Below are 57,671 nucleotides of genomic sequence, written 5' to 3' on the forward strand. Positions count from 1 at the left end.
TGCTGCCGTACCCCCTGCCGGGGGACGACAGGGGGTACGGGGGCGGCGGGTACGGCGGGCGGCGGGGTCAGGCGGAGACCGTCTCCCCGGGCAGCGACAGGTCCAGGTCGACCGGCCGGTCGCCGGCGTGGGTCGCGGACGAGGCGAGGGGGCCGTGCCCCGTGGCGCGTGCGGCCACGACGTAGGAGCCCTGCGCGGGGACGGCGAGCGCGTAGCTGCCGTCCGCGGCGGACAGGGTCGCCCCGGCCTGCCGGCCGCGGCGGTCGATCAGGGTGACGTTGGCGCGGGCGACCGGGGAGCCGTCGGCGGCCAGCACCCGGCCGCGGAAGCCGCGCAGCACCCGCTCGGCCCGCTCCAGGGCCGCGTCCTCCTCGCTGCTGGCGCGCAGCTGCGGCTTGCCCGAGGGGCGGCCGCCCGGCAGGAACAGCGCCAGCAGCAGGCCGATCGCGACCGCCCCGGTCGCGATCAGGAAGGAGAGGCGGAAGCCGTGCATGGTCGGGATCGCGACCCCGCCGGCGGTGTCCGCGGTGTTCGCCAGCACCATGCCGATCACGGCGCTCGACACCGACGTGCCGATGGACCGCATGAGGGTGTTGAGGCCGTTGGCCGCGCCGGTCTCCGACGCCGGGACCGCGCCCACGATCAGCGCGGGCAGCGAGGAGTAGGCCAGCCCGATGCCCGTGCCGAGCAGGACCGAGATGACCAGGCTCTGCCAGGCGGCGCTCATCAGGCCGAGGCCCGCGCCGTAGCCGATCGCGATGATCAGCAGGCCGAGGATCAGGGTGACCTTGGGGCCGTACTTCGCGGACAGCCGCGCGTAGACGGGCGCCGTGAACATCATCGTCAGGCCGAGCGGCGCGACGAGCAGGCCCGCGACGACCATCGACTGGCCGAGGCCGTAGCCGGTGGACGTCGGCAGCTGGAGCAACTGGGGCAGCACCAGGGAGACGACGTAGAAGGAGACGCCGACCATGATCGAGGCGAGGTTGGTGAAGAGCACGGCCGGGCGGGCCGTGGTGCGCAGGTCGACCAGGGGGGCCTTGACGCGCAGCTCCATCACGCCCCACAGGAGCAGCACGAGCGCCGACGCGGCGAACAGGCCGAGCGTGGTGCCGGAGGTCCAGCCCCAGTCGCTGCCCTTGGTGATCGGCAGCAGGAACAGCACGAGCCCGGCGGACAGGCCGAACGCGCCCGGCAGGTCGAAGGAGCCCGCGGCGCGCGTCGGGGACTCCGGCACGACGAGGAGGGTCAGCGCGATCGAGAGCACGCCGAGGCCGGCGGCGCCGTAGAACAGGGCGTGCCAGTCGCTGTGCTGGGCGACCAGGGCGGCGGCGGGCAGGGCGAGGCCGCCGCCGACGCCTATGGAGGAGCTCATCAGGGCCATCGCCGAGCCGAGCTTCTCGCGCGGCAGCATGTCGCGCATCAGGCCGATGCCGAGCGGGATGGCGCCCATCGCGAAGCCCTGGAGCGTACGGCCGGTGATCATCAGCAGCAGGTCGCTGGTGAGCGCACTGACGAGAGCGCCCACCACCATCACCGAGAGGCTGAGGATCAGCATGCGGCGCTTGCCGTAGAGGTCGCCCAGGCGGCCCATGATCGGGGTGGCCACGGCACCCGAGAGCAGGGTCGAGGTCAGGACCCAGGTGGCGTCGCTCGGGGCGGTGTCCAGCAGTTGCGGCAGGTCCTTGATGACCGGGACGAGCAGGGTCTGCATCACCGCGACAACGATGCCCGCGAAGGCGAGCACCGGGACCACGGCCCCGCTCGCCCGGCCGGCGGGACGGTCTGTCGTCGTCTGCGTCATGGAGAGGGGCCTCCAGGCCGGAATTCGGAGGTACGGGGGTACGTGGGGTACGAACCTTGTATGCGTAGGCAACTATTCCGTTGCTTTGGCACTCTAACGAATTCTTGACCTTCTCTTGAGACGGAGCGTGGATCCCCCATGGCCCTAGGCCGAAATGCCGATGCCAGGAGCGTGGAGTGGTTGAGAACATGACACGCATGGTCGAAGCCGCCGAGATGAGCCGCACAGCCCGCCGCACCTCACCCCCCACCTGGCTCGTGGTCGCGCTCACCTGCGCCGGGCAGTTCCTCGTCGTCCTGGACGTCTCCGTCGTCAACGTGGCGCTGCCGTCGATGCGGACCGGGCTGGCCCTGAGCGAGCAGGGCCAGCAGTGGGTGGTGAACGCCTACGCGATCGCCTTCGCCGGCTTCATGCTGCTCGGCGGCCGGGCCGGGGATCTCTACGGCCGCAAGCGGATGTTCCTCGTCGGGCTCGGCCTGTTCACCCTCGCCTCGCTCGCCGGCGGGCTGGCGCAGCAGGAGTGGCACCTGCTCCTCGCCCGGGCCGTGCAAGGGCTCGGCGCGGCCGTGCTGGCGCCCTCGACGCTGACCATCCTCACCGCCTCCGTGCCCGAGGGCGCGGCCCGGGCCCGGGCCATAGGGACCTGGACGGCGGTCGGCGCGGGCGGCGGCGCGGCGGGCGGCCTGGTCGGCGGGCTGCTGATCGAGACGCTGTCCTGGCGGTGGGTGCTGCTGATCAACGTGCCCGTCGGCGCCGTGGTGCTGTGCGCCGCCGCCTGGTTCCTCACCGAGGGCCGCGCCGGGGACGGGCGGCGCCTGGACCTGCCCGGCGCCCTGTTCGTCACGGCCGGACTGGGCACCCTCGCCTACGGCATCTCCCAGACGGAGGCGGAGGGCTGGACGGCGTCGGCCACCCTGGTCCCCCTGCTCGCCGGGCTGGCCCTGCTCGGGCTGTTCCTCGTCGCCGAGGCCCGCACCGCGAGCCCGCTGATGCCGCTCGGGCTGCTGCGCCTGCGCTCGGTCTCCTCCGCGAACGTCGCCATGTTCCTCAGCGGCTCCGCGATGTTCTGCATGTGGTTCTTCATGACCCTCTACGCACAGAACGTCCTCGGCTACACCCCGCTGGAAGCCGGACTCGCCCTGGTCCCGAGCTCCCTCGCGGTGGTCCTCGGCTCCAAGCTGGCGCCCCGGCTCATGCGACCGGTCGGCACGCGCAACGTAGCGGTGCTCGGCACGCTCGTGGCGGTGGCGGGCTTCGCCTGGCAGTCCACCATGACCCCCGACGGGGCCTATGTGACGGCGGTCCTCTGCCCCGGCGTCCTGATGATGCTCGGCGCGGGCCTGGCGGCGACCCCGCTCGCCTCCCTGGCCACGTCCGGAGCCGCTCCCGAGGAGGCCGGACTGGTCTCCGGGCTCGTCAACACGTCCCGCACGATGGGCGGTTCCCTCGGTCTGGCCGTCCTCTCCACTGTCGCGGCGGCCCGGTCGGGCGGCAGCGCGACCCCCGAGGCGCTGACGGAGGGCTACGCGCTCGCCTTCCGGGTGGGCGCCGCGGTGCTGGCGGCCGGTCTGGTACTGATGTGGCTCTGGCTGCCGCGGCAGGCGCGACAGGAGGAGGGGTAGCGCCGCCGGTCCGGGCCGGTGCGGGGGGTGGGCGTCGCGTAGAGGTGTCGGGGCGGCCCGTCAGCCCTGGGGGGTCGGGCGGGGGGTGCCGAGCAGGGCGGTCAGCGTCTCCGTGAAGGCCGTCGCCGAGTGGTCGGCGTGCGCGCGGATGCGCGCGGCGACGGCATCGGCGCCGCCGCCCTCCAGCAGCCGCACGAGCCGGTCGAGGCCCCGCTCGCGGCCCTCGCGCCCTTCCACGCCTTCCTGGGTGGACAGGTAGAAGTCCGTCGCGTCGTACGCCAGGTGGAAGACGTGCTTCTTCACGTCGCTCAGCGTCAGGTAGTCGTCGTGCGTCTTGGGCGTCGGCTCGGGCGCCCCCACGCACACCGCCGGGGTCCCGGCGCCCCAGGCGTTGACCGCCAGGTGGTAGGTGTCCGTGATGACCAGCCGGTACCGGGGCAGGACCGCGAGCAGGTCGCCGATGGTGTGGTCGCCGGGCCGGGCCGGGATGTGCGCGACCGCGGCGGGCACGTCCCGCTCGAACCAGGGCAGCCACTCCAGCGGCGCGCCCAGCCGGTCGGACAGGGCCTGGCAGTGGGCCGGCAGCCAGTCGGGAACCGGGGTGCGGGCGCCCAGGAACACACCGATGGCGCCGCCCCGGGGCACCGACCGCGACCAGTCCGTGGTCGGCAGGTGGCCGAGGTCGCCGGGGCGGGACAGCAGCGCCGCGTCCGAGCCGAAGTGGTCCGTCGTACGGTCCCCGCGCAGGTGCTGGAGCTTCGCCGCGGAGAGCGGGTCGCGCACCCACATCCGGTGGCTGCGCCGCACCAGGCGGGTGAAGAGTGGCCCGTACTCCTTGTCCTCATAGTCGGACTGGGTGTTGTGCAGGACGGTGCCGCCGTAGCTGAGGGTCCGTGCGAGGAGCTCGTCGGGCTGGTCGGCGAGGAGCAGGGTCCGGTTCAGCAGGGTCCGGGCCGCGTCCCGGTCGGCGGCGATGCCGAAGTCGAGCAGCCGGTTGGTCGCGTCCTGCGCGAGGTAGTGCCGGGTGTGCAGGAAGTCGCCCCAGAAGACGACCGCGTCGTGGTCGCGCAGCGTGTCGAGGTTCTCGGCCAGCGGACGGAAGGCGAAGGGGAGGCCGGTGCCGCGCGCGCAGGCCCGCAGGGGCACGGTGTCCGGTGTGTGCAGCGTGTACCAGGTGGCGTCGAAGGCGCCGCCCGCCCGCCGCCGCAGGGACTCGAACGCCAGGTCGACGCTCAGCATGCCGGTGTTGCGGTACCCGATGTTCGGCGCGGTGATGACGGCGACGCGTGCCATGTGCTCCGTTTCCCCTGGTGGTCGCGGCTGCTGCCCAGCCGGTGTCGGCGCCGGCGCCGCCGAGGCGCGGCGCGGACGCCCGGTCAACGTACACGCCGGTGCGGCGACGCGGGCAACCCGCCGGTGGGGCCGTGGGCCTGGCCTGACACATCGTCAGCAGCATGGCGCTGCGGGCGTCGCGGCTGTGCGGCGGGCACGGGACCGGAACGCGTTCGCCTTCGCCTTCGTCTGCGCCTTCGTCTTCGCGTTCCGGTGTGGTGGCGGGAGGCCGCACGGGGAACGGCCCCTCCCGCCGGGTGGCGGCAGGGGCCGTTCGCGTTCTGGTGACTGACGTGCCGTCAGGCCGCAGTCACGGCTTGCTCGGTCTCCGCCACCGGCTTGCGGTGGCGTCCGCGCGGAGCCGTCTCGCTGTCGTGCGTGGAGACCTCGCCTCGGTGCCGGCCGTGGCCGGTGGAGGTCTCCTGGACGTCGGCATGGCGCGGCTGGTTCGTGCTGGCGTCGCTCATCGGATGGAATTCACCCCGTCAACATGATCTTTTTTACAGCCGGGTGAGTTTAACCGGCGCCCCACGCCCCGGATCCAGGCGGCCACGCCAACCGGCACTAGTTCGTTACAAGGCGGCCCAGCGGCGCCTCCTGAAGGGGCACGGGCCGTGCGGCCGAGGGGGCCGGAGACGGGGCGGACCGGTCCGGCGGCACCGGCTGCCCGGTACCTCCGGGCACCTCCAGCTGTCCGGAACCTCCTGGGGCCTCCAGCTGTCCGGGACGTCCGGGTGCCTCGGACTGTCCGGGACATCCGGGTGTCACGGGTGTCACCGATGCCACCGGTGCCCGTGGACCATCTCCATCGAGAGCGGCGCCGGACGCCTCGGCCGGTCCGGGGCCTCCGGGCGCCCCGAGCCGTCCCCGCTCCCCGGGCATCACAGGCCGTCCCCGCTCCCCGGGCATCACAGGCCGTCCCCGCTCCCCGGGCATCACAGGCCGTCCCCGCTCCCCGGGTATCACAGGCTGTTCCGGCTCCCCGAACTCCCCTGAGGATCCCGGCTCCCCGAACTCCCCTGACCGTCCCGGCTCCCCGGCCGGCCCGGGCCGTTGCGGAACCGGGGCGGCCGGCCCGGGTCTGACGTCCGGCGCGGGGCCGGGCCCGGCGGCCTGGGCGGACGGCTCACGCGGCGAGAGGGGCGGCACGGCGCCGGTCTCCGGCCCGGCGGACGGCGGCGCGCAGCCGGACTCCGGCGAGACGGGCGCGGGCGGACGCACCCGCGCCACCCCGCACGGCACGGCCTCCGTCGCGTACGGCAGCCGCAGCACCCCGTCGGCCGTCCACAGACCGGTCCCCGTCAACCACCCGTCGGGCGCGGGGAGATGGTGCACCCGGCGCTCGGCCGGCCGCCACACCCCGACCCAGCTGCCCGCCGGCCCGTCCACCCGCAGCGCCACCGCACAGCTCTCCGGTGTGAGCACCTGCCCCGGCTGGATCGCGAACGGTGTGACGGAGCAGTCCCGCAGCCGCAGGCATTCGGGGAACCGCACCGGCAGGCTGCTGCCCAGCACCCCCCAGCCCAGCCGCCCCTGTCCCGGCGAGGCCGCGTCGGAACGGACGATCAGCAGGCCGCTGTCGTGATCGGCGAGCAGCAGCCGGTCGTCGCTGTGCGCGGTGATCTGCAACAGCGGCGACACCTCGCCCCCGCGCTCCAGGTCCACCACGACCGCCTTCGTGCGCCCGCCGGTCTCCCGGTCCAGGGCCAGCAGCCGCCCCGCGCGGTCCAGCCAGACCCCGCCCGAGCCGCGGCCGGGCAGCTCCGCCACCTTCTCGGGCCCGAAGGCGCCGCCCGCCACCAGCCACACCGACGTCGACCGCGGCCCGACCGCGAGGGCGTACGCCCGCTCCCCGCCGGGCGCGGGCGGCAGCAGCCGCAGCCGGGCGCTGTCGTCCGGGCTCTCGACCGCGCCGAGCGGCAGTTCGCCGGTGCCGGGGCCCGTCGGGTACAGCAGCGAGAAGGCGTGCCGTCCGGCCACCCGGCGGTGGATGAGCACGCGCCCGTCGCCCATCGGCTGCACCTCGGTGCCGGGCTCCTCCGGCTGGTTGCGGGGCAGCGGGACGGCGTAGGGCTCGGGGCCGTCGAGGGTCCAGCGCTCCGGGAACCAGGCGTCACCGGCCGACGCGAGACGCGCGCCGTAGGCGCCGTCCGCGCTGAGCGTGCAGCCGGCCGGCGCGGCACCGTCCCCGTCCTCGTGCCCCGCCGAAGGCTCGATCGCACAGGCAGTCATCGTTCGGTCACCTCCAGTGACGAACGTAGTTTTCGCACGAACGGGCGGGGAATTCCCTGGACCCCGACTTCACACATAAGGGTGTTCCAGGAACGATTCGCCTGAGGAGGAGGGGGCGTTTGTGCTGAGCGGGGCGAGGGCGGACGGGCGGGGGCGGTGGCGGTTCAACGCCACAGATCAGGCGGGTAGCCTTGCACCCGTGCCCCGTCTGTCTGAAGTCATCGCCGCGCTGGAGAGCCTGTGGCCCGCCGAGCGGGCCGAGTCCTGGGACGCGGTCGGCACCGTCGCGGGCGACCCGGACCAGCAGGTCACGCGCGTACTGTTCGCCGTCGACCCGGTCCAGGAGATCGTCGACGAGGCGGTGAACCTGGGCGCCGACCTGCTCGTCACCCACCACCCGCTCTATCTGCGCGGTACGACGACCGTCGCGGCGACCCACTTCAAGGGCCGCGTCGTCCACACGCTGATCAAGAACGACATCGCGCTGCACGTCGCCCACACCAACGCCGACACCGCCGACCCGGGTGTCTCCGACGCCCTCGCGGGCGCCCTGGGCCTCAGGGTCACCGGGCCGCTCGTGCCGGACCCCACCGACCCCGCGGGGCGGCGGGGCCTGGGCCGCCTCTGCGCGCTGGACCACCCGCTGACCGTGCGCGAGCTCGCCGCCCGCGCCGCCGAGCGGCTGCCCGCCACCGCGCAGGGCATCCGCGTCGCCGGCGACCCGGAGGCGCCGGTGCGCACGGTCGCCGTCAGCGGCGGCTCCGGCGACAGCCTCTTCGACCACGTGCGCGCCGCCGGCGTCGACGCGTTCCTCACCGCGGACCTGCGCCACCACCCGGTGTCGGAGGCCCGCGCCCACAGTCCCCTCGCGCTGCTCGACGCGGCGCACTGGGCCACCGAGTGGCCCTGGTGCGAGCTGGCCGCGAGCCAGCTCGACGAGATCTCCGACCGGCACGGATGGGACCTGCGCGTCCACGTCTCCACGACGGTCACCGACCCCTGGACCGCCCACGCGGCCTCGACCACTTCTGACCCCCTGGGAGCCCCGAACTGAACGCCGCGCCCGCCGACCAGATCCGCCTCCTCGACGTCCAGGACCTCGACGTCCGCCTCCAGCAGCTGGCACACCGGCGGAAGTCGCTGCCCGAGCACGCCGAGATCGAGGCGCTGACCAAGGACCACACGCAGCTGCGCGACCTGCTCGTCGCCGCGCAGACCGAGGAGAGCGACACCGCACGCGAGCAGACCAAGGCCGAGCAGGACGTGGACCAGGTGCGCCAGCGCGCCACCCGCGACCAGCAGCGCCTGGACTCCGGTGCCGTCACCTCCCCGAAGGACCTGGAGAACCTCCAGCGCGAGATCGCCTCGCTCGCCAGGCGGCAGGGCGACCTGGAGGACGTCGTGCTGGAGGTCATGGAGCGCCGGGAGTCCGCGCAGGAGCGGGTCGCCGAGCTGACCGAGCGGGTCTCCTCCGTGCAGACGAAGATCGACGACGCCACCGCGCGCCGTGACGCGGCCCTGGAGCAGATCGACGCCGAGGTCGCCACGGTCACCAAGGAGCGCGAGGTCGTCGCCGGGTCCGTCCCCGACGACCTGCTCAAGCTCTACGACAAGCTGCGCGCGCAGCAGGGCGGCATCGGCGCGGCGAAGCTGTACGCGCGCAGCTGCCAGGGCTGCCGCCAGGAGCTCGCCATCACCGAGCTGAACGAGATCCGCACGGCGGCGCCCGACACGGTGATCCGCTGCGAGAACTGCCGCCGCATCCTGGTGCGCACGTCCGAGTCCGGGCTCTAGGCCCACGGGAGCCGGTCCGGTGCGGGAGTTCATCGTCGAGGCGGACGGCGGGTCGCGGGGCAACCCGGGGCCCGCGGGCTACGGGGCCGTGGTGAGCGACGCGGCTACGGGGCAGACGCTGCGGGAGAGCGCCGAGTACATCGGCGTCGCCACGAACAACGTCGCCGAATACCGCGGTCTGCTGGCCGGCCTGCGCGCCGCCCACGCCCTGGACCCGGCCGCCACGGTGCACGTCCGGATGGACTCCAAGCTCGTCGTCGAGCAGATGTCGGGCCGCTGGAAGATCAAGCATCCCGCCATGAAGCCCCTGGCGGCGGAGGCGGCCCGGGTCTTCCCGCCGGGGCGGGTGACGTACGAGTGGATCCCGCGCGAGCGCAACAAGCACGCGGACCGGCTGGCCAACGAGGCGATGGACGCGGGGGCGAAGGGCGGGCAGTGGTCGGAGCCGGCGTCCACGGCCGAACTGGACACGGCGACCGGCGCGGCACCGACGGCTCCGCCGGAGCCGCCCGGAGACGCGACGGCGGGGGCGGCACGGGTGCGGGACGCTCTGGCGAGGTGCCGCACGTCCGCCGGGTCGCCGGACGGCGCGGCACCGGCTGCCGAGCCCGCTCCCACCACCCTTGGGGCGTCCACCTCTGGGGCGTCCACCTCTGGGGTGCCCACCCCCGGGGCGCCCGAGCCCACGGCCGCGCAGCCCGGCAGCTCCAGCAATGCCGACGAGACCGGGGCCCTCGGCGACAGCTCCAGCACCGCCGACGAGACCGGGGCCCTCGGCGCGAAGGCGGAAGCCGACTCCCGCGCCGCCAGGACCGTGGCGTCCCCCGGCTGGGCCCCCGCCGACATGGGGACCCCGGCCACCTTCGTCCTGCTCCGGCACGGGGAGACGCCGCTGACGCCGCAGAAGCGGTTCTCGGGGAGCGGCGGCACCGACCCCTCGCTCTCCGACGTGGGCCGGGAGCAGGCCGAGCGGGCCGCCGCGATGCTGGCCCGGCGCGGGACGATCCAGGCGGTCGTGTCGTCGCCGCTCGCCCGGACCCGGGAGACCGCCGGGATCGTCGCGGCCCGCCTCGGGCTGGACGTGGAGATCGAGGACGGGCTGCGCGAGACTGACTTCGGCGCCTGGGAGGGACTCACCTTCGCCGAGGTGCGCGAACGCCACCCCGACGACCTGAACGCCTGGCTGGCCTCCCCGGACGCCGAACCCACCGGCGGCGGCGAGAGCTTCGCCGCGACCGCCGAGCGGATCGCCGCCACCCGCGACCGGCTGCTCGCCGCCCACCAGGGCCGCACGGTCCTGCTCGTCACGCACGTGACGCCGATCAAGACGTTCGTCCGGCTCGCCCTGGGCGCCCCGCCGGAGTCGCTGTTCCGCATGGAGCTGTCGGCCGCGTCCCTGTCGGCCGTGGCGTACTACGCGGACGGCAACGCCAGCGTCCGCCTCCTCAACGACACGTCCCACCTGCGCTGAGCCCCGCCGCGGCCCGGGCCAGCTCCTCCACCCGCCCCCAGTCGCCGCCCGCGACCGCGTCCCGCGGCAGCATCCAGCTGCCGCCGACGCACCCGACGTTGGGCAGCGCCAGATAGCCGGGCGCGGAGTCCGGCCCGATCCCGCCCGTCGGGCAGAACCGCGCCTGCGGCAGCGGCCCCGCCAGCGACCTCAGATACGCCGTACCGCCCGCCGCCTGCGCCGGGAAGAACTTCATCTCCCGCACCCCGCGTTCCAGCAGCGCCACGACCTCGGACGTCGTCGACACTCCCGGCAGGAAGGGCACGCCGGACGCCTGCATCGCCTCCAGCAGCCCGTCGGTCCAGCCGGGGCTCACCAGGAACCGGGCCCCCGCCGCCACCGCCTCCGCGACCTGCCCGGGGCTGATCACCGTCCCCGCCCCGACCACCGCCTCCGGCACCTCACGGGCGATGGCCCGCACCGCGTCGAGGGCCACGGGCGTCCGCAGCGTCACCTCGATCGCCGGCAGCCCTCCGGCCACCAGCGCCCGCGCCAGCGGTACGGCGTCGCCGATGTCCTCGACGACGACCACGGGGACGACGGGCGCGAGGTCCAGTACGGACGCGGGCAGGGCGGAGGAGGAGGTCATGACCTCATCCTGCCGTCGGAAATGCAGAGTGCGCAAAGGGCATTGCGCATACTGCAACGACCCTCAGTGCACCTCGTCCACGAGCACGTCCAGCGCCCACGCCTGACCGGCCTTCGCGGGCGCCCCGGCCTCGACCGCGTACCCGAGATCCCGCAGCGCCTCCACCAGCTCGGCGGGCGACCGAGGGACCGCCCCGTCGGTCAGCAGGCTCCGCACGATCCGCCCCTTGGTCGCCTTGTTGAAGTGGCTGACCACCTTCCGGGTCGGCGCGTGCAGCACCCGCACGGTCGCCGTCCGCTCCGCCACCGCGCCCTTCGGCTTCCACGCGGCGGCGTACGCGGCCGACCGCAGGTCCAGCACCAGCCCGTCCCCGGCCGCCTCGGGAAGCACCGACGCCATCGGCGCACGCCAGTGCGCGCCCAGCGCCCCGAGCCCCGGCAGCCGCACGCCCATCGAGCACCGGTAGGACGGGATCCGGTCCGTCACCCGCACGGCGCCCCACAGCCCCGAGAACACCAGCAGCGACCGGGCCGCGCGCCGCTTGGCCGCCGGGTCGAGCGTGGCCAGGCCGAGCGCGTCGTACAGCACCCCCGTGTAGATCTCCCCGGCCGGCCGCGCCCCCGCCGTGCGCAGCCCCGCGTTCTTCGAGACCTCGCCCCGCAGGCCCTCGCTCAGCCCCAGCACCTCGCGCGCCTTGTCCTCGTCGCCCGAGCACAGCTCGACCAGCTCGGTCAGCGCCGCCTCCCGCGCCGCGGCGAGCCCCGGCAGGGACAGCGACTCCGGCTTCAGCGGCGCACCCCGCCCGGACGAGGCCTTTCCTTCGGACGGCGGCAGCAGGACAAGCACGCGTACTCCTTCGATCGAACTCCGCCGCCAGGGTACGGGGCACTCACACCCGAGCCGGGCCGAGGGCGCGGACCAGGCCGTCGGCGTCGTCGGCGTGGAAGCGGACGACCCGGACCTCGCGGCACCGGCCGAGGAAGGAGACGTGGGTGACCGGCTCGGACAGTTCGAGCGTGACGGTCGTCTGCGAGCCGACCTCGACGTTCAGCTCGCCGTCGGCCCGCTCGTGCGTCATCCGCAGCTCACGCCGCACCGAGGCGATCCGGTCCAGCGGCACGCACAGGTCGACGTGCGCGTACCGCCGTATCCGCAGGGTCCCGCGGTCCGGATCCAGCACGTGCGGGCGCACGACGGACGAGGCGTGCAGCCCGACGACCACCACCACGCCGTACACGTCCAGGAAGAGGAACACGGCGCGCGCGGCCGGAAAGTCCCGCAGCAGCACGGACAGCGCGACCGTCTCGACCACGCACACGAACGCGAAACCGGCCATCATCGCGCCCTGCCCGCGCGCGTACCCGTAGGCCGTCCCGCCCCTCGTCCCGTGCGTCCGCCGCGCGGCCCACAGCGCCAGGCTCACCAGCAGCGCCACCTCGTGCCGGACCAGCAGCCACGCGACCCTCATCGCCGCTCCCCGGCGAGGATCCGCAGCGTACGGCGGATCGCCTCCGCCTGGGCCGGGGCCAGGTCGGCGTAGAAAGCCCGCAGCACACTGTCGTCCTCGCCGACCTCCCCGGCCTCCCGGAACAGCTCCGGCGGGATGCAGCCGGCCAGCGCCCGGGCCGCCTCCTCGACCCGCGGATCGTCCGGCCCCGCGCCGGCCAGCGCGTCCAGCAGCGCGTACGCCTCACCGGCCCGCGCGACGGCCTCCGGGCTCCCCAGGGCCTCCCCGATCGACGAGACCATCCGCTCCCGCGCCGCCGGAGGCATGGACGTCTCCAGGAAGGCGATGATCTCGCGGTCCTTGGCCGCCATGGGACTGTCCGTGAGATGCGCCGTCCCGGCGAACAACGCGGCCAGCCCGGGCGACACGGGCCCCTCCTTCGGCAGGCCGCCCTCCGCCTCCAGCAGCGCCCGCAGCCGCGCGCGCCGCTCCCGGATCGCCTCCTCCTGCCGCGCCAGGTCCGCGTCCAGCTCGGTCAGCACCTCGGCGAGGTCCTTGCCGGCGTCGTCCGCGAGCACGTCCCGCACCTCGGCGAGCCCCAGCCCCAGCTCGGTCAGCCGCCGGATCCGCGCCAGCACGACGGCGTGCCGCAGCGTGTACTCCCGGTACCCGTTGGCCCGCCGCTCCGGCTCGGGCAGCAGCCCCTGATGGTGGTAGTGCCGCACGGCCCGCGTGGTGACGCCGACGGCCGCGGCGAGTTCTCCGATCCGCATGCCACCAGTGAAGACGTTGACGCTGCGGCAGGGTCAAGCGTGCCCGGCCCGGTGTCTGACGGCCACCTTGATCGTGTGCCACGATCGAGGGAACGGACCCCGATTCCACCGGCAGGTGATCAGCCGATGTCCCAGTCTGGCGAGCGACCGAAGGAGGGGCGTGACATGACCGCCATGGCCCACGAGCCGCTCTCGCAGGAAGACGTCCTGCTGGAGGGCTTTCTCGCCCTGGACACCCCGGAGGGTTTCCGGGCCGAGCTGATCGAGGGGGAGATCGTTGTGACGCCGCCGCCGGACGGGGATCACGAGGATTGCATCGGGCTGATCGTGAACCAGGTGATCAGGCGTTCCCGCACCGAGATGCAGTTCTCGGGGAACAAGGGCTTGAAACTGCGCCGCGGAGGTGCGTGTCCGAAGGACCATGTGATCCCGGACGGCACGTTCGCCCCACTGGAACTGCGTCTGTACCGGGGGGCCGACTCCTGGATGCCCTGCGACGGCGTCGCCATGGTGGTGGAGGTGACCTCGACCAAGCCGCAGGCCGACCGCGAGGCCAAGCGCCGCTGCTACGCCCGGGCCGGAATCCCCCTCTACCTCCTCGTCGACCGGGAGACGGCCCAGGTCACGGTCTTCAGCGAGCCCAAGGACCACGACTACCGCGAGCACTGCGCCCGCCCCTTCGGCAAGCCCGTCACCCTCCCGGAACCGTTCGCCTTCGATCTGGACACCGCGGACCTCCTCTGATCCCCTGGGACCGGGGGTGTGTCATGGGGATACGGGAACGAGCCAGCTGGACGCGAGCCCGTCTGGGGCGGGCCGGCCCGCCCCTGGACCTGCTCACGGCCCACTTCGACCAGCACACCTACGCACCCCACGCCCACGACGAGTTCACCGTCGGCGTCACGGTCGGCGGGTCGGAGGTCATCGCGTACCGGGGCGGGCACATCCACTCCTACCCCGGCTCGATCGTCGTCCTGGAGCCGGGGGAGATGCACACCGGCGGACCGGCCGCCGCCGACGGCTACGCCTACCAGGCCCTCTACGCCGAACCGGCTCTGCTCACCGACGGCACCCTCGGCGCCCCGCCGCACTTCCGCGACGCCGTCCTGCACGACCCGGAACTGGCCACCGCCCTGCGCGCCGCCCACACCGACATCAGCGCCCACCCCGACCCGCTGGAGGCCGAGTCCCGGCTGCCCTGGCTGCTCACCGCCCTGGCCCGCCGCCACTCCACGGCCCGCGCCGCCGCCGACACCGTGCCGGGCGCCGGCCACATCGCCCGCACCGTACGCGACCGCCTCGCCGACGAACTGCTGGAACCCCCGTCCCTGTCCGCCCTCGCCACCGACCTCGGCCTCTCCCGCTACCAGCTCCTGCGCGCCTTCCGCACGACCATGGGCGTCCCCCCGTACGCCTGGCTCGCCCAGCACCGCGTGGCCCGCGCCCGCCGCCTTCTGGAAACCGGCCTGCGCCCCGCCGAGGTCGCCGCACTCGTCGGCTTCGCCGACCAGGCCCACCTCACCCGCTGGTTCCGCCGCGTCCTGGGCGTGACCCCGGCGGCGTACCGCAACAGCGTTCAAGACGCGGCGGGCTGACACGGCCCAGACTTGGCGCATGACTGCACGCGGCTGGTTCCTGTTCTCCCTGATGGGAGTGGTCTGGGGCATCCCCTATCTGCTGATCAAGGTGGCGGTGGACGAGCTGTCCCCGTCGGCGGTCGTGTTCGCGCGCTGCGCACTCGGCGCCGCCCTCCTCCTGCCCTTCGCCCTGCGCCAGCCGGGCCTGGCACGCACCGTCGGCACCCACTGGAAGCCGATGCTGGCCTTCGCGGTGATCGAGATCGTCGGCCCCTGGTACACCCTGACCGACGCCGAACGCCACCTCTCCAGCTCCACCGCGGGCCTGCTGATCGCGGGCGTACCGATCGTCGCGGTCCTGCTCTCCCGCTTCTTCGGCGCGGCGGAGTCCCTCGGCACCCGCCGCGTCACGGGCCTCGCGCTGGGCCTGGCCGGCGTCGGCGTCCTCACCGTCCCGCACCTGACCGGCGGCGATGCCTTCTCCCTTGCGGAGGTCCTGGTGACGGTCGTCGGCTACGCCACGGCCCCTCTCATCGCCAGCCGCCACCTCAAGGACGTCCCGACCCTGCACCTCATCACGCCCTGCCTGGCCCTGGCGGCCCTGGTCTACGCCCCCGCGGCCGTCGCCTCGCGCCCCACCACCCTCCCCTCGACGCAGACCCTCATCGCCCTCGCGGCCCTCGGTGCCGTCTGCACGGCCATCGCGTTCGTGGCCTTCCTGGAACTGATCAAGGAGGCGGGCCCCACCCGCGCGGCGGTCATCACGTACGTCAACCCGGCGGTCGCGGTGGCGGCCGGCGCAGCCTTCCTGGACGAGCACCTGACCCCGACGGTGGTGGCCGCCTTCGCCCTGATCCTGGCGGGCTCGGTCCTGGCCACGGCGGCGGCGGCTCCGAAGCCCACGCCCCGGCGGGTACCATGGTCGACACGGCAGACGAGCCGGGCGGACGGCCGCGTGGAGTCCCCCTGACGGGGAGCTCCCCGAGGAACGTCCGGGCTCCACAGGGCAGGGTGGTGGCTAACGGCCACCCGGGGTGACCCGCGGGACAGTGCCACAGAAAGCAAACCGCCGGGGACCTCGGTCCTCGGTAAGGGTGAAACGGTGGTGTAAGAGACCACCAGTGCCTGGGGTGACTCAGGCAGCTAGGTAAACCCCACCCGGAGCAAGGTCAAGAGGAGCCGCTGTGAAAGGCGGCTCTGCGCGGACGTTCGAGGGCTGCCCGCCCGAGTCCGCGGGTAGACCGCACGAGGCCGGCGGCAACGCCGGCCCTAGATGGATGGCCGTCGCCCGGCGCTCCGCGAGGAGCACCGGGAACAGAACCCGGCGTACAGCCCGACTCGTCTGCCGCTTGCTGCCCGCCGAGCCCCGCAGTGGAAGACTCAGCCTCCTGTCTCGGATGCCGTTGGCAGGAACCGGCTGACCTGGCCGCTGAACGAGACATACAGCTCCTCGCGGGCGCGCGTGCAGGCCACGAAGAGGAGGCAGCGTTCGGCCAACATGTCCGCCTCGTGCTGCAGTCGGTCCACATCCGGTGGTGTGACAGCCAGCGGGAACGGAAAGGCGCCTGCCGTCACGCCGATCACCGCGACGCAACGGAATTCCAGGCCTTTCATCGCGTGCAGAGTGGCCAGCCGGACCCCGACGTCCTGCTGGGCTGGTCCTTCCCGGACCAGAACCGAGGGCAGCCCGGCGCGTTCCAGTCGCGCCGTGACCTTGTCCAGCGTCTGGTGGAACCGGGCGGCTACCGCGATCTCTGCCGGCGCCGCGCCGCCTGCGACCCACTCACCTATCCTCGCGACGACTGCGCTCAGTTCGGCGTCCTCGCTCCTGAAACCCCTCAGGGCGGGCCGACGGCCGTGCAGGAGGGAACGGTAACCGGCCAATGAGTCCTTGCCATCGCCCGACAGTGACTCCACCGGTTCGTCCTCCATCAGGGCCGCCGCCCAGCGGAGGATCTCCTCTGTGCTGCGGTAGTTGATGCGCAGCCGACTGGAACGGCCCGCGACCGGGATACCGAGAGACCCCAGCGAGACACGCGAGTCGTAGATGCGCTGGTGCGGGTCCCCCGTGATGAACAGGTCGTCCGGCCCTGGCGCGACGGCTCCGCGTAGGACCCGCCACTGGACCGGGTGCAGGTCCTGCGCCTCGTCGACCACGACATGGGCGTACGGCGGGTCACCTGATCCTGGTTCGCCCAAGAGTCTGGCGGCCTCCGCGCACAACTGCAGGTAGGTGCACTTTCCGTCCTTGCGCAGGCCCTGCTCGAACATCTTCATGGCCCGCCATACCCGCGCCCGCTTGACCGGCCCCAGAGCCGAACCCCTGCCCCGCCGCACCGCTCGCAGATACTCGTCCTCGGTGGAGATCGACTGGGCGAGCACCACGTGCCGGTACTCCTGGGAGAGGAACTGCTCGTTCCACTCCAGCTCAAGAATCTGCTGGATCTTGCGCCAGCGGAAGCGTTCGTCCGCGTCGTCGCACAACCGGGGCACCGAGCCCCGGCCGCGGCGCACGACGTCCCGGGCCAGGGCGTCGACCGTGGTGACATCGACCCGTTTCAGCAAGACTTCGTCCTCCAGGAGGAGCGCGAGGTTCTCCCTGAGGGACTTCGCCAGGGCGGTCGTGTACGTGGTGAGAAGGATCCTGCCGGGGAGCGACGACCTCTGGAGCAGGTGCTTGACACGGTGCAGGGCCACCACGGTTTTGCCCGTACCAGGGCCCCCGGTGACCTGGGCGGGGCCGGCATAGGTCGCCCGGTAGGCCACCCGGCGCTGGGCGGGATGGAGGAAGATGCGCCAGGCGGCGAACGGCTTGGTGAGGATGTCCTCCAGTTCCTCCGCTCCCGTGACCACGGTGATACGGCTGTGAGTGTTGGCGATGGCGGACGACAGGTCGTCGGGGTCGTAGGGCCCGGCGTCCGCAGGCCGGCGCACGGCTACGACCTCCCGCCAGACTGTGTCCTCGTCGAACCCCTCGGCGAGGAACTGCAGTACCTCGAACTGGTCCTCAGGGAACAGCGAGGCGAACGCCTCCAGCTGGGCCTGGTCGGTGATGGTGCGGGCCGCGCGCAGCGTTCCCTCGTCGATGCCGAGCCGGGTCAGGGATGCGTCCGAGAAGCCGTCGAACAAACGCTCCTGTGCCTTCGTCGCGGTCTGCTCCAGCACCGGGGTGAGCTGCTCGATGGCGACGACATTGCGGACCTCCAGGCCACGCGTCGCGGTGTTGACCGTGTAGAGCCGCTTGGCGGCCCACTCGTAAGCCCTGTCGTGCTGTACGACGTTCACCAAAAGGAAAGTGTCACCACCGTCCTCGGGCGCGAGGACGACGCCCCGCCAGAAGTCGGTGATCCTGATAGTCCGCAGGCGCGGATCGCGGGCTTTTTCCACGGACTCCAGGTGCAGACCCTTGTCGGCGTGCAGTTCGGCGACGGTGAGTTGCTGGAACTTCTTCATCGCCTTCCGTACCCCTGCTCGGACCGGCTTCTCCAGTTGCTCGTACTTGTCCCAGAAGGTGTTGGCGAATGCCAGCTGCGGCAACGGACCGTCCTCCCCACGCGGTGCGATGTGCACACCCTACTCAGGGGCCTGACGGGCGGCAGGCCCCTGAATGGCGGCGACGAGGCGCTATCGGTGTTCCATCAGAATCCTGCGCAGTCGTGTGGACGCCGCCAAACCGGAGAGTCTGCCGTCCGCTATCGCACGGATGATGTGTGCACCGTGGTGTCCCGCCTGCCGGATGAGGGCAGTCCGACCGAGGCGGGACGCCATGCGCCGGGCGGCCAGCTCCACTCCCTGTGCTGAGAACAGACCCACCACTTGCCCGTCGGCGAGCACCTCTCCGACCGCACATCCGTGGCCGATGGCGTACGTGCGGACGTGGCGGTACTGCAGGCTCCCAACGTTCGGGCCGCCGGGCCGACCGATCTTCCCCTCCTGCGGCTGGCCCGTCCGCGGACGACCAGGTGACCGTCGGTGACCTGCGTAAGGAGCTCCGCGCGTTCGCCGCCGGATACCGGGCCTTGTACGAGGAGCAGCGCGCTCGCGACGTCCCGCCCTGGGGACGTCCGGCCGCCGACCGCATCCTGGCCAGGATCGAGGCGGCGGTCAGACGCATCGAATCTGGCATCGAGACGCTATGTGACACGAAACGTCCGGAGATCCTCGCCGCCTTCCGGACCGCGAACAGGGCCATGGCACTCCAGATGCGGCACAGCGCGCGCGATCAGGCTGGTGAGCGCCGGGAGTGGGACGCGTTCGTACGGTTCACCTCCGGACGCTGAGCCGTCATGTCTTGGTGTTGGTGGGGTGCGGGCCAAGGTAACCCACGTACACCAGGCCGGTATTAGGGCCATCGTCGTGGAAGTAGAGCCGTGGGGCGACCGTGTTGCCGCCGCCGATGCGGAGGTGGGCCTCCATGAACAGCTTCCTGTTCGGGTCGACGGCCTCGGGAACCGGGAACGTGCGCTCACGGCGCCAATCCTCGCGGCTCCCGACAGTCTTGGACTCCTTCATCTTGACCTTGCCCGCAGGGAAGGGGTGCTCACAGTCGTCCGGCATGTGGGAGCACCAGTAGCGGAAGTCGCCGCCCGCCGTTCCGTCGGCTGACGCGGCGGCGTAGTCGTCTAGGGCACGGAGGGCATCCCAGGCGACCTCGACCCAGTTGCCGATGCACTGGGCGTCGAGTTCCCTGGTGATCTTCCGGTTGCCGGTGAAGCGCAGGCGGGGGAACTCGCCCATGCGGTCGAGGATCTGGGTGAAGGTGGCCGGGCAGTCGGCGGGTTCCTCGACGGGCGCGTGCGCGAGGTCGTACTGACCGGCCTTTTCGAGCCGTATCTGCAAGGCCCGTACCTGGCGCTCGGCGTGCTTGAGCTTGGCGTACAGGTCCTGGTTCTCGGCGGCCTGGTCGAACTCCTGCTCCGCGGCGATCTGGAGCTGCTGGCGCAGGTCGCTCAGGGCGTCGCCGTAGGCGTTCTCGCGCTGCTCGGCCTCTTCGAGCATCTTGGTGAGGGTGGTGTTCTCAGCGCGAAGTTCACCTAGGCCGGAACCGTGGGCCGCCGGGCGGGGGCGGGTGCGCTGGACGGGCAGGTTGTCCAGGGGCCCGGGGAGCGGCAGGCGCAGGGCGAGCCGCTGGGGGAGGGCCGCGAGGATGGCTGCGGCCCGTTTCGGATTCGCCTCCAGCGTGGATCGTGACATCACCGGGTGGCGCTGGGCGTCGGGTTGCCAGGCCGGGTCCACGCTCGGGAGGTAGGTGCGGATGCCGCCGCCGAAGACGCGGTGGTAGTCGAAGGTGCTCTCGAACAACTGCTGGGAGGCTTGGGGGAGCACGTACGTCACGGCGAGCCCGGTGAGGTGCTTGAAGGCCGGTTCGACGACCTTCTCGGTCCAGGACTCCGGGTCCTGTCCGTAGGGCACGCTCGCCACGACGATGGGGAGCCTGCGGTCCAGGTCGCAGAGCTCTTCGATCACCTCCTCCACATCGTCCGGCTCGATGAACTTCGGGACCGTGCCGACGTCGGCGAGACCGTCCTGGGCGTCGAGCGCGTCGAGCAGCAGCTTCGCAATGCCTGGAGTGTTGGCACGGATGGGCCGCAGGTCCGATGACGCCGGGAGGTGCTCGATGTCGACCTGGACCCAAGTGCGGTGGTCATCCTCCCGAGGGTCCGAACGGACGACGAGCGTGGACTGCCAGGTGCCCGGGACCGGGCGGTCCCTCCACTCGCGCAGGCGCCAGCGGGAGTAGGCGCCGTGCCGGCCGGAGACGGTGTCGTAGTCGAGGGTCACTCCCTCGGCTATCTCATTGCGACCCTCGTCCAGCACAGAGGTGTCGTATCGCTTCATCACCCCCAGCCAGTGCTGCAGTTGGCGGTCCGTGATGGCCGAGGCCGTGACGAAGTCCTGCTTCGTCGACACGACCATGCGGTAGTTGCGGGGTTCCATGGGCGGCTCCTGGGCGGTGCGGCGGCAGGTGAGCGGAGACGCCGAGTGCGGCGCACCGCTTGGGCGGTGCGCCGGTGGGGGGTGCTCAGGCGCGGTGGTGTGGGAGCGGCCGGGTCACGCCGGGTGGCGGGGGCCTTGGCCGGGGAGCGGGTCGAGGATGGTCTGGTAGGCGGTGCCGGTTCGTTTGGCCTCGGCCATGCGGTCGTAGATGTCGAGGATCAGGTTCTTGGTTCGGTAGGTGCCGTGGGCGGCCTCGTCGTCCCGCTTGACGATGGGGAACGTCTCCATGACGTAGTCGACCTCGTCGCGGTCCAAGCCGTAGAGATGGAAGAAGGCGGCGTCCAGCTCAGCACGGAGCAGTTCGCGGCGATGTTCGTTCCAACGGAATGGAGCTCCATGGTCACCGAGGTCTTTAGCGAACGGAGCCATGTTTTCACTCGTGTAAACGAGCTCCAATACGCGGGCAGTGAGCCAGTCCCCGACGCGGCCTGCGTAGCACGGCTCCTCGATCTCGTAGGTTGACGGTGGGAGGACCGGGAGCTGCTCAAACTGGAAGTAGTTGAGGTTGGTACCCGCTAGCTTCTGCCGGAGGACGTAGTCCAGGACGAAGGCAGCCGTATTGGCGTAGAGTGCGGCGAAAGCGCCCCCCGCCGTCGGCAGCATGAGATTGGCCGAGTCTCCGAGTCCGTGGGCAGGGAAGACGAAAGAAACCAGGGTGCGCTGGTTGTTTTGGTTAGTGATCTTTCGAAAGCCGATTAGCCAGTCCTTGTCCCACTCACGCTCTGCCAACAGTGTGGCTACACCGGGCCTCTTGACGGCTTGGCCCTTCCTGTCCTTCCGCCCTGTATCGGCGTCACATTCCGGCACCCAGTACTGGGGAAGGGGTACGAACCGCGGATCGTCATGCTGCTCTGGCGTCACCCGAGGCAGAGTCCCCACATTGGCCTGCGCTTCGGTCTGGCCATCGTACGTGCCAAGCCGGTGGTCGAAGTGGTGCAACATCTTTGCTTGATACAGCGGAAGATATTTTCGGTCCCCTCGTTCGAAGACGTTTCCCTTGAGGCTCCAGCCGTCATTCAAGAGTTGCTGCTTCGTGCGGAAAAGCGGGGCGTCGTCCGACATGTGAAGCAGCCGCGAGAATGACAACTTCCATGGATTTCCGAGTGGATCGCTCTCCCGGAAGAGCACCGGCACCCGGCGATAGATACCGAGCGTGATCTCTGCATCGGTGCGTGATCGGAAGACCGGGAGCGTACCCGTGTTGGGATTGACCAGCAGGATTTCCTCAGGCGGCATAGAGAAGCGGCGGCTAGGCAGATCTTCCATGTAGCGCGTGGCGAAGGCGAAAGAAGCCTCCTGCACACGCTCATCACGGCCCGCCACCGTTAGGAGGCAGAAGCGGACCCCATGATGTACTGCCCGACTCAGCAAAAAGGCCTCGTTCTCGAAGTCCAGGAAGGCTGCAAGCCGCGCGCTGCGCACCAGGTCGGAGAAGAACGGTGCCGTCGTCGCGTCGGTCGCGATGCCCGTCGGCAGGACCAGACCAGAGCGGCCGTGTGAAGCGATGCCAAGAGACGCTGTCTCCGCGAACACCGCGTACGTGTTGACATCACCACGCCCAGCGAGCGGAAAGCGGCCAGAAAATCGCAACAAGTGGCTGACGCCATCAGACTGGCGCTTAGCCGCCATGAACATGGCGAGCAAGCCTCGCTCTGCAGGCTCCTCGCTCGTTCTTAGAGATTCGATAAGCTGCTCCCGAGCGGCTTTGTTGGGGGCCGTAGCGATCTTCTCGTTGCGTGTAGCGAAAAATTCCCGCTCTTTGAGCTTTACCCGCTCCCACGGCGGATTCCCCAGCACACAACTGAACCCCCCGCCCCACCCGGTCCGCTCATCCACCCCCGCGGCCGAGAAGTCGGAGTCCTCCGGCACCGAGAACACCTCGGGGAACTCCAGATGCCAGTGGAAGAACCGATACTCGTCCCGCAGCCGGTAGACCACATCCCGCGTGCCCTCCGGCAGCTTCTCCCAGCCGCCCTCCCGCAATGCGAGCAGGCTCTCCAGGGTCAGGGCCGGCGGACGCGCTTCCTTCGTCTTCTCCCAGACGAACGCAGCACACCACGCGTCAGCCAGGTCCCGTTCCCGGACGTAGTCCGACTCGGGGTCTGCCGTCAGCGCCAGATACGCGTCCCGCTGCCGGTGCACGTGCTCCAGGTCGTCATTGCGCGCGTTGGTGATGTCCGCCGCCGCCCGCGCCAGCTTCACGTTCGAGCCCGCCAGAGCCGTGACCGAAGCGAACAGTTCGCCCTGATGGACGCCCGACGACCGGGCCTGCCACGCCACCCGCTCCGCCGCGTTGCGCTTGCGCAGGGCCGTCACCCAGGTCTTGTCGTCGCCCTCGATCGGCTTGAACGCGTCGTCGGGCAGCCCCTCCGCCAGCAGCTTCGGTGTCGTACCGACCAGGCCGTTGCCGTGCCTGAGGTGCGAGTCCAGGAAGCCGAGCGGCTTGCCGGGTTCCAGGGACTCGATCCACAGGGAGACCTTGGCCAGCTCCACGGCCATGGGGTTCAGGTCCACGCCGTAGATGCAGCGGCTGATCACATCCCGCAGTGCGGTCCTCGTCGCCTCCGCGCTCGGCTCCGGGGAGTCGGTCCGCACCGCCGCCAGACGCTTGGCGATCCGGCGGGCCGCCGCCACCAGGAAGTGGCCCGAGCCGCACGCCGGGTCGCACACCGTCAGGCGCAGCAGCGCCGCCTCCTGCTCCTCCCGGGTCGTGCCCGACTTGACCGCGTCGTCTATCACCGGGTCCAGAGCGGAGTCGAGCAGGCAGTCGATCAGCGAGGAGGGCGTGTAGTACGAGCCGGTCGTCTTGCGTTCGTTGCCGGCGAGCGTGCGCAGCTCGAAGCTGTTCGCGGCCGGGTTGAAGCGCGGCACCAGCTCGAGCAGGGACTCGTAGATCGAGCCCAGTTCCTCCGCGCCGAGGTGGCGGTAGTCCACGCGGCGGGGGCGGTTCAGCTTGGGGTCGACCACGACGGACAGGGCCTTCACCGCAGTGAAAAGGGCCTCGTTGGACAGCCCCAGGCCGTCGAGGACCGCGTCCTTGTCCGTGCGCTCGAACAGGCCGCCCAGGCCCGGCAGGCCGAGTTCCGGCAGGCCGCTTTCCTTGCCGAGGCCGTCCAGGACCAGGCGCAGGGCGTGCCACTGGTCGCCGTGCGGGCTGCCCGTGCGACGGGTGGCCGTGCGGCGCAGGCGGGCCGTGGCGAAGTAGGTGTCGTAGCGCTCGCGGGCCTCCGCCGGGGCGTCCGGCGGGATCAGCAGGTCGCGGTCCTCCGCCACGAACAGGAACAGCAGCCGGTACACCAGGTTCAGCAGCGCCGGGTGCATCTCCCGGACCGTGACCTCGGACTCGTGGAGCTTCTCGCGGAGCCCGCCGTTGTCGGGGTGGGAGATGAAGCCGGTGCCCAGGGTCACCAGCGCCTTCTCCACGCCCTTGCGCAGCTGGTCGAGGGCGCGGGTGCCGCTCGCGATGGCCTCCGTGCGCCACTTCTCCAGCCAGCAGCCGGCCGGGCCACTGTCGCCGGGGGGTTCCAGGCGGGAGCGGTGCGTCAGGCGCCACAGGAGGAGGAAGTCGGCGAAGCGGTCGCCCTCGAAGATGGCCTCGACGTCGAACTCGACGTACGCCGAGCCGACCATGGAGGTGGAGTCGCGCAGCAGGCGCAGCAGCCGGCCGTTGGCGAGCACGCCCCACAGGGCCTGGTCGCCGCTGCGGTTGAGGTACTCCTGGAGCAGCGACTGCGGGGCCGGGCCGGGCAGCGTCGCGCTCCTGCGGTCCAGGTCGACGTTCCAGCCGGTCAGGTGCACCGGCGTGCCCTGCCACACGTGGCTGACCGCGAACCGCTTCTCGCCGTCCGCCGACGGCAGGCCCTCCCCGGGCGCGTCCGGCAGACGGCCGTAACCCAGCTGCTCGAACAGCGGCAGCAGCCAGCGCTCGACGGTGACGCCCACGGCAGGGATACCGTCGATGCGGTCGGCGCCGTCCCTGACCAGCTGGTCCTGGAAGGCCGCCCACACACCCTTCAGATACGACCAGGAACGCTCGGCGGCGTCCCGGACGGTGTCGTTGACCGCGAACAGGCCGTAGTCGGACGGCTGGGCACCCGGCACGTCCTTGCCGTCGCGGACGCGGATCAGCATGTCCGGCGGCAGCAGGCCGCCCACGGTGAGGACCGATTCGGTGACGATGGTCTTCGCGAGGCTCATCAGCGGGCTTCCCCGTTCGTGGTGGTGCCGGTGAGGACGGGGACCGGCAGGTAGTGGTACACGCCGAGCACGTCCGGGCGACCCTGCACGGTGACGCGCAGGCCGCGGCGGGCCGGGCCGGAGGCGCCGCGCACGTCCCGGAAGGCGCCGCGCACCCGGCGGTGCGACTCCAGCAGGCGGGCCGCCAGCTCCTCGCCGTGCTGCTCCAGCGTCGGCATGAGGGAGTCCAGGGAGGACAGGATCTTCGTGATGTGGTCCTGGGCGAACTGGCGCTCGGTGTTCTGCGCCGCACGGGCGTCCAGCAGCGCGAAAGCCTCCTCCTCGGGCAGCCATTCGGGGTTGGCGGCGCCGCCGCGGAACGCCAGCAGGCGGGCGTCCTCGGCCAGTTGCTGAGGGTTCTTGCCGTCGCGGCCGGGCAGCGTGAGCTGGAAGCGGTAGCGGACCAGGAGCAGCGTCGTACGCTTGGCCACCGCCGTCGTACGGACCACTCCGCAGCGGCGGGCCGGGCGCTGCCACTGCGGCATCCGGTCGTCCAGTGCCGCGTCGAGGACGAAGCGGGCGACGGCCGCCACGACCGGGTCGGTGCGGGTGAGCGCCACCTCGCCGCGCGGGGCGGTCGGCGTGTCATGGAACGCTACGGGCCGGGGATGGCGCGGGCCGAGCAGCGTGCCGAAGGCGTCGCGGAGGGCGGCGGGCAGGGCGTCGGTGTGCAGGGTGAAGCCGTCCGGCTCGCCGCGCAGGGGCTCGGCGACGCCGCGCAGCGCGGTCAGGGCGTGGCGGGTGAAGCGGCGCACCTCCTCGCCCGTGCCGAGCGACGCCCGCACCTCGGCGACCTCCCTGGCCACCTCGTCCTTCTTCACCGCGTGCTGCGCGTACCGGGAGCGGGAGGCCTTCTCCCGCTCGGCGGCGCTCTGCCAGGCCTCGTGCAGGTCGGCCGCCTGCTTCCCGGCGACCGTCTCGACCGCGAACAGACCCTCCTGCTCGAACTCGGCCCGCTCGCCACGCAGGATGAGCCCCTCCAGGACCGCCTGCATCACGTTCTCGGAGGAGTCCGGCACGGGTACGGAGATACCGGTCGCCTTGCGGATACGGGCGTGCTTGCGCAGCAGCACGTCCAGGACGATGCCGTCGATGGCGTTGTCCGCGCCGTACAGCGTGACCGCCTTGACGACGTCCCGGCGCTGCCCGAAGCGGTCGACGCGGCCCTCCCGCTGTTCGTGCCGGGCGGGGTTCCAGGCGAGGTCGTAGTGGATGACGGCGTCGAAGCTCTCCTGGAGGTTCACGCCCTCGGACAGGCAGTCGGTGGCCACCAGCACCCGGCGCTCGGGGGGCGTCTCGCCGTCCTCGTCCTCCTCGGTCAGGGCGGCGATGCGGGCGACCCGCTGGTCGGGGGAGAGCTCGCCGGTGACCGCCTCGACGGCGTACGCCTTCTTCCCGCTGCCCTTCTTGCCCTTGGCGCCCTTGTTGAGGGCGGCGTCCAGGTGGGCTTTGACGTACTCGGCGGTGGAGATGAAGCGGCAGAAGACGATGGGGTTGTAGCCCTCGTCCAGCAGCTCCTTCACCGTGGCGATGAGCTGCTTCAGCTTGCGGTCCTTGGCCGGGCCGGCGAGTGCCTCGGCCGCATCGGCCATAGCCAGCAGGCGGGCGCGGTCCTCCTCGTCCAGGGACTGGGCGTCCGGGTCGGTGTCGCCGGGGACCAGCAGCGTGCCGGGGACGGCGTCGGCGGACTCGGCCGACTCGTCGTCGGCGGGGTCGGTGACGGTGCGGCTGCCGATGGCGTCCGCCTCGGTCACCGAGTCGGCGTCCTGTACTCCGGCCCGGGTGCGCAGCGTCTTGCCGACGGCGGCGGGGGAGGAGCCGAGCGCGCGCAGCAGGGCGAGCGCCGACCACCAGCGGATGCGCTGCTGGAGCGCGCCGTCCGCGCTGCGCACCGTCTCGCGGGCGTACCCGAGCACCTCGTCCAGGAGGTTCCGGTACTCCGGGTGCAGCTCGTAGGAGACCTCGCGGGAGAGCCGGTCGCTCGGGAAGTTGGCGTCGTCGCGGAAGTCGTCGCGGATGTCGGCGCGCCGGCGCTGCACGAAGTGCTGGGCGAGCAGCGTGCGCCCCGCCTCGTGGTCGAGGCTGACCGACTCCAGCTTCTTGTCCAGCAGGCCGAGCAGATTGCGGAAGGGCTCCTCCTTGCCGCTGTGGGGGGTCGCCGTCACCAGCACCAAGTGGCGTGCGGGGTCATCGGCGAGGGCGCGGAGGAGGGCGTAACGCAGCTGGCGCTGCTGGCGGCCGCCGCCCGGGGAGGTGTCGGCGACGCAGGTGTGCGCCTCGTCGACGATCACCAGGTCGGGGCAGTTCTTGATGAAGTCGTCCCGGTGCCGGGGCGACTTGATGAAGTCGGTGGAGACGACGTAGTTGCGATCCGGGCGGAACACCGACTGCCCGTAGAGGCGGCTGCGTTCAAGACGCCCAATCGTGGAGGCCAGCACCAGCTCGGCGTCGATGCCGAACTTGCTGCGCAGCTCGGCCCGCCACTGCTCCGCGAGCGCCGGGCTGCACAGCACGACCAGCCCGCGGGCGTCGCCCTGGGCCAGCAGCTCTTTGGCGATGAGCCCGGCCTCCACCGTCTTGCCGATACCGACGTCGTCGGCGATCAGCAGCCGCACGGTCTCCTGCCGCAGCGCCATCAGCAGCGGCACCAGCTGGTACGGGCGGGGCTCCACGGAGATCCCGGCCAGGGAGCGGAACGGGCCCGCGCTGGAGCGGAACCCGATCCGCAGGGCGCTGCGCAGCAGCCCGGCCGCCGCCTGGTCACCGAGGTCGGCGGGGCTCGGCGGGGCGAAGCTGGCGTGCTCCACCGTCTCCAGGGCCGGCAACACGCCCGCGATGTCGTCGTCGGTGCCGCCCAGCGGGCGCAGGACGAGCAGTTCGGGCTTCGACTCGGGCAGTACGACCCATTCCCGGCCGCGGGCGCGCACCAGCGAGCCGACCGCGAACCGCGTCTCGCCGTCCCGGGCGGGCGCGGCGGTGGTGGACGACGTCATCGGTGGACCTTTCGGAAGAACGTGCGAGGTGCAGACAGATCAGGTCAGGAGGGGTCGGTGCCGAACACCGAACGGTAGCGGCTGACGACGTCGGACCAGTCGTCGTCGTGGCGGAAGCGGATGACGTCCCAGCCGTCGTCGTACAGCCGCTCCTGCGCGTCCTCGTCCCGCTGGGCCTGCACGTCGTCGTCGTGGTGCGGCCCGTCGATGAACACCGCCACCGGGCCCGTCTTCGTGTCGTACACGAAGTCCGGCCGGGACAGCGCGCTGGGGACGAAGACCTGCTGCTTGTCGGGCAGCTTCAGGCCCTTCCTGGACAGGAAGGCGATGAACCGGCGCTCCAGCGAGCTGTCGGCGCCGTCGCTGAGGGCCCGGGCGTGCTCGTCGCGGGAGACGCCGGGGCCCGCGTCGGCGACCTTCGCACCGGCGAAGCGCAGCAGCAGGTCCTTCACCAGCTTGCGGTCGATGACCTGGTGCCAGCGCTGGTTGCCGAAGGACAGCAGGCAGTCGTAGCAGCCCATCTCGCAGCGCGGGCCGCCCTCCCGGCCACCCGTGTCCCTGCCGTCGCGCTCGAAGTGGGCGATCTCCAGGGCCCGGGCCGCGGCCCGGCGCAGGGCGTCCGGCTCGGCCTGCAGGCGGCGCAGGACACCCGCCCCGCCCTCGGCGCTCTCGATGAACAGGATGCGGTCCCGCGGACCGTCGAGCGGAGGCAGCTGCTCGGTGTCCAGCTCGCCGTCCTCCAGCTGGAACTCCGCCTCGATGCCCCGCTCCAGGGCGTACTGCAACGTCACCGCCACCTCGGGGGCCACCTTCTCGGCGAGCTGAAGGACCAGGATGTTGCGGGTGTCCTGGACGTACGGGATCACCGGCACCTTGCGGTCCGCCTTCTCCGCGCTCTCCAGCCCGTCCTGCTCCTCGGTGGTCTCCTTGCCCGGCTTGTCCTGGTCCTTCTTGGCGTCCAGCCACTTGCCCTCGACCGGGTCCAGCCAGAAGCCAGAGCGCTGCTTGCTGCGCCGGTGACCGAGGTTGGTCAGGCGGACGGTGGCGCTGTCGCCGTAGGTCAGCTCGGCGAGCGCCGCGCCGTCCCCGTCGACCGCCGTGGCACCCAGCGAGCCGTCCCGCGTGCCGTGCCTGTTGAACTTGTACGACACCTCCACCCAGTAGCCGGTGCGCTGCCGCTCCTCCTCGTCCGAGGAGATCCGGTCCCGGCGCTTGGTGAAGACCGTCCGCAGCTGGAGCAGGTTGTAGCGGGCCTCGGACAGCTCCCGGTGGCAGAAGTCGCAGGTGCTCTCAAGCGTTTCGCCGGTGTGCAGGTAACCGCAGTGTTCGCAGACCTTGGCCTCCTCGGTCTGCAGATCGCCCGAGGCGCTGGTGGGCAGCTGGATACGGTCGACCTGGAAGCGGCTGCCCTCGTGGTAGATGAAGGCGCCGGGGCCGAACTCGCGGATCGCGATGAAGCGCGAGCGCTGCAGGTAGTCGCCGTCCCGGCCACCGCGCACGGCCCGGCCGGTGCCGGGGATGAACGCGGCGAGCGGCAGGCGGGGGAAGGAGTACCCGGGCAGAAAACCCTCGGACGCCAGATACCGGTACGGCGTGAAGTCCGACAGCAGGGTGCTGCCCGAGGTGTCCTCGTTCTTCAGCAGCTTCAGCTGCGTCTCCGCCTGGTGCCGGCGGCGTTCCGCCTGCGCCGAGGCCTCCTTGCCCAGGGTGTTGTCGAGGATGCGCCGGTGCTGCACCTCCCGCTCCCGCAGCGCCTTGCGGAACAGCTCCCGCCAGCGGCCGAGCGCGTTGTCGAAACCGCCCGGCGCCTTCTCCACCGTGCGCTCCAGCCACTGCTCGTCCCACCACGAGGTGGCGCCGAGCCGGTCCATCGATTCCTTCAGGACCGCGGTGGCCCGCTTCAGCGCCCGCCGCTGGGCCGCGGGGTCCCGGATCTGCTCGACGACGTGCGGGAAGAGCCGCAGCGACGGTTCCTCGCCGTCGGCGTCCAGGATGTGCGGGAGGCGCCGGCCCAGCTCAAGGCCCGTCTCCGCGAGCCAGATCGCGTGCACGTGGGAGCGCACCAGGTCCTCGTTGGCGAGGTCCAGCCGGGGCGGGGCCACCTCTCCGGCCACCATCAGGTGGGACAGGCGGAAGTAGTACTGGTCGTGGCTGTTGCCGGTGGCGCAGTACGTCGTCACCAGCGCCGGCTGGCCCTGCCGGCCGGCGCGGCCGCTGCGCTGGGCGTAGTTGGCGGGCGTCGGCGGCACGTTGCGCATCGCCACCGCGTTCAGGCTCGCGATGTCCACGCCCAGCTCCATGGTGGGGGAGCAGTAGAGCAGGGGCAACGGAGTGCCGTTGCGGAAGTCCTCCTCGCGCTTCTCCCGGACCGGCGCGGGCACCTGCGCGGTGTGCTCGCGTGCGAGGAGTCCGGCGAGCGTGCCGGCGACGTTCTTGTAGAGGTTCTTGAAGAACGGGTTGACCCGGGGACCCCGGTCCTTGCCGTAGGTCCGGCGCAGCCGGTCCACCGCGCCGAACTCGTCGTCGCGGGCCGTCCACACCACCGCGGTGTGATTGATGCGGTACCCGGGCGACTCCCCGCGCCCAGCGGGCACCTCGGTGAGCAGGCCACCCTCCTCCAGCACCTCGACCAGATCGACGATCACCTGCTGCGCCTCGTCCAGGGTCAGGGCCCGCCCGAGCGCCGGGAACTGACCGGGGCGGCGCAGGAACTTGCCGAAGGAGCCCCGGGCGGTGATGTTCATCTCGCTGCGGGACCGGTTCGGCCGGCCCGGGCGCACGTACGCAGTGCCCGGCGGAGGCGGGGTACGCTCGGTCTCGGCGAGCCCCCACGGGTCTGCCAGCAGGTACGACAGCCTGCGCAGCTCGTCGAAGTCGGACTGCTCGAAGTACGGGAAGTCCAGGGCACGCACCCGGCGCAGCTCGTCCAGGAGGATGCGGGACAGCTCCGCGCGCTTGGCCGGGTCCGCGGCGCGCAGCGGCCCGGAGACCCCTGCCCAGCGGTCCTCCTCCGCGGTGATCTCCTCCAGGTCCGCGTACTCCAGCCGCAGCAGGCCCGTCTGCTCCAGGTTGGGCATCGTGACCCGCCAGCCGCGCTCCAGGTCCAGGTACAGGCGGTACTCGACCACCTTGGCCAGGGCGCCGAGGGTGCGCCGGGCCTGCCGGGAACCCTCCTTCGGGTTCGCGGAGTAGTCCTGCGGCCTCAGACCCAGCTTGGCGACCACCGCGGGTGCCAGGTCCTCGTGCAGCAGGCCGTCCTCGCCGGCCTCGGCCATGGCCTGGTAGAGGGCCCCGCGCAACTGGGTCACCAGGACGAAGTCGTTGAAGTGGCCTGCCTGGAGGCTGGCGTCCTGGCGGTTGTCGACGAACGTGAGCAGCTTGCGGGCGTCCTCGTCCAGCTCGCTGGGCGGCAGCTGCTTGAGGTGCCGCACGATGCTGGAGCTGATGACGGAGGTGGCCGTGGAGCGGCCCTCCTGGTCCATCGTCATCAGCTTGCTGAAGTCCTTGCCGCGTGCGGACTCGTAACTGACCCCGCAGTTGAGGCAGAACATGAACGGCATGGGAATGTACGCCGCGTACAGGCCCTGGTCCCGGTCGACGACCGAGCCGTCCGGCTTGACCCACACCGGCTGCGGCACCCGCTTGCGGCGGCTGTCGACGAGCACCTGGACGCCCCGGTCCTCGTCCGTCTTCAACCAGCTGTCGGGGAAGCGCTGCTCGTCGATCGCCTTGCCGGTCTCGTCCGGCCAGGGGTTGTCGGCGCTGACGTACAGGTAGCCGTTGTCCTCGTCGTCCTCGGTGCGCGGCCGGAAGCGGTACGACCCGTCCGTACGCTCCTCACGGGCCACGGTCAGGTACTCCTGGCCGCACTCGCGGCAGAAGGACAGCGGCAGCAGGATCTTGTCCTTGGCCCCGGGCACCCGCACCTGGTAGGTGCGGCTGATGTACCGGGTCCGTTCGTCCTCCAGGGAGACGTACACGGAGTCGCCCTTGGACAGGAACTGATGGAGCCGGAAGGCGAACAGCGGCCGGCCGGTCTCCGGGTCCCGGGCCTGCGAACCGGCGTGCAGCGTGTCACGGATGGCGGCCACGCACGCCTGCTCGGGCTCGCCGGTGCGCGCGGCGAGCTGCCGGGCCGCCTTCTGTACGGTCGTCGGCTCGGCCCGTACCAGATTGCCCTTGTCCGGGCCGTCGGTGAGCGTGCGCAGACCGAACACGGTCTCGATCCAGGAGGCGAGCGGATCGGCGGCGAGGACGTGGTAGTCGGTCGAGGGCGCGCGCGTCCGTATGCGCTCGGTCAGTTCCGCGTCGGACGGGTCCTGGTCGCGGGTGGCTCGCACCAGCGTCTCGCCCACGACGCGTTCCGGGGTGACCGGGGTGGCGAAGAGGGTCGTCGCTACGTCCGCCACGGCCCGCCGCCGATCCTCCAGGGTGCCCTGGGTCGACATGGTCGCCGAGGTGCCCACTACCTGAAGGTCCGGCGCGGCACAGGCGTCGCGTACCCGGCGCACGAGCAGGGCGACGTCCGCGCCCTGGCGCCCGCGGTAGGTGTGCAACTCGTCCAGGACCAGGAACCGCAGACCCTGGGCGGCACGCATGAGGGCCTTGCGCTCCCGGGGCCGGGTGAGCATCAGCTCCAGCATCACGTAATTGGTGAGCAGGATGTCCGGCAGACTCTCGAGGATCTTCTCGCGCTCGTCCTCCTTCTCCTGGCCCGTGTACCGCGCGAAGGTGACGGGCTCATGGCCCTCGCCGTAGCCGTGCTGCAGGAACTTCTCCAGCTCGAACTTCTGGCTGTTGGCCAGGGCGTTCATCGGGTAGACGATGATCGCCTGGACGCCGGAGGTCGCTCCCTGCTCCTTGGCGCGCAGCACGCTGTCCACGATCGGCACGATGTAGCCGAGACTCTTGCCGGAGCCGGTGCCCGTGGTCAGCACGTAGCTCCCGCCGGCCCGGGCCACCTCGATCGCGTCGCGCTGGTGACGGTGGAAGGAGATGGGACGCCCCTGCTCCGGCGGGCCGTTCTTCACCTTGCCCACACGGAAGATCCGCTCGCACTCCGGGTGCAGCAAGCCATCGGCCACCAGCTGACCGACGGTGCCGCCGGGGGCGAAGCTGGGGTTCAGGGAGAGCCATGGGTCAGGCCACTGGTTGCCCTGCACGAGTGCTTCGCGGACGGTCTCCTCGATCCGCTCGTTCTTCACGACGACGGACCCCGTGGTGAAGTCCTGGTAGTCGGCGATCAGCTGCTCGTGCACCTTGAAGACGTCCACAAAACCCTCACTCGCTCCCGCGCCGACCTGCACCGTTCACCGTAGTGGCTCAGGCGCTCCTGGCGGACCGGTATCCCTGAGATCCATGAGAGCATTGTTTGTGAACTCAGTCAACGCGCACGCATCTTGCGAGGTGTGTACAGGGTGAGTCAGTGCGATTCCTGGCCGCGCATGACAGTGGCACACTCAGTCACCTATGGACATCGGAACGCTCATCGCCAAGCGCTACCGCATCAAAAGCCCCATCGGCCGTGGCGGCATGGGACAGGTGTGGATGGCGGACGACGAACACCTGGGCCGGCCGGTCGCCGTCAAGACGATGACGCCGACCAGTGGGCTGACAGCGGAACAGATCGCTCACGACGCCGGACGGTTCGAGCGCGAGGCGAAGGCGGTCGCGCGGCTGGACCATACCGGGCTCGCGGCCGTGTACGACCTGGGTGTCGAAACAGGCACGCACTACCTGGTCATGCAGTACGTCCAGGGCCTTGACCTGGGCGATTACATCGCGGAGCGCGAGACGCTGACACTGGAGGAGACCGCCTCCGTCGGTGTGCAGATCTGCTCGGTGCTGGCCGCCGCCCACACCCGAAGCGTCGTCCACCGGGACCTCAAGCCGGGAAACGTACGCATCCGCACCGACGGTGTCGTCAAGGTGCTCGACTTCGGTGTCGCGGCCATTCTCGACGGGGACACCAAGAAGCTCACCACCACCGGCGAACGGCTCGGCAGCTTCCAGTACATGGCGCCGGAACAGGTGCTGGGCGAGCCTGTGGACCGGCGTACGGACCTCTACGCTCTTGGCTGTCTGGTCCACGAAATGCTGACCGGCCGACCGGTTTTCGAGCACGAGTCACCGCTGATGGTGCCGAGCCTGCACACCGAGGCCGCCCCCGTGCCGTTGCGGGAACTGCGGCCCGACGTCCCGGAGGACGTCGAGAGCCTGGTCCTGGAACTCCTCGCCAAGAAACCGGGCGACCGCCCCGCACACGCGGGGGAGGTCTACCGGTGTCTCGCCGCTCACCTCCCCCCACCCGGAAACCCGGAGCGGGCTCTGGTGCCCTGGGCCGAGGCGGATCCGTGCCGACCGTTCCGATTCCCCATGGCACCGGATGCCCGGCCCGTCCGCCAGTGGGCCAGGGAGGCGGACGGGGCGCGGTAGCAGGCCTCAGCGGGGCTCGGTCTTCTCCCACTCCTCCGCAGAGGTGGGTTGCGCAGGGATCGTCAGAGCAAGCTGCTCCCAGTCCGTCTCCTCCGGCTCGGGAGCCGTCTCGATGCCCGGGGCCGCCCCCGTGTCCGGGTCGGCGTCGGATGCGGAATCGATGGCGTCGCCGCCGTCCCCGCCGTCTTCGGTTTGGGTCGGCAGTACGTACTCCTGCGCGAGCCCCGCGAGATGCAGGGGCAACGGCAGGCTCAGCGCGTCCGGCAGGTCGGGAGCCTGCCGCAGCTGATGCGCGGCGAGTGCGAGTGCTTCCGGAACGTCGCCGTCGCCGGGGTGGCATCCCAGGACGGCGATCTCCACCAGCCCGGGGTTCCAGGCCGCCTTATCGGTGTCGATTGTCGTCTTGCCCTTGGTGTTGACGCGGGGCGCCAGCTTGTCGGCGGCGACCGACAGCTTGAAGGTGCGGGCCTTGGGCGTCGTGGACCAGAAGACGCGGGCCTTGTCGGGGTCCGCAGTTGGATCCGTCCACAGGTGGGCGGCCAGGCCGTTGGGGCCGTCCGGGTTCACGCCCCACCACTGGGCGGTCTCCCGGTTCCGTGCCGTACGCACCCGTACCAGCCGCAGGTCCGGGTCCAGGCGGCGGGACGGGGCGTGGCCGTCGCGGAACTTGTCCGCCACCACGGTGCCGTCCTGCAGCCACGTCCAGTGCGAGCGCATGTTCTGCCCGTGGGCCAGCAGCATGGTCGGCGTGCCACGCAGCGTGCGGCGCACCCGCTGGAGCCACTCCTCGGTCGCCCGCCGCTGCTCGGCCATGTCCGCCCACCAGGACGGCCGGACGACTCCGACAGCCTCGCCGTCGCGCGGCGCCGGGACCACGTCCTTCGGCACCTCACACTGCTTTGTCAGCTTCAGCAGCATCACCGGGTACGGCACCCAGGTACGCGTCTCGTCGTCCCAGCCCTCCACCCGGGCCAGCCCCTCACCGGACGGATCCGGCGTGACCAGCACGGCAACGGGCACATGCCCCGCCCAGCGGGTGCGGCTGCGCCGGTTCTTGCGCACCATCCACATCGCCGCGTACCGCATACCGACGGGCAGACGATCGCCGAGGCTGTGCTCGGGGTGGATCCGCACACCCAGCTGGCGCAGTCCGTCGTCCCAGGCCTTCGCCGCGCGGAACTCCTTGTTCTTCTCGCTGTTGTAGCCCTTGGCCTTCTTCGGCACGGCCATGAACTGGGTGAGGACGCCGGCGTCCGCACAGCCCAGCCGCAGCGCGAACTTCGCGTCGTGGTCGGCGGACGAGAAGTCCTTCGCCCGGTCGATCTCCACCAGGGCGAGCGTGGGCGCGGGCGAGGAGACGCCCTCCTCGGTGAGGAAGGTTGTCATCTTCCGGCGGCGGTCGCGGATCGCGGCGGTCATCGCGGCCCGCGAGTGCCGGTTGCCCTCCGGCAGGGCGAGGTCCTGGCCGAGGGAGCGAGAGAGCCTGCGGCAGCGCAGCCGCACGATGAGTTCGGGGGACTGCCACTCCAGGACCACCGTGCCGTCGTAGGCCTCCTCGGTGGCCGGCGCGCCGCCGTCGCCCTTCAGATCCAGGTGCGTGACGAGGGCGTCAATCGCGGTGTCCCGCATCACCGAGGTCTGCCACATCAACCGCGCCTCCAGGGTGGGAAGTTCACCCGGGGAGAGACCCTGGGGCAGGTGGCGCAGCGCGAATGCCGTGCCGCGCCGTCGGGCCTCCGAGCGCCTGCGCTCCTCCTCGGTCTTCGCCGGTTCCTTGGAGGGCTCCTGGCGGGGGTTGCCTGGCGTGCTGCCCGACAGCCGGGTGCGGACCAGGGCGGAGACCGGCTCCAGCTGCTCCGGAAGGGCTTGCAGGGCCCACTCCACGATTTTCGAGCGCTGGTCCGTCATCAGGCCGGCTCCGACCTCGTGCGTGCCCATGGCCGTGCTGTACAGGACCGCCGCACGCATGTCGTCCGCCAGCCAGCCCGCCGGGTCGGTGAGGATGGCGTCGGCGTCCGGGAACGACTCGGTGAGGGACATGCTCCGCAGCATCCCGGCGGGCCCGCCGCCGACCCAGTCGTACCCGCCCCGGCTCCAAGCGAGCCGCGCCACCGCGAACCGGTTGCTCGCCGGCGCCCCGGGCAGCCACGGCACCCGCGGGCGCAGCAGCACCGTGGTGCGGCGGCCGAACGGCAGGTACAGCCACCCCGTCCTCGCACTCACGCGAGTCGCGTACCGGCGGATGTGGCTGTGCACATGGAAGCGGGGCAGCGGGTCGAAGGGGACCGTCTGCAGCGTGATGTTCAGGACGACGGAGTACCACTCGGGACCCCGGCTCCCCTCGAACTCCAGCGCCTGCGATACGAGTTCGGCGCCCCGGTCCATCGGCCCGCGCGGCATGGCCCGGAAACGCAGTCGGCCGCCCGCGAACTCATAGGGGTCCAGGGCGAGGATCCGCCGGGCCAGCCAGTCGGTGGACAGCTGGAACTGGCGGGGCTCCGGAGCGGCCGTGCCACCGTCGGTGGGCCGTTCGTGACGCAGCAGCTCCACGAATACGCCCTCCTGCCATCGGGGAGGGTTCTCCAGCAGCGCGGAGCGGGTCTCGGACAGCAGCGAGCGGAACTCGGGCTCCGGCCGCAGGTTCTTCAGCCAGGCACCGAGCAGTCCCCTGAGCGCCGCGTCGGGCAGCGGATCGGATACGTCCTCGGGGGCGTACAGCCAGAAGTCGCGGCCCTCCCCGCGGTGGCGGTTGGGGCGGGGGCGCACCAGGACGTCGGGGGCGAGCGCCTGCACGACCTGGTCCATCCGGAACGTGGGCACCGTCTCCAGCGGCTTGTCACGGCCCGCGTTGCACAGGGCCAGCAGCGCCCCGGTCCACTCCTCGGGAAAGGGCAGCGCGCGGTAGCGCTCGACCGCCGAGGCGTCGGGGGAGACGGGACGTGCGGCGGCGGTGCGGATGGAGTCGTAGCGGGGAGCCATGGTCGGGTCCTCTCTGGAGGAGTTCAGGACGTGTGGTGCTCGATGGCGCGCAGCGCCTTGTACAGCGGCGCGTACAGCAGTCGGGCGACCGCGGGGTCAGCCGGATCTGGGCAGTCGGGCGGTGGGGCGCCCTCCGCGAAGTAGGGGGCGAGCACGTCGCGCAGACCGGTCAGCAGCCCGTCTCCCTGCGGGAGCGGTGCCGCCGCCGCGCCGGGTGACAGCAGCTTGGCCGTACGCGGCGCGAAGCGGGCGTCCACGAAGACCACGCGGGCGGGCACCCCACCCCGCACCAAGCGGCCGATGACCTGCCACATCGTCACCAGCTGGTCCCAGGTGAAGGATGTCTTCTCATGGTCGGACAGGCGGGAGTAGATGTAGCGGCGGGACAGCAGCCGGCGCCACTCGGCGCGTGCGACATGCCGGAAGGCCAGCCCGGCCGCGTTCAGGTCCGCCGAGGCCGTGACCAGTGTGCTGAACGTGCCCTGCGGCAGGCCGGGTTCGTCGCGGGTGAACCGGGTCGCCCAGTCGTTGATCGCGAACACGGCCAGGGCGAGGTCGTCCGGGCGCGGGTGGGGCCGGGCCAGGAACAGGGCCGTGCCGAAAGCCGCGTTGCGCTGGGCGTTGAGGATGTTGTGCCCACGCTCCACCGCCATCAGCGGAGCCACGAGAACCTCGGCCGTGGGGTCCTGGGCGAACATGGCGAGGTCGCCCCGGCGCAGCGCCGTGACCCGGTCCGCCTCGGCCCGGGGCGGTGCCGAGCCGCGTACGGCCTGCTCCAGGTCGGCGTCGTCGGCGGCCAGCACACGGACGCGGCCGTGCCAGCGCTCCATCTCGTGCAGTACCTCCGCCGCAGTGTGCGCCTCCTTGTAGCTGCCGACCAGGAGGATCGCCCGCCGTCGGCGGCTGTCGGCGACCCGGGCCAGCTCCTGCTCCAGCGGGCTCGGGGCGCCGCCCCGGCCGGGGGAGCCGAGCCGGTTGACCATCGCCCGGCAGGCGGCAGGACGGGCCTTCGGCTCGGTGCCCGACAGGCTCAGGGGGCGGCCCTCGTCGTCGTACAGGAAGTGCGTGCTGAATTCCGACGCGCTCACCGCTTCGAGAGACCGTGGTGAGGGGGTCAGCACCGCGCCCACCGGGGCGACCAGGTGCGCACGTGTGGAGGTGCCCGCCCAACTGGTGCCGGACATCAGCACGACGTGCGGTCCCTTGCGGCCGCGGCCCGCGTCGGCGCCCACGTCGGGCAGCGAGAGCAGGAGTTCGCGGCCCACACCCGCGCACCGGAAGAAACGAAGGGTGCCGCTGTTGCGTCCCTCCACGTCGCGTTCCCGCTCGTCGGGCAGGTACTGGAACCCCAGGACGTTGCCCATCGGAGCCTCCGGGACGAGCGGGGCGTAGTCGAGCGGCGGACGGCGGGACAGCTCGTTGCCGGTCGAGTCCAGGTGCAGGGCGGCCTCGACCTGGGGCCAGAGGAAGACCAGCCGGTCGAGACGCTGGTTCAGCGCGCTGAGCAGCAGCATGAACTCCAGGCGCCGGGCGGTCAGATCGAGCCAGGCCTCGTCCTGGGCCCGGGCGGCGGCGGGGGTGCCGGCGAGCAGCGGGCGCAGCACGGCGAGAACGCGCTCGCGCGTGTCCGAGGACGACAGTGTGGTCAGCAGATCCTGAGCCAGGCGCACGAGGTCGTCCGTCAGGTTGCCGTACGGGCCCCGGCCACCCAGCGGGTCGTCCCGGAAGTCGTCGAACCGTTCGGTGAGTTCGGCGCGGTGGGCGTCCACCTCCGGCCCGGCCGACTCGGGCTCCGGAGCGTCGTCCTCGTACGCCTCGTACAGTTCTGACTCATCGGAGACTCCGTCCGGAGCCCCGGATTCGGGGTCCTGCGCGAACCAGGAGCCGAGCAGCTTTTCCTGGAGGGTCCACGGGCTGAAGTACTCGATGTCGGCCCACTCGCGCAGCTCCACGTCGGAAATCAGCAGCTTGTACAGGCGGTCCGTGGCGGCGTGGACCACCGTCAGTGAGGCGGACCAGCGCTCGACCTCCTGGTCGGTGAGCGGCAGCCGACCCTGCCGGCACAGCTCCTCGATGCGGTGGGTCTGCACCTGGTCCAGCCAGGACTCGGGGCCAGGGGAGACCAGCGTCGCCGAGGGCGCGAAGATCTCGTCGAGCTTCATCTGCACCGAGTCGGCCTCGTCCACGACGATGATGTCGCTGCGCAGGCAGGCGAGTTCCAGGTGGCGCAGCCGCTCATCGCCCAGATGACGTGGCACGGCCGACTGCACGAGGCTCGCCGGGTTGGCCACCCAGATCAGGGAGTCGACCAGTTCCCGGGCTGCACGGTGACGGGGGCACACGGACCACAGGGGGCACCCGTGCGGCGTTCCCTTCACCTCGGCCGGACGGTCGTCCTCGGCCGGGGACCGCCGCTGCCCGGGCCGGTAGGGCTCGGGCAGTGCGGCGGAGTCCGGGTTCTCGGCCGGCGCGTGCTTCTTTTGCGGGTAGAGCGAGGTGCACGGTGCGTCCGCGAACCGCAGGGGCTGTGCCGCCTCGGTGCCGCGCAGGGCGTCCACCACGCACACGGTGCTCAGGTGGTCGAAGCCCGGGTCGTCGTGGTCCAGCAGGTTGTGCACGCCGCGGGAGGCGAGTCGGCGGTGCAGCCGCTGCACATGGGTCTCCCGTGTGGTCAGACCCAGCACCGGTGTGGCGGTCAGGTCCAGGTCGCGGAACAGAGCCGTGAGACGCAGCTGTTCGGCCACGTCGCCCACGACGAGCGTGGTGCGCAACGCCGGAGTCCGGCGGGCTCCCCAGACGGCGAGGAGCGTCATCAGGGTCGACTTGCCCGCACCGACCATGCCGGCCAGGTGCAGCAGTCCGTCCAGCCGGAGATCACCCTCCTGCGAGAAGCCCAGCCCGTCCGCGTCGCGCGGGAAGATGTGCAGCTCGGTGAGGCGCTCCTCCCAGTGGCCCGGGTTCTCCACCTCGTTCGCCCGCTCCGTCGCGTCCATCCAGCGGGCCGTTTCGACGAGTTCGGCCCGGCTGATGGTGAGCGGCTCCCCCTTGCCCGGCCGTCCCGCCTCCGGAGCGTGACCGGCAACGGGATCGGGACGCAGTTCCTCGGGCAGCGTCACCGAGGTGGGACGGCGCCGGTCGACGAAGGTGGCGCGGCCGGGCGGCGCCAGGGGCAGGGCCTTGCGGGCCAGCGGAGGCAGCGCGGCGAGGGCGGCGTCGTACACGGCGAACCGGTCCGAGGCGACGGCCGGGTCACGCCGTCGCGCCGGCCGGTCGAGCGCGCTGACCTCATAGGCCCGCAGCCGGTCCGGCAGGCCCCGATAGGTCTCCAGCGTGCGCTCCCAGGTGCGGCCGCGGCGCAGGTGCCACAGCAGATGTCGGCCTGCGGTGAGCATGACCTCGTGCTCAGGGGAGGACACGTATCCCCGGGCGACGGCGAACTCGTAGCCGCCGAACAGCACATAGGCACCACGGACGGGCTCATGCGGCGCGATGTGCTCCAGGATCCGCAGGGCCAGTTCCGCCTGGCACAGCAGGCTGGGTTTCACGTCGCCGAGTTCGGCGGGCACCTCGTCCCACAAACGGGCGAGCTCCCTGCTGACCGGGTGGTGCCAGCTCTCGCGGTCACGCATCGCCGGCCTCCTCCTTACGTGCGGTCAGGCCGACGCGCGCGAGCCGGTCCTCGGCGCGGGCGAGCAGTTGGGTGTCGGTGAGCAGCGGAACGCGGCGGGCGGCGGCCGGGCGGTTGCGCTCATAGGTGGCGATGTAGCCCGGCCGGTCGTCGACACGGTCCTGCGGCACGACCCAGAACGCTTCGTCGTAACGGGGCTCCTGCGGCACAGGCCGGGCGGCCCGCCCCAGGAATACCGGATGGGCCCAGTCCTTCACGTCCACCGCCCACACCCAGCCGTCGGGAAAGGTGACGTGCACGTCGTAGGCGTCGTACGCCGGCCACATGCGCACTTTCAGCCCGAGCGCGGTGAGCCGCCCTTCCAGCTGCACCTCGGCCCGCCCGGGACCGGTGACGAACTGGCGCAAGGGCCTGGCCAACTGGAGCAGTTCACCGGCCTCCTCCTTGGCGATGCGACGTCCCACCGGCGGCCGGCCCCGGCGGCGGCAACGGTCCCGCTCGCACCACCAGCCGCCGTCGGGCAGCGGCGTCAGCAGGGTGAGACACCGGCCGCAGGTCGCGTAGACGTCACCGCGCAGATAACTGTCCGGGACGGGGCGGTAGATGCGACTCAGAAGCTCCTTCACCGGGTCGAGCACATGGTCCATCGACACCGCCCACTCCTCGGCCGAGGTGAGGACGGGCCGCGTGACCAGGAGCCGCCGGAACTCGGTGTAGGCGTCCTCCTCGCCGTACTCGCGGCACAGCCGCAGTGCGGCGCGGATGATCTCACGGTCGTAGAGAACCAGCGCGCTGTCCGAGAACTGCTCCGCCCACTCGTAGCACAGCTCGGTGGGGCGCGACGAGTCCGGGTCGAGCAGCAGATCGTCCGGTCCGGCCGCCTCGGTCGGCAGGTCCACCGGCCAGTCCGCCACCGGCCGCTCGCGGCACCAGGACAGCAGGTCCGGCAGGCTCAGCGGAGGCTCGGCCCCGCGCTCCAGACAGGCCAGCACCGTCCGGTCGAGGGCGCGCTGCACCTCGGGCGGGTAGGGCAGGGAGTAGGCCTCGGGGCCGGTGGCCGCGTCGAGCACCGTGAGGGCGGTGGCGAGCGTGCGCATGAGGGGGATGCCGCGATGGGCGGACCAGTCGGCGTCGTGCGGCGGCATTCCTTCGCCGGTCGTCGCGGTCACCGTGCCTCCAGGTGCGCGCGGCCGGCAGCGCAGTGCGTGAGCACGTCGCAGCCGCCGCAGTGGCCGCCGGGCGTGGGCGCGTACGTCTCGTCCACCGCCCAGGGGCCGGCGAGCCCGGCGATGATGCGGCGTGCTTCGGTCAGGGTGTCGGGATCACCGGGGTCGATCTCCTCGCAGCGCGACTTCCCGGTCCCTTCCGCGTCCAGGTAAAGCACTTCCAGCTCGATCAGCGACCGGCGCGGATCACCGTTCGGCACTCCGGCGGACATCATCAGCACCGCGAAGGCGAGCTGGGGGTACGTCTCCAGCAACGCGCGACCCTCCCAGGGCGGCTTCGCAGCCGTTTTCGTCTCGTGCCAGATCCAGCCTCCGGAGCGGGTGTACAGGAGGTCGGGGTCGGCGATCAGGACGACATCTAGCTCGGGGTCGTACGCGGTGAGGCGTGGCTGAACCCGTACGAGCTCCTCGGACGGCAGGCCGTCGAGAGGGCAGGCCCGCTGGTGTTCGGCGATCAGGGCGAGCGCGGTCGGCAGTTCGGCGGTGGAGAGGCCGGGAAGGGCGTCCGGGAGGGGAGCCGTGCGGCAGCATCCGTTCTCGTGACAGAGGTTGAGCCACTTGTCGACCGCACGTCCCCTGCGGATCGGCTCGCTCTCCGGATCGCCTGACTTCACATGCAGTACGCGGGTGAGATGGAACTGCGCCGGGCAGCGCGCATGGACGCGCAGGTCGCTGGCCGACACGGAGCGGCGGGCGCGGGGGCGGCGTGGCCCGCGGACCCTGAGCACGCCGGGAGTCCGGGGCAACTGCTCGCAGGCGACCAGACCTTCGCAGCGCGTGCAACTGGAACCGGGGTTGAGCCGGCCGTCCTCGATCACCCGGCGCAGCACCGGCTTGGCATGCTCGGTGTACCGCCGCTCGGTCTCGTCGGCGTCCCAGTCGGCCAGCACCTCGTGATCGCCGCTGCCGCAGCCGATGCCGACGATCCGGACGCGCTGCGGGCGGATAGTGCTGCCGGGTGCCGGACGGTAGATGTCCCGGAAGGCCGACTGGGAAGGAATGCCCGTCAGTGCCACGGCCGCCGCCTCCGCGACCTCGGAAGGCGGTCGGTCCCCCTTGACGGAGTTCACGGAGAGCAGCCACAGCTCGCGTTCCGACCCGTCGGCGGACGCGTACCGCCGTCCCCACGCCGTGCGCTCGTAGCGGACCGCTCCGCGGGCATCCGGGACTTCGCTCTGAGTGATGGCCGTCCACTGGGCGGGCACCGGCAGGGTTGGCGGGCGCCCGAGCCGGCGCCGCTCCTCTTGGCGCGCCGTGCGCGCCAGCAGGTAGGAGCGAACGGCTGATTCCGCCCAACTCACGTGTCCCGCGTGGTATTTCTGATTCTTCGCCAGCCGCGTCAAAGCGCTGTCGATGTCCTCCCCCTGGTACTCGATCGCGTCCAGAACGCTCATGACCGGCCCGAGGGCGAAGTCCTCGACGGGCTTGCCCCGCGGGCGCGGCGGAACCTGACCGAGCAGTGCCCTGGCCCGCAAGGCGTTGCCACGTGGGCAGTCCTGAGGGTCCTCGCGCAGCAGTGGCAGCGAGGTGCGGATGAGTCGGATGTCTCCGTTCGTTCCGGGCGGAGGCAGGTGGAGCGACACGATGCACCCCTCACGGGTGTGGTGAGACGAGAGCGCTAACGCACCCAGGGAAGCGTATGTTTGTGAACTGAGTCAAGCGATTGATTCCCTGTGGCTCGTGAACCGCTACAGTATGGCTGACACCATGTCATGAACAGCCGGGGGTGAGGCGTGGAAGCCGGGGAAGTCCTCGACGACCGCTACCGAGTCAATGAGGCGCTCGACCAGGGCGGCATGGGCACCATCTGGACGGCCACCGATCTGGAAACCGGGCAGTTGGTCGCCGTCAAGGTCCTGCGGCTCGACGCTTACACACAGGGGCGATTCACTCCGGCAGAGCGCGCACGACGCCGGGTCGAGCTGCTGAAACGGTTCGAGCGCGAGGGTGTCATCCTCGAGGAACTGAAGCACCCTGGGATCCCGCGCCTGCTGCACCGTGGCTACCTGGGTGAGGAGCCCTACCTCGTCATGGAATACGTCCAAGGGGTTAGCCTGCGTGAATTCCTGGACGTGCGCCGGCCATTCCCGTTCGACGCCGCTGTGGCCATCGCAGTCCAGGTCGCCGAAGCCCTGGGGCACGCGCACGGGAACGGTGTCGTGCACCGGGACCTGAAACCGGGCAACGTGGTCATCGCCTCCGTGGACGGAGCGGTGAAGCTGCTCGACTTCGGTATCGCCTACCTCACCGATCCCGACGCGACCCGTTACACGGCACTCGGTGCGACGCCGGGCAGCGCCGGGTACATGGCCCCGGAGCAGCTGCGGGGCCAGCAGGACATCTCCGCCTCGGTGGACCTCTACGCGTTCGGCTGTGTGCTGTTCGAAGTCCTCACCGGGGAGAAGCCCTTCGAGGACAAGCCGGACCGGAACAAGGACACCCAGCACCTCGAGGACCTGCCGCCGCGCCTGCGGAGTATCAATGTCGGCATCCCCGAGGAACTGGACGACCTGGTGTGGGACCTCCTCGCCAAGGCCCCGGCGGACCGCCCCGAAACCATCGACGAAGTGCTGGACGTTCTCCGTGACTTCCTGCCGAAGCCGGGTGACCCGGCCCCGGATCCGGAACTGGATCCGGACCCGACCGCACGCTACCGCCTGCGGGAGAGCTCGGTGATCGGCGCGGCGGGCACGCGGCTCACCTCCCGTGCCGTATCGCGACGTCCGGCCCGCCGTCGTGGCGGGTGGCTGGGGCGCAACCAGTTCGTGGGGCGGATCGCCCAGGCCCGGGCGGAACTGCTCGCCGACGGTCCGGGCGACCGCTGCGCCGAGCTACTCGACCTGCTGCCCAAGGCGGTGTCGGACTGGGGTGCCCGCGAGACGATCGTCCTGGAGGGGCGGCTGGTGTGTGCCGACGCCGCACGGCTGGACGGTCGTACGGGTGAGGCGAAGGAGCAGTACCAGCTCGTGGCCGAGATCGGAGATCCCTCCGATCCTGTCGTGCTGGAGGCCCGCCTGGGGATCGCCGAGTGTCTGATGCCCGAGGGGGACTTCGCCGGGGCGTTCATCGGCTGGAGCGCGGTGGTGCACATGCTGTCTCGCGTCGCCGTTCCGGATCCCGACCGGCTGACGAGCCGCTGCCGCGAAGTCGCCGTCGAGCTGGCTGAATCCGGTTGGGAAGCGCAGGTGACCGACCTCCTCGCCCGGTTGCCCGAGCCGTAGCCGGATCAGGCCCGAGGAAGTTGCCCCGCCGCCAGCAGGTCCCCCAGCGCCCGGCTCAGTTCTCCACCCACACCCTTCATGTCGGTGAGCTTGCGTTCGAAGACGGTGATCTTGCGATAGATCTCCCCGTACCGTCGCTGCTCCTCCAGCGAGAGCCTTGGGATGTGCAGACGCCGCACGTCGATGCGTGATGTGGTGGACGCATGAGTGCCGGCCCTGTGCACATTGGCCGGGGCACGCAGGCAGCCGGACAGAAACCATGGATCCAGGACTGCAGGATTCGCCCGGAGTGCCACGAGTTGCGGCCCCAGGACGGAGGGGGCATCGGTGTCCACCCGCACGTCGAAGGCCCGGGCCAGCGCCGAGACGATGACGTCCTGGGACGCTGTGACCGTGAGCGAGCCGTCCTGTTCGCCCGCCGCGACGGCCGACGCGGGAAGCCATAGTTGCGCCTGCCCGGCCAGCGGAGCACCCGTGAGGACGCGCGTCTCGTCCTCCTGGCGTTCCCCGCGGCGCACCAGAGACTCCGGCAACCCTTGGCCGGTCCGGATCTCCAGAGCGCCGGCTCGTTCCAGCTCACCGACGCTGATGAGCGGAACCGTCTCGTCACCGTCCGTGGGTACGAGTGCCGACAGGGCATCGGCGGCATCACGCAGTTCCCTCATGTGCGCCTCGAACTGCGTCCAGTGGCGCCTCATGTCGAGGATGGTGGCGGCCCGTGTCCTGGGCACACGCCGCGCAGGCGTGAGATCCACCTGGTCGTCCAGCAGGTCCACCACCGACACTGAGACGCTTCCCAGAGTGCTTGTACCGCCAAGGACTCCCACGATCTGCGCGGTCACGGCGGACCAGTCGACACCGCCTCTGTCGACGGACACGGGCTCACCGGCGTGTGTAGTGTCCACGAACGTGAGCTTCGCGCCGTCTGCTCCGCCCCGACCTGGAGCACCATCCGCGCACAGGATCCACAGGTGTAGCCCGACACTGTAAGGCGGGGCGGCACCGGGCGGCAGGGCGATCACCGCTCGGAGGGCGCCGGACCGCAGAAGGCCGGCCCGGATTCGGCGGCCCGCGCGGCGCGCGGCCACAGCAGGCGGCAGAACGAGTACGGCGACGCCCCCCGGGGCCAGAGATGCCATGACGTGCTGCACCCAGGCGAGTTCGGGCTCGGTCCGCGGCGGCTGTCCGTAGACCCACCGAGGGTCTGTGGCGAGCTCCGCGTGACCCCAGTCACGCTCGTTCGACGGCGGGTTGGACAGGACAACATCGGCCTGCGCTGCGGGGTGGGCGTCTGTCCTCAACGTGTCACCCGCTGCCAACGAGACGTTGGACAGGTCCCGCTCGGTGAACCCGCGGACCGCCAGACGCGCCTTGGCCAGCTCCACAAGTACCGCGTCGCTGTCCTGGCCCAGGAAACGCAGTCCCGCCGCATGGTCAGCACCCCACTGTCGGCCGGCTGCGACGAGCAGCGTCCCCACCCCGCATGCAGGGTCCAGGACGGTCTGTACTGGTTTTGGGTGATTCATGGCTGCGGCGCGAGCCATGAGCCGAGCCAGCTGCACCGGAGTCGTCGTGACCTGCCGCACGTGGGTCCGCAGCCACCGCTCCAGAAGGAGGTCGAAGGTGGTGTGTTTCTCGTCCGGATCAGCCAGTTCGAGAGTGCGCTCCAGAAGGCGGGCCTGACGCTGATCAAGAAGTGGCTCCACCGCCTGCCCGCCTGCGTTGATGCCGCTCTGCCGCAGTCCTACCTGGGCCACCAGCAGGCCCGCCGTTTTCCGGTCGCCCAGGGACTCGTATTCCGGCCAGAGCCGGTCGAGCGGGTTCAGCCCCGTCTTTAGTTTGTTCTCCCGCCTCAGCCACTCTTCGACTTGCGGAAGGGAGAAGTGCGGGCTTGTGTCGGTGCCGCCAACAGGGGAGGGGAAGTTGTCGTATCGTCGCCGCCAATTGCTGACGGCGGCGCGCCCTACTCCCGCGATTCGGGCGATTTCCGCCAGGGTGACGACAACCGGGGGTGACCCTGCGGTCATGGACATGATCTCCTCCGGAACTCGCGGCGGCTTGACGCTCAAAGAGGCCGCGATGGCTCAAGCACGCTGGACACATCGTTTGACTGAGTTTACGCACGTGCCCCGAGATCGTCTGGCCCGTGCCCCTCTGACGGTGGACGCCGTCTGCCTCCCCATGCAGACCCCTCGCCGCCATCAAGCGCGCGTTACTTCCCGCACAAAGCTCGTGAACGACTCCGCCCACCGCTTCACCGTCTCCGCCCGGAACAGGTCCGTCGAATACTCGAACGTGACCGTGATGCGCTCCGCCTCCGGGGTGATCACGGCGTAGAACTCGTTGCGGGCCACGCCCTGGAGGGGGAGGGGGGTGATGGTCGTGTGGACGTCCTTGAGGTGCAGGGTCGGGGGCTCCGTCGTGATCACTGTGAAGAGAGCTGTCGGGAACAGGGCGTCAGCCATGTCCGGTGCGACCAGGGACACCACGTCCGTCAGCGGGAGTTCCTGGTGGTCCAGGGACTGGAACAGGGTCGTGCCCAGTTGGGCTGTCAGGGCGGCGAAGGAGCCGGCTTCCGACAGGCGGGCCCGGAGCAGGACCGCGTCGCCCACGATGCCGACCGTCTCCGCGCGGTCGCGGGGGATCCGGTTGGCGCTGGACGCCGCCAGGACGATGTCGTCCGGCTCGCCGCACAGCGTGCCCAGCCACCTCGCGAACGTGGCCGCCAGCACCGTGTACGGCGTGGTGCCCAGGCGGGCCGCCGTGGCGGTGAGGCGGGCCGGGGTGTCGTCGTCGATCGTCCAGGTGTGCAGGGCGCCGCGCCCGGACAGCGTGCCGGGGTGGGGGTGGTCGTAGGGGAGGGGCGGGCGCAGGGGGACGTCGCCGAGTTCCTTGTGCCAGAAGTGTTCCAGGGCCTTCCTGCGGTCGTCCGGCAGGGCGTGTTCCGTGCGGGCGAAGTCGGTGAAGTGGTGGATGACCGGCGGTAGGTGGGGCGTGTCTCCCGTCCTGCGCGCGTTGTAGAGCTCCTGCAGGTCGCGCCGGATCAGGCCCAGGGACCAGCCGTCGCAGACCGCGTGGTGGAAGACCGTCAGCAGGATCCAGTGGTCGTCGGTGAGGCGGGCGAGGGCGAAGCGGAACAGTGGGGGTTCGGGCAGGGTGAAGGGTCTTGCGGTCCGGGTTGCGCACCAGTGGTGCACGGTCGCCTCCGCGTCTTCGGCGGCGGAGCGGAGGTCGGTGACCGGGAGGTCCACCGGGACCTCGGAGAGGATCTCGACCTCGTACGTCCCGTCCGGCCGGCGCACCGGCCTGGCCCGCAGGGCGTGGTGGCGTGCCACGACGTCCCGGAGGGACTCGTGCAGGGCCGCGGGGTCCAGGTCGCCGCGCAGGTCCATGCGGTGGGCGATGTTGTAGACGCTCGGGTCGGTGAGGGTGTGGTGGCGGCGCCAGAGGCGGCGGAGGGTGGAGGGCATGGGGGCGGTGTCGACCACCTTGGCTGTGGCCACTGGCTTGGCTGTGGCCACCGGTTTCGCTGTGTGCACCGGCTTCGCTGTGTCCGCCACCTGGGCTGTGTCCGCCATCGGCGTCGGGACAGTGGATGCGGCCGCCGCCCGGGTCGCGATGCCGCGGATCGTGGGGTCCAGGAAGAAGTCGGCCATGGTCAGGTCGATGTCCGCCGTCTCCCGCATGCGGTTCAGCAGGCGGATCGCGCTCAGCGAGTGGCCGCCGAGTTCGAAGAACGGAGTCGTGACCGGGAGCGGGCGGGTGCCCAGCTCCTCGCACCACAGGTCGTGCAGCGTCCGCTCCAGGTCCGTCGCCGGTTCCGCTCGCGAGGGCTCGGCCGGCTGGTCGGCGGGCTCGGGCAGAGCCGCGCGGTCCAGCTTGCCGGACGCGTTCACCGGGAGGCGGTGCAGCGGGACCCAGCGGCGGGGGACCAGGTGATCGGGGAGGCGGGCCGCGAGCGCGGTGCGGGCCTCGGACCAGGATGTTCCTTCGTCCAGGACGACGTACGCCACCAGTTCGCTGTCGCCGTGCCGGTCGCGGCGCGCGAGCACCGCCGCGTCACGGACGGCGGGCAGGGCCGCCAACGCCGCCTGGACCTCGCCCGGTTCCACCCGGTAGCCGCGGATCTTGACCTGGTCGTCCACCCGGCCCCGGTACTCCAGGGTGCCGTCCGCGCGGCGGCGGCCCAGGTCGCCCGTGCGGTAGCGCACCCCGCCCGCGCCGTCGTCGGCGAACGCTGCCGCGGTCTCGGCGGGCCGGTCGTGGTAGCCGTGTGCGACCGGGGTCCCGGCGACGTGGATCTCGCCGACCGCCCCGGCCGGGACCGGCCGGCCCGCCTCGTCCAGCAGCAGGATGCCCGCCCCCGGCACCGGCGTGCCGATCGGGGGCCACTCCTCGCCCTCCGGGTCGACACGGTGCGACGTGACGATGATCGAGGTCTCGGTGGGGCCGTACTGGTTGTGGAGCGTGCAGTGCGGGTGCGTGGCGAGGAAACGGCGGAAGGCGGGGGTGAGGTGCAGGGCCTCGCCCGCCGAGAACAGCTGGCGGAGGGACGGGAGTTGGGGGGCCGTCTCCATCAGGTACCTCAGCGGGGTGCAGGGCATGAACAGGCGCTGCACTTGGTGGCGGCGGACCGTACGCTCCACCGCCGCCGGGTCGTGCCGTACGGCGTCGTCGACGAGGACGAGCGCCGCGCCCGAGGCGAGCGTCGTGAAGATCTCCTGCACGCTCACGTCGAACGCCGGGGACGTCCACTGGAGGGTGCGCAGCGCCGGGTGCCGGGCCAGGTGCTGCCTGACCAGGTTCGCCGGGCCGCGGTGGGGGACGACGACGCCCTTCGGCCGGCCGGTCGAGCCCGAGGTGTGGATGCAGTAGGCCGGGTCCCGCGGGCCGGGGCCGTCCGCGACCGGCGTCGACGGGAGGGTGTCGTCCGCGGACTCCGCGAGGACGACGGGGACTTCGGTGCCGGGCAGGGGCGTGCCCTCGGACGTGACGAGGAGCACCGGTTCCGTGTCGGTGAGGAGCATGGCCAGGCGCGGTGCGGGCAGGGACGGGTCCAGCGGGACGTAGGCCGCGCCCGTCTTGAGAACCGCGAGCAGGGCCGTGATGAGGTGCGGGCCGCGGGGGAGCAGGACCGCCGCACGCCGTCCGCGCTCCGCGCCGCGGCTGCGGAGCAGGTGCGCCAGGCGGTTCGCCGCCGCGTCCAAGTCCGCGTACGACAGACGGATTTCGTCGCCGAGGAGCGCCACGGCGTCCGGTGTGCGGCGGGCCTGATCCTCGAACAGCTCGTGCAGGGTGCCGGGAGGCGCGGCCTCCTCGGTGCGGTCCAGGGCGGCCAGCAGTGCGCGGTCGGAGGCCGTGACGGCCGTCAGCTCGGAGAGCGGCGCGCCAGGGGTGGCGAGTGCCCGGCGCAGTACCTGCTCCACGTAGTCCACGAGACGGCGCACTGTGGACTCGTCGAAGAGAGCCGTGTCGTACTCGATCATGAAGCGGATGCCGCCCGGGTGGCGGGTGAGGTAGACGCTGAGGTCGAACGGGGCGCGCTCGCTGGGCACGTCGAGCAGGGTGGCGGCCAGGTGCGGCGGGTCGAACTCCGCCTCGCCCTCGTTCTCGTACTCCACCATCACCTGGAACAGCGGGTTGCGGCCCGGGTCCCGGCGCGGGTTGAGGGCGCTGACCAGTTCGTCGAAGGGGACGCCGCTGTGTTCGTACGCCGCGGTGCTGCTCTCGCGGACCCGGCGCAGCAGGGCCGGGAAGTCCGGATCGCCGGTGAGATCCAGGCGCAGCGGGACCGTGTCGAGGAAGAGACCGACGTGGTCCTCGGCGCCGGGCGGGCGGGAGGCCAGCGCCGTACCGATCACCACGTCCCGCTGTCCCGCGAACCGGCCGAGGACCGCGCCGATCGCGCCGGTGAGCGCCATGAAGAGGGTGGCGCGGTGGCGGGCCGCCAACTGCCGTATCTCGTCACTCAGTTCGGCGTCCAGGGCGTGGGTGAGACTCGCGCCCGCTCCCGAACGGACGGGTGGGCGAGGGCGGTCGGTGGGGAGATCGAGGTCGGGTGCGCCGGCGAGGTGGTGCCGCCAGAAGTCGAGGGAGGCCGGGCCGGGCCGGGCCGGCGCGTGAACCTGGGGCAGTTCGGGCAGGGGCCGCGGTTCGGGACCTCCGCCCCGCCGGGCGCGGTAGTACGCGGCGAGGTCACGGGCCAGCACGGCCGTGGAGGAGGAGTCGAAGACGATGTGGTGCGCCATGAGGAAGAGCAGGTGCCGGTCCGGTGACAGGCGCAGCAGCCGGGCCGTGACCAGGGGGCCGTCGGAGAGGTTCAGCCCGTGGTCCGCCGCCAGCGCGGACCGCAGGGCTTCTCGTTCCGTCGCGCCCGTGTGGTCCTCGACGGGGCAGTCGAACGGCATACGGTCGCGTGTCTCCTGGTAGGGGACACCGTCCGTGTCGCCGAACACGGTGCGCAGGGCGGGATGCCGGTCCGCGACCCGGTCCAGCGCCCAGCGCAGGGCAGTCACGTCCAGGGGGCCGTCGAGCAGGACCGCCTTGGGCTCGTGGTACATGGCGGTGCCCGGGTGCAGTTGCTCCAGGAACCAGATGCGGCGCTGGGCGGGGCTGAGGGGGCGTCGGCGCGGCTCGGGCTGCGGGACGGCGGTGCCGATGGGCGGTTGTGGATCCGGCTGCGGTTGTGGCTGCGGCTGCGGATGCGTGTGCGGATGTGGCTGGGGCTGCGGATGCGGCAGGGGGCGGGACGGTGACAGTGGTGGCCGGTCCGTGCCGGAGGTTTTCCTGCGGAGCCGGTCCAGGACCGGCAGCGCGGCCAGCACCTTCTCCTTCGGTACGCCGAAGTCCACGAAGCAGGCGATCTCGTCCGCCCCGGCGGCCAGCAGGCGCTGTACGGTCTCCCCGGCGGTGTGCTCGTCGCCGATCAGGGCGCGGGACGCGCAGTAGCGCTCGTACGCGCGGCCCAGCAGGAACTCCACGTCCTCCTCCGGGGTGTTCTCCAGGTCCACCTGGAAGCCCAGACTGTTCGTGACCTGGTCGAAGAGGGAGAGTGAAGACCGCAGGTACGACAGGAACGGCCGGTACGCCTCGGCTCGCGCCCGCTCCGCGTCGTCCTCCAGGTATGTGTGCACCAGGACCACCACCCGCCCGGCCGCCGGGTCGAGACCGTGCTCGGCGCGGCTGCGCCGGTACAGCGCGATGTTCTCGGCCAGTTGCTCCACCGTCTGCGTCATCAGGTTGGTGACCACGCCGAGGTCCTCCGCGGCCGCCCGGCGGTAGCTGTCCGGGTTCCCGACGACGGCCACGTACATCGGCGGCCGTTCCTGCACCGGGCGCGGGTGCAGGGTGATCTCCACGGGCGTGCCGTCACCCGCCGTCGTCCGCACCGGCTGCCCCGACCACAGCTGCCGGACGGTCGTCAGGTGCTCGTACATCACCTCTCGGTGCCGGCCGAAGTGCTGCGGGGCGAGCGCGAAGTCGGTGGCGTGCCAGCCGCTGGCGAAGCACAGGCCCGCCCGGCCGCCGGAGATGTTGTCGACGACCGACCACTCCTCCGCGACCCGGGCCGGATGGTGCAGCGGCAGCACCACGGAACCGGCGTGCAGCCGGATCCGGCTGGTCCGGGCGGCGAGGGCCGCGGCCAGGACGGAGGGGTTGGGGAACAGCGCGCCGAAGGAGTTGAAGTGCCGCTCGGGGAACCACAGGGCGTGGAAGCCGTGCCGGTCGGCGAAGTCGGCGGCGGCCATGATCAGGCCGTACTTGTCCCGGTCGGTGTCCTGGGGGTAGTCGCCGAAGAAGTACAGGCTGAAGTCGGTGGTTCCGGTGGCTTCCGGCTCCGGGCGGGCGGGGAGGGGGGCGGGAGCCGGAGTGGTGGGAAGGGGTTGGGGCAGTGCCCTGGTGGGTGTGGGTGTGGGTGTGGGTGTCGAGGGGGGCGCGCTCTTCGCGAGGACGTCGAGCTGGCGGGTGATCATCTCGCCCACTTGGTCGACGAGTTTCTCCGTCAGGTGCAGCTGCTGGGCGAAGAGGGCGGTCAGGCCATGCGATGACTCCGCCGACTCCGCCGACTCCGCCGACACTTCCGACTGCCGCGCCACCTGCCGCCCGACGGCCGGCTCGCGCACGGCCCGTTCGTCGACCACCGCCGTTTCCGCCGCCCGGGCCTTCGCACCCCCGGCACCGCGCAACTCCCCGACCCGTGCCGCCAGCCTCTCCGGTGTGTCGGCCGTGTCGAACACCTCCCGGATGGGGACCCGGACGCCGTACCGCTGCTCCAGTTCCGTCGTCATGCTCATCAGGGACAGCGAGTCGGCGCCCAGCGCGAAGAACGAGCTGCCCGGTGTCACGTCGGCGACCGGACGGCCGAGCTTGTCCGCCGCCAACTGACGTATCCGGTCCAGGACTTCGCCCTCCAGCAGGATCGGTGCGACGGGCGGGACCGGCGCGACCGGCGCGGCCCGCTCGGGAGCCGTCGCCGGTACGGCACCGCCGTACGGCACCGGCCTCCGCCGCAGTGGATGCCCGGGCAGCGGCACCCGGCCGTTGTCCTCCGTGAGCGTGCGCCAGTCCAGGTCGGCGCCCCGGGCGTACAGCGAGCCGAGGGCCGTCAGGAGGCCGTGTGCCTGCTCGGCGGCCGTGTCTCCCGCGCCCTGCCCGCTCAGCCACCGGCTGTCGGGTACGCAGTGCCGGCCCAGGCCGGTGAGGGCGCGCCCGGCGCCGAGCTCCACGAAGTCACGGCAGCCCTGCGCGACGGCCGCGGTCATGGCCAGGTCGAAACGGACCGGCCGACGGGCCTGGCGGCACAGATACTCCGCGTCGACCGTCCAGCCCGCCTCGCGCGGCTCCCCGTCGGCCGTGGTCACCAGCGGGGTGTGCAGCGCGCGGTACGTCACCTGTTCGGCGCGGGCACGGAACTCGTCCAGCGCGCCCTCGATCGCCGCGGAGTGGAACGCCCGGTCGACCGGCAGCGCACGCCAGCGCAGCCCTTCCTGGTCGAACAGCCGCGCCGCCTCCTTCAGAGCCTGCTGCGGTCCCGAGAGGACATGGGCGTACGGGCCGTTGACCGCGGCGAGTTCCGTACCGGAGGCAGCGGCGACACGGCGTGCGGTGGCGCCGTCGGAGCGGACGGCGAGCATGCCCCCGGCCGGACATCGGTCCTGCATCAGGCGTCCGCGCCAAGCGGTGAGCCGCAGCCCGTCCTCCAGGGACAGGGCACCGGCCGCGTACAGGGCGGCGTACTCGCCGACGCTGTGGCCGAACAACAGCGCGGGCCGGATCCCGGCCGCGCGCCAGGCGTCCGCCAGCGCCGCGTGATGGGCGAAGAGGGCCGCCTGCGCGGTGCCGGTGGGCCAGAGCTCCTGCTCCCCGGCGGTCCCGTCCGGGGCGGGGCCGCCGGGCGTGAGCAGCGCGGTGAGCAGGCTCCCGCCGAACTCCCGGACGTGCAGCTCCTCGCAGCGGTCGAGCGTGGCCCGTGCCGCCGGGTGCGCGGCGTACAGGCCCGCCGCCATGCCGCGGCGCGCGCTGCCCTGGCCCGTGAAGGCGAAGGCGACCGGTCCGCCGAGCGGCTCCGGCCCGCTGGGCCGCGGGTCCGCGAGGGCGCGGGCGAGATCACCGGCCGTGCGGCCGGTCACGGCGGTGCGTACGGCGCGGTGCGGCCGGCCGAGTGCCAGGGTGGCGGCCACGTCCGCGGCCGGCAGGTCCGGGTCGGCCGCCAATCGGTCGCGCAGCGCGGCCGTGAGTTCGTCGAGGGACTCGGCGTCACGGGCCGACACGGGGAGGAGGACGGGCAGTTCGGGGACCGGGCGGGGGAGCGGGGGCGGGGCCTCCTCCAGGACGACGTGGGCGTTGGTGCCGCCGACGCCCAGTGCGCTGACCCCGGCGCGGCGGGGTGTCCCGTCCGGCACCGTCCACGGACGCAGCTCGGTGGCCAGCCGCAACGGACCGTCACGCAGCGGCAGTTCAGGGTTGGGGCGGGTCAGGTGCGGGGTGGGCACCAGCGTTCGGTGGCGCAGCATCAGCACCGTCTTGATCAGCCCGGCCATGCCCGCGCAGCTGTCGAGGTGCCCGATGTTCGGCTTGACCGAACCGACCGTGCAGAACCCCTGCGGGCCGTCGCCGTCCGAGCCGAGCGCCCGTGCCAGCGCGGTGAGTTCCACCGGGTCGCCGAGCCGTGTGCCGGTGCCGTGCGCCTCGATGTAGGAGACGGTCCGTGGCGGTACGTCCGCCCTGCGCAGCGCCTGGCGCACCACGTCGGCCTGCCCCTCGACCCCGGGGGCGCTGAAGCCGACCTTCGCGGCGCCGTCGTTGTTGACGGCCGAGCCCAGGATCACCGCGTGCACGGTGTCGCCGTCGGCCAGCGCGCGGTCCAGGCGTTTGAGCAGCACGGCGGCCACGCCGTTGCCGCCGACGGTGCCGTCGGCCTCCGCGTCGAAGGCCCGGCAGCGGCCGGTGGGGGACAGGATCGAGCCGGGGTGGCTGTGGTAGCCGGTCTCCTGGGGCAGGTGCACGGCCGCGGCACCGGCCAGCGCCAGATCCGTCTCCCCGGTGAGCAACGCCTGGACCGCCAGGTGCACGGCGACCAGGGAGGTGGAGCAGGCCGTCTGCACGCCGATGGCCGGGCCCGTGAGACCGAGCCGGTAGGCGACGCGCGTGGCGAGGAAGTCCGGCTCCTGCCCGATGGCCGACTGCATGCCCGCAGCCGGGTCCGCCGGGTCGTGGGGCGCGCCGGCCGTGGGCCCCTGCTGGTGGTCGTAGAGGTTCATGCCGGACCCGGCGAACACGCCCACCCGTACGCCCGGCGCGGTCGCCGCGTGGCCGCCCTCCTCCAGCGCCTGGTGGCAGCACTCCAGGAACAGCCGGTGCGCGGGGTGCGTGAGCCCGGCCTCCCGCGGACTCAGCCCGAAGAAGTCCGCGTCGAACTCCTCGACGCCGTCGAGCACCCCGGAGACGGGCACGTGGCCGGGGGCGCGGCGCTGCTCCGGGGCGAGACCGGCCGCTGCCAGCTCCGCTTCGCCGAACACCCGCACGCTGTCCACGCCGTCGCGCAGATTCGCCCAGAACTGGTCGGCCGTCCGGGCACCGGGGAAGCGCAGGGCCAGCCCGATGACGGCCACGCGGCGGTCTGGGCGGGCGTCGTCGCGTACGGGTGCGGAGGGTGCCGCGGGTGCGGGTGCCCAAGTCGGTTGCGTGACAGGCGTGTCGGTGAGGTGGGCCGCGAGGGCCGTGACCGTCGGGTGCTCGAAGAACGCGGTCTGCGGGACGGGCAGGGCGAGACGTTCCGCCAGCCGGTTCCGCAGCCGTACCAACAGCACGGAGGTCAGGCCGAGTTCGTAGAACGGCACGTCCGCCGCGGCCGGGCGGCCGAGCACGGCGGCCAGCTCCTCCGCGACGACCCGGCCCACCTCCACGGCAGCCCGGGGCACCGCCGACCCCCGGGGCCCCGCGGCCGCCGACGGGAGGGCGGCGGCGCCGGGGCCCGGGCCGCCGTCCCTGCCCGGATGCCCCTTGAGCCCGCCGTCCCCGCCCGAGGAACCGCCCCCGCCCGAGGCGCCGTTCGCACCCGAGGCGCCGTTCGCACCCGAGGCGCCGCTCGCACCCGAGGCGCCGTCCCCGCCTGAGGCACCCTCCCCGTCCGGCGCACCCTCCCCGCCCGGCGCGCCCAGCCGCTTCGGCAGCTCCGCGCGGCGCACCTTGCCCGCCGGTGTCCGTGGGAACTCGCCGCTCGGCACGGGCAGGACATGAGCGGCCGTGAGGCGCAGGCGGGTGAACAGCGCCGCCCGCACCTCCGCCGCGATCCGGATGTCCTCGGCCGCCCCGCGGCTGACGAAGAACACCGCCAGCTCCTCCGTGCCCTGCTCCGCGGACGGGATCCCGCATGCGGCGACCTCGCCCTGCCGGACTCCGGCGACGGCGCAGGCGGCCTCCTCCACCTCGTGGCAGTAGACGTTGAGGCCGTTCAGGATGATGACGTCCTTGCGCCGGCCCGTGATGACGACCTGGCCGTCGTCGAGGAAGGCCAGGTCACCGGTGTCCAGCCAGTCGGGCCCGTCCGGGTAGGCCGCCGCGTCCGCCTCGGGATCGCGCACGTAGCCGGGGGTGAGCCGGGCCGGGGAGTGCACCTGGAGGCGGCCGATCCGGCCCGGCGGGGCGAGTTCGCCGCGGTCGTCGACGACGCGCAGCGTGACGCCGTGCGCCGGTGCGCCGCACGCGACGAAGGTGACGCAGTCCGCGTCCGGGGCGTCCTCGCCGGCCCGCGCCAGGTCGCCGCCCAGGCTGCTC

The 57,671-nt window shown here is 71.9% G+C and carries 27 protein-coding genes, 1 other RNA gene and 2 pseudogenes (1 of these 30 only partly in view); 11 read left to right on the top strand and 19 right to left on the bottom strand.

Annotated features, from left to right (window positions below; translation table 11 throughout):
* Positions 1–67: 67 nt before the first annotated feature.
* On the bottom strand, positions 68–1,804 hold the full coding sequence (locus tag ACF07N_RS33325; RefSeq protein WP_392120231.1) for an MFS transporter: 1,737 nt from the start codon (positions 1,802–1,804) through the stop codon (positions 68–70).
* 188 nt (positions 1,805–1,992) lie between these two features.
* Between ACF07N_RS33325 and ACF07N_RS33330 the strand changes: the two genes are divergently transcribed.
* Positions 1,993–3,426 (top strand): MFS transporter, encoded by a 1,434-nt coding sequence (locus ACF07N_RS33330; protein ID WP_392120234.1) that lies wholly within the window; start codon positions 1,993–1,995, stop codon positions 3,424–3,426.
* A gap of 60 nt (positions 3,427–3,486) precedes the next feature.
* Here ACF07N_RS33330 and ACF07N_RS33335 read toward each other — a convergent pair whose 3' ends face one another.
* The 3 genes and pseudogenes from ACF07N_RS33335 to ACF07N_RS33345 form a co-directional block, all read right to left on the bottom strand.
* The gene (locus ACF07N_RS33335) at positions 3,487–4,719 is read right to left on the bottom strand and encodes a polysaccharide pyruvyl transferase family protein (protein ID WP_392120237.1); all 1,233 of its coding nucleotides are present in this window, start codon (positions 4,717–4,719) and stop codon (positions 3,487–3,489) included.
* A 338-nt stretch (positions 4,720–5,057) separates the two neighbouring features.
* Complete coding sequence (locus ACF07N_RS33340) at positions 5,058–5,225, bottom strand: hypothetical protein (protein WP_383323284.1); 168 nt, start codon at positions 5,223–5,225, stop codon at positions 5,058–5,060.
* Positions 5,226–5,793: 568 nt separating this feature from the next.
* A pseudogene (locus ACF07N_RS33345) lies at positions 5,794–6,990 on the bottom strand (hypothetical protein); the annotation flags it as partial.
* 199 nt (positions 6,991–7,189) lie between these two features.
* On the opposite strand from ACF07N_RS33345, the gene ACF07N_RS33350 reads away from it, so the two are divergent.
* Genes ACF07N_RS33350 through ACF07N_RS33360 form a run of 3 tightly spaced genes read left to right on the top strand, consistent with a single transcriptional unit; the run spans position 7,190 to position 10,255 of the window.
* Positions 7,190–8,044: a Nif3-like dinuclear metal center hexameric protein gene (locus tag ACF07N_RS33350; RefSeq protein WP_392120240.1), complete on the top strand. Its 855-nt coding sequence runs from the start codon at positions 7,190–7,192 to the stop codon at positions 8,042–8,044.
* Entirely contained in the window at positions 8,041–8,784 is a 744-nt protein-coding gene (locus ACF07N_RS33355) for a zinc ribbon domain-containing protein (protein WP_383323711.1), read from the top strand. Before ACF07N_RS33350 ends, ACF07N_RS33355 begins: the two co-directional genes overlap by 4 nt.
* Before the next feature lie 19 nt (positions 8,785–8,803).
* Positions 8,804–10,255 (top strand): bifunctional RNase H/acid phosphatase, encoded by a 1,452-nt coding sequence (locus ACF07N_RS33360; protein ID WP_392120243.1) that lies wholly within the window; start codon positions 8,804–8,806, stop codon positions 10,253–10,255.
* On the opposite strand, the gene eda is transcribed toward ACF07N_RS33360, so the two are convergent.
* The 4 genes from eda to ACF07N_RS33380 form a co-directional block, all read right to left on the bottom strand.
* Complete coding sequence (eda, locus tag ACF07N_RS33365; protein WP_392120246.1) at positions 10,230–10,883, bottom strand: bifunctional 4-hydroxy-2-oxoglutarate aldolase/2-dehydro-3-deoxy-phosphogluconate aldolase; 654 nt, start codon at positions 10,881–10,883, stop codon at positions 10,230–10,232. The genes ACF07N_RS33360 and eda overlap by 26 nt on opposite strands.
* Positions 10,884–10,946: 63 nt before the next feature.
* Positions 10,947–11,729: a peroxide stress protein YaaA gene (gene yaaA, locus ACF07N_RS33370; protein WP_392120248.1), complete on the bottom strand. Its 783-nt coding sequence runs from the start codon at positions 11,727–11,729 to the stop codon at positions 10,947–10,949.
* A 43-nt stretch (positions 11,730–11,772) separates the two neighbouring features.
* Positions 11,773–12,351, bottom strand: coding sequence for a hypothetical protein (locus ACF07N_RS33375; RefSeq protein ID WP_392120251.1), 579 nt, complete (start codon positions 12,349–12,351; stop codon positions 11,773–11,775).
* Complete coding sequence (locus ACF07N_RS33380; RefSeq protein WP_392120254.1) at positions 12,348–13,103, bottom strand: MerR family transcriptional regulator; 756 nt, start codon at positions 13,101–13,103, stop codon at positions 12,348–12,350. The genes ACF07N_RS33375 and ACF07N_RS33380 overlap by 4 nt, the downstream gene beginning before the upstream one ends.
* A gap of 165 nt (positions 13,104–13,268) precedes the next feature.
* Between ACF07N_RS33380 and ACF07N_RS33385 the strand changes: the two genes are divergently transcribed.
* The 4 genes and pseudogenes from ACF07N_RS33385 (at position 13,269) to rnpB (ending at position 16,025) form a co-directional block, all read left to right on the top strand.
* A complete protein-coding gene (locus tag ACF07N_RS33385) occupies positions 13,269–13,847 on the top strand; it encodes a Uma2 family endonuclease (protein ID WP_392120257.1) in 579 nt (192 codons plus the stop codon).
* A 23-nt stretch (positions 13,848–13,870) separates the two neighbouring features.
* Positions 13,871–14,698 carry a helix-turn-helix domain-containing protein gene (locus ACF07N_RS33390; protein WP_392120260.1) on the top strand — a complete coding sequence of 276 codons (828 nt, stop codon included), beginning with the start codon at positions 13,871–13,873 and terminating at the stop codon, positions 14,696–14,698.
* Positions 14,699–14,750: 52 nt separating this feature from the next.
* A pseudogene (locus ACF07N_RS33395) lies at positions 14,751–15,497 on the top strand (DMT family transporter); the annotation flags it as partial.
* A gap of 118 nt (positions 15,498–15,615) precedes the next feature.
* Positions 15,616–16,025, top strand: an RNA gene (rnpB, locus tag ACF07N_RS33400) — RNase P RNA component class A.
* Positions 16,026–16,060: 35 nt separating this feature from the next.
* On the opposite strand, the gene ACF07N_RS33405 is transcribed toward rnpB, so the two are convergent.
* Positions 16,061–18,217: a UvrD-helicase domain-containing protein gene (locus ACF07N_RS33405; RefSeq protein WP_392120537.1), complete on the bottom strand. Its 2,157-nt coding sequence runs from the start codon at positions 18,215–18,217 to the stop codon at positions 16,061–16,063.
* Positions 18,218–18,642: 425 nt separating this feature from the next.
* Between ACF07N_RS33405 and ACF07N_RS33410 the strand changes: the two genes are divergently transcribed.
* Complete coding sequence (locus ACF07N_RS33410) at positions 18,643–18,960, top strand: hypothetical protein (protein ID WP_392120263.1); 318 nt, start codon at positions 18,643–18,645, stop codon at positions 18,958–18,960.
* Between the two features lie 4 nt (positions 18,961–18,964).
* Here ACF07N_RS33410 and ACF07N_RS33415 read toward each other — a convergent pair whose 3' ends face one another.
* The 4 genes from ACF07N_RS33415 to ACF07N_RS33430 all read right to left on the bottom strand — a co-directional run bounded on the left by ACF07N_RS33415 (position 18,965) and on the right by ACF07N_RS33430 (position 33,179).
* A complete protein-coding gene (locus ACF07N_RS33415; protein WP_392120265.1) occupies positions 18,965–20,617 on the bottom strand; it encodes a hypothetical protein in 1,653 nt (550 codons plus the stop codon).
* 114 nt (positions 20,618–20,731) lie between these two features.
* On the bottom strand, positions 20,732–24,874 hold the full coding sequence (locus tag ACF07N_RS33420) for an Eco57I restriction-modification methylase domain-containing protein (protein WP_392120267.1): 4,143 nt from the start codon (positions 24,872–24,874) through the stop codon (positions 20,732–20,734).
* On the bottom strand, positions 24,874–27,906 hold the full coding sequence (locus ACF07N_RS33425) for a helicase-related protein (protein WP_392120269.1): 3,033 nt from the start codon (positions 27,904–27,906) through the stop codon (positions 24,874–24,876). Before ACF07N_RS33425 ends, ACF07N_RS33420 begins: the two co-directional genes overlap by 1 nt.
* A 44-nt stretch (positions 27,907–27,950) precedes the next feature.
* Entirely contained in the window at positions 27,951–33,179 is a 5,229-nt protein-coding gene (locus tag ACF07N_RS33430; protein WP_392120272.1) for a DEAD/DEAH box helicase, read from the bottom strand.
* Positions 33,180–33,375: 196 nt separating this feature from the next.
* On the opposite strand from ACF07N_RS33430, the gene ACF07N_RS33435 reads away from it, so the two are divergent.
* Entirely contained in the window at positions 33,376–34,341 is a 966-nt protein-coding gene (locus tag ACF07N_RS33435; protein ID WP_392120275.1) for a serine/threonine-protein kinase, read from the top strand.
* Between the two features lie 6 nt (positions 34,342–34,347).
* Here the strand turns inward: ACF07N_RS33435 and ACF07N_RS33440 are convergent, their stop codons facing one another.
* Genes ACF07N_RS33440 through ACF07N_RS33455 form a run of 4 tightly spaced genes read right to left on the bottom strand, consistent with a single transcriptional unit; the run spans position 34,348 to position 43,568 of the window.
* Positions 34,348–37,320, bottom strand: a complete 2,973-nt coding sequence (locus ACF07N_RS33440; RefSeq protein WP_392120278.1) for a pPIWI_RE module domain-containing protein — start codon at positions 37,318–37,320, stop codon at positions 34,348–34,350.
* Positions 37,321–37,343: 23 nt separating this feature from the next.
* Positions 37,344–40,949: a hypothetical protein gene (locus tag ACF07N_RS33445; RefSeq protein WP_392120281.1), complete on the bottom strand. Its 3,606-nt coding sequence runs from the start codon at positions 40,947–40,949 to the stop codon at positions 37,344–37,346.
* On the bottom strand, positions 40,942–42,117 hold the full coding sequence (locus tag ACF07N_RS33450) for a hypothetical protein (protein WP_392120284.1): 1,176 nt from the start codon (positions 42,115–42,117) through the stop codon (positions 40,942–40,944). The genes ACF07N_RS33445 and ACF07N_RS33450 overlap by 8 nt, the downstream gene beginning before the upstream one ends.
* The gene (locus ACF07N_RS33455; protein WP_392120287.1) at positions 42,114–43,568 is read right to left on the bottom strand and encodes a PD-(D/E)XK nuclease family protein; all 1,455 of its coding nucleotides are present in this window, start codon (positions 43,566–43,568) and stop codon (positions 42,114–42,116) included. Before ACF07N_RS33455 ends, ACF07N_RS33450 begins: the two co-directional genes overlap by 4 nt.
* Before the next feature lie 339 nt (positions 43,569–43,907).
* Here ACF07N_RS33455 and ACF07N_RS33460 point away from each other — a divergent pair, with 339 nt between their 5' ends.
* Positions 43,908–45,395, top strand: coding sequence for a serine/threonine protein kinase (locus ACF07N_RS33460; RefSeq protein WP_392120290.1), 1,488 nt, complete (start codon positions 43,908–43,910; stop codon positions 45,393–45,395).
* Between the two features lie 5 nt (positions 45,396–45,400).
* Here ACF07N_RS33460 and ACF07N_RS33465 read toward each other — a convergent pair whose 3' ends face one another.
* Positions 45,401–47,428 carry an N-6 DNA methylase gene (locus ACF07N_RS33465; RefSeq protein WP_392120293.1) on the bottom strand — a complete coding sequence of 676 codons (2,028 nt, stop codon included), beginning with the start codon at positions 47,426–47,428 and terminating at the stop codon, positions 45,401–45,403.
* A gap of 168 nt (positions 47,429–47,596) precedes the next feature.
* Positions 47,597–57,671, bottom strand: the 3' portion of a protein-coding gene (locus tag ACF07N_RS33470; RefSeq protein ID WP_392120296.1) for an amino acid adenylation domain-containing protein. It continues 1,076 nt past the right edge of the window; only the last 10,075 of its 11,151 coding nucleotides appear in the window; its start codon lies beyond the right edge, outside the window; it ends in the stop codon at positions 47,597–47,599.

Source organism: Streptomyces sp. NPDC015242, assembly GCF_043079125.1.
Classification (GTDB): Bacteria; Actinomycetota; Actinomycetes; order Streptomycetales; family Streptomycetaceae; genus Streptomyces.

Coding starts and splice junctions, on each gene's coding strand:
- ACF07N_RS33325 (WP_392120231.1), bottom strand. CDS start 1,804: ATGACGCAGACGACGACAGACCGTCCCGCCGGCCGGGCGAGCGGGGCC.
- ACF07N_RS33330 (WP_392120234.1), top strand. CDS start 1,993: ATGACACGCATGGTCGAAGCCGCCGAGATGAGCCGCACAGCCCGCCGC.
- ACF07N_RS33335 (WP_392120237.1), bottom strand. CDS start 4,719: ATGGCACGCGTCGCCGTCATCACCGCGCCGAACATCGGGTACCGCAAC.
- ACF07N_RS33340 (WP_383323284.1), bottom strand. CDS start 5,225: ATGAGCGACGCCAGCACGAACCAGCCGCGCCATGCCGACGTCCAGGAG.
- eda (WP_392120246.1), bottom strand. CDS start 10,883: ATGACCTCCTCCTCCGCCCTGCCCGCGTCCGTACTGGACCTCGCGCCC.
- ACF07N_RS33375 (WP_392120251.1), bottom strand. CDS start 12,351: ATGAGGGTCGCGTGGCTGCTGGTCCGGCACGAGGTGGCGCTGCTGGTG.
- ACF07N_RS33380 (WP_392120254.1), bottom strand. CDS start 13,103: ATGCGGATCGGAGAACTCGCCGCGGCCGTCGGCGTCACCACGCGGGCC.
- ACF07N_RS33385 (WP_392120257.1), top strand. CDS start 13,269: ATGACCGCCATGGCCCACGAGCCGCTCTCGCAGGAAGACGTCCTGCTG.
- ACF07N_RS33390 (WP_392120260.1), top strand. CDS start 13,871: ATGGGGATACGGGAACGAGCCAGCTGGACGCGAGCCCGTCTGGGGCGG.
- ACF07N_RS33415 (WP_392120265.1), bottom strand. CDS start 20,617: ATGGAACCCCGCAACTACCGCATGGTCGTGTCGACGAAGCAGGACTTC.
- ACF07N_RS33420 (WP_392120267.1), bottom strand. CDS start 24,874: ATGAGCCTCGCGAAGACCATCGTCACCGAATCGGTCCTCACCGTGGGC.
- ACF07N_RS33425 (WP_392120269.1), bottom strand. CDS start 27,906: ATGACGTCGTCCACCACCGCCGCGCCCGCCCGGGACGGCGAGACGCGG.
- ACF07N_RS33435 (WP_392120275.1), top strand. CDS start 33,376: ATGGACATCGGAACGCTCATCGCCAAGCGCTACCGCATCAAAAGCCCC.
- ACF07N_RS33440 (WP_392120278.1), bottom strand. CDS start 37,320: ATGGCTCCCCGCTACGACTCCATCCGCACCGCCGCCGCACGTCCCGTC.
- ACF07N_RS33445 (WP_392120281.1), bottom strand. CDS start 40,949: ATGCGTGACCGCGAGAGCTGGCACCACCCGGTCAGCAGGGAGCTCGCC.
- ACF07N_RS33455 (WP_392120287.1), bottom strand. CDS start 43,568: ATGAGCGTTCTGGACGCGATCGAGTACCAGGGGGAGGACATCGACAGC.
- ACF07N_RS33465 (WP_392120293.1), bottom strand. CDS start 47,428: ATGTCCATGACCGCAGGGTCACCCCCGGTTGTCGTCACCCTGGCGGAA.